This is a genomic window from Paraburkholderia sp. Tr-20389 (genome assembly GCF_017104565.1).
GTDB lineage: Bacteria > Pseudomonadota > Gammaproteobacteria > Burkholderiales > Burkholderiaceae > Paraburkholderia.
In genome coordinates, this window is record NZ_JAAGPD010000001.1 from 399859 (window position 1) to 457529 (window position 57671).

Sequence of the window (57671 nt, forward strand, 5' to 3'; positions counted from 1 at the left end):
GAGCAGCAGATTGACGATCATGCGCACGTTCTGCACGCCCAGACGATGCTGCGTGAGGCCCATGCCGTAATGGGCGATCACGGCGTTGGCGCGCATATAGGCGTCGGCCGCTTCGATCAGCGCCGTGCGCGGCAGGCCGCTGACGCGCTCGATCGCTTCCCAGCCGGTGGCGCGCACATACGCGGTGAAGGCGTCGAAGCCTGTCGTGTGTGCTTCGATGAACGTCACGTCGACGATACGCGGGCGTCCTTCCGACTTCGCGAGATCGTCCGCTTCGATCACGGCCTTGCAGATACCGACCAGCGCGGCCGAATCCCCGCCCGCCTTCACCTGGTGATATTGGGTGCTGATCTGCGTCGCGCCCGGTTTGATCATCTGCATCGGCGACTGCGGATTGACGAAACTGACGAGCCCCGGCTCGCGGATCGGATTGAAGGTGATGATGGGCACGCCGCGTTCGCGTGCCGCCTGCAGATCGTGCAGCATGCGCGGACTGTTGGTGCCGACGTTGTGGCCGAAGAAGAACATCAGGTCGGTATGCGCGAAATCGTCGAGCGTGATGGTGCCGACACCGACGCCGATCGCTTCCGTCAGTCCGACACTCGTGCTCTCGTGACACATGTTCGAACTGTCGGGCAGATTGTTGGTGCCGTACATGCGCGCGAACAGCTGATACATGTACGAGGTTTCGAGCGATGCGCGCCCCGACGTATAGAACACGGCGGCATCGGGATCGAGCGCGCGCAGTTCGCGGCCGATCTCGCCGAACGCGTGCTCCCAGGTGGTTTCGACATAGCGGTCAGTGGAGGGGTCCCAGCGCATCGGCGCGCACAGGCGCCCCGCTTCCTCGAGATCGTGATCGTGCCATGCTTCGAGTTCCGTCACCGTGTGCGCAGCGAAGAACTCGGGATCGACGCGGCGCGAAGTCAGATCCCATGCGGTCGCCTTTGCACCGCTCTCGCAGAACTCGAACGGATGCGAATGCGCGGGCTTGGCCCACGAACAGCTGACGCACATGAAGCCATCAGTCTTGTTCTGGTGAACCAGCACCCGGCTCGTCGTGACGGGCGCGCCTTCATGCATCACTGCGCCCGCCACGGCCTTGACCGAGCCCCATCCTCCGCTCGCGTGCCGATACGCGTCTGTTTTCTTGTGCACCGTGCTCATCGTGTGCTCCATGAGTATTCTGGATGCGATGCAAGCATCCGCTGTGCCGCTTGCTTCTGGCTGGAATATCGCCGGCCTGCGCCCCGTCGTGCGGCCTGCCAGTCTTGATGGCTGCGCGGGCCCGACATATGCTCAGCACATGCACATCGAGCGATCGCGGTTCCTTGTGACCGGTGACCATCGCGCATCCGATCGAGCGTGTGGAGCATGACCGCACACCTGCGGCATCGCTGAAATGGAGCAAAGCGGCCTACCCATCCGCCGGAGAGGGAGCGCACATGTACGATCCTGCTCATTTCCTTCCATCGTTCGTCTGGCGCGCGGATCGGGCGGGCGTGGTGCGCTACGTCAACCCGTGGGCATCGAGCTACCTCGGCATCCCCGCGCCGCAGATACCTGGCCGCAGCTGGCACGAATTTGTTCATCCCGACGACATCGAACTGGTGCTCGACTCGCTACGCCAGATGCACGACGGCAACCTGCTGCGCAACGTCGACGTGCGCCTGCTGCGCGGCGATGGGGTCTTTCACTGGCACACGCTGCATTTGCAGGCGCAACGCGATGACAGCGGCCGCATCGCCGATACCGTCGGCGTGGCAACGGACATTCATCATTGCCGGCACGCGTGGGCCATGTATGAGGCAAGTGAGCGGCGGCTGAAGGCCGCGTGCCAGGGCGGCGGCATGGGCGCATGGGAATGGGACATGAGAAGCCGGCATGTGCGCATGACCGAGCAGCTTGCCGAACTCTATTCGTTTCCACCAGGCACCGACGCAGTCGCGCTATCCGATTTGTGGGACCGGATTGCACCCGCGCAGCGCGAGACCTTTCAACAACGTGTTGCACAGGCACTCAAGCGCGGCGGGCCGTTCGAGCTCGATTTCCTGCTGGACAACGCAGACAATCCGCCGCGTTGGCTGCGCATGCGCGGCCATCCGGAATTCGACCAGAAAGGCGAGCTTTCCTGCGTTCACGGCGTTACGTTCGATATCTCGCGGCAGCGCGCCGCTGAAGACAAACTCATTCTGAGCGAGCGGCGCTATCGCGCGCTGGTTGAATCGACGGGTGCGCTCGTCTGGGCCGCGCATGCAGACGGAGAAATCCGTCCCGCCGATGAGCCGTGGGGCAAGTTCACCGGTGCAGACCCTCAGCGACTCGCGAACTGGGGATGGCTCGACTTTGTGCATCCCGACGATCGCGAGGTGGCACGCGAGGCGTGGCTGGCCGTCCTGCGTAATGGATCGGCGGGCACGATCACGTTTCGTATGCGCCGCTACGACGGCCATTACCGGATGGTTCAGGCCCATGCGGCGCCCCTGTACGACGAACATGGCACGCTGCAAGAGTGGTTTGGTACGACAACCGATGTGACGGCGCAGCATGAAGCACAGGCCGCCATCGAAGCGCGCAGCCTGCGTCTGACCGTCGCCATGCAGGCCGCGGAAATCCATATTGTCGCGGTCGATCTCGCTTCATGGACACTGTCGTTCGAAATGGGCGGCGAGCCACGCGTGGGTGAAACGCTCACGTATGAAGCCGCGCTGTCGCGCGTTCATCCCGACGATCGTCCCGTGCTCGACGGCTATGTGCGGCAGCTCGCGGCGGGCGACGACCCAGGCGCGCATTTCGAGTTTCGCGTGCTGAGCCCGCGTGGCGAACAATGGATGGAAGGCAGCGCCCTGCTTCAGCGAAGCGCCGACGGCAAACCGTTGCGTCTGATTGCGAGCGTCGTGGACATCACCGACCGCAAACGCATGGAGTTGATGCTGCGCGAAACGGACCGTCGCAAGGACGAATTTCTCGCGATGCTGGCGCACGAACTGCGCAATCCGCTCGCGCCGATCCGCACGGCCATTGCGCTGTTCGAGAAGCAGAACGGCAACGATCCACGTTCTGCAAGCCTCATCGAACTGATGCGCAGACAGACCGAGCACATGACGCGTATCGTCGACGATCTGCTCGAAGTGTCGCGTATCACGCAAGGCCGGATCGCGCTTCAGCTTGAGCCGATTCTTGTTGGAACGGCCGTCTATCACGCGGTCGAGGCGATGGCTGCGTCCGTCGAAGCGCGCGGACAGCACATCCAGGTCGACGTGTCCGACGCGACGGCGTGGGTTCGGGGCGACGTGACGCGGATCTCGCAGATCCTCGTGAACATCCTCAACAACGCGAGCAAATACACGCCCGAAGACGGCCGCATCTCGATCAGCGCGAGGGCTGACGAGATGTGGGTCGAGATCGTGACGACCGACACGGGCAGCGGCATTTCCGCCGAGCTTTTGCCGAAAGTATTCGAACTCTTTTCACAGGGAGAGCGCACGCTCGACCGTTCGAACGGCGGCCTCGGCATAGGGCTGTCGCTGGTCAAGAAACTGGTCGAACTGCATGACGGCACGATCACCGTGCAGAGCGAGGGCGAGGGTCACGGCACGACCGTTACGGTATGTCTGCCACGCCTTCATCATCACGAACGCCATTCGGCACTCGTGTTGTCGGAGCCCGCCGCGATTGCCAAGCCGGTTGCACTGAGGCTGCTGATCGTCGACGATAATCGCGACGCCGCGGATTCGCTTGCGATGTTGTGCGAATCGGAAGGCCATTTCGCGCGCACCGCCTATTCCTCCGCAGAAGCGATCGAGGCCGCCGCACAGTTACAACCCGATGCCGCTTTGCTCGATATAGGGTTGCCCGATATCGACGGCTACGACCTGGCGCGCCGGCTCAGAGCAAAGGACGAAACGTCGCCGCTCCTGATCGCGATCACCGGCTATGGACAAGCCGAAGACCGGCTCAGGGCACAATCGGCCGGCTTCGACTATCACTTCGTCAAGCCTGTCAATATCGAGAGCCTGCTCAAGCTGCTCTCCTCATTGACGAAGCCTTGATGCGTGAGCTTCGATATCGATCCATACGGTGTGACGCTGCCGGCGTCAGAGGCCTTTGACGCGTTCCCACCCGTGCCGCACCGCAGCCTTGAACCGTTCCCACCCGCTGTCGGGATAACGGGACTCCCAATCCTCGCGTGCGCTCGCCTCGACCCGTTGCCAGTCCTGCTCGCGGTATCGCTCGTCCTGTCCGAGCGTGGTCCCATGTGTGTAGGCGCGCCGATATTCGTCATATGAGCCGCCCGTATCCGCATAGTGAGTTTCGTAATCTTTGCGGAACTCATCATCGTAGGGATCGTCGTCCAGCGGAGTACCGATGATGGGATCGCCGACAAGACCCGTCATCGGCGACTGTTCAGCGCGTACCGAACTCATGCCACCAGCCGACGGGCGGCCTGTGCCGCCTTTGAGCCGCGCGGACACATCCGACGATGTGCGAGCGAGCCCGACATCGGGTACTTCCGACACCTGTCGCTGCTTCTGTTGGGAGAACGGCAGCGTCTCCGGCTCCGCGGAACGCGTGGTGACCTGCTGCATCCCACTTACCATTGTCGGGTGGGCAGCGGCTGGCGTCTCCTCTTTCCGCGTGGCCGAGACATCGCTTGTGGTCGGGAGCACGCCATGAGCCGGCGATGTATCGCGCGGCGCGGCCGGCTCTTCCGTCGTCGTTCCCGTCGCGGACGCCATGCTCCATCCCGCCATGTCGGCCTCTTCGCTGAGCATAGGTACGTCTTCGGCGTTCACCGCGCCGCCCCGTTCGCTCGTTGACGATCCATGTTGCGCAGCCGGTTCGGCCGCGACCGCGCTGCCGCGATGCGGCAAGTCCTTCGCAATATCTGCATTGTCCGACCCGTTCCGCCACGCGTTCATGCGTTCCTCGATGTCGGCTGCGCCCATGCGGCGCATCACATCGCGAGCCAGATCGACCTGCATTTCGGACACGTCGGCGCTGACGACCGTCCCGCCGCGGCGGATGAATTCCCTGTAGTCCTCCGCTTCCGGCGGGTACTTGCCGCTCTCGAAGAGCCGGGCAAATAGTTGCTCGAGTTGATCGAATACCGGCGCGTGATGGCGCATTCCGCCGCTGCCTGGAGCATAAACACGCGGCCCCTTCTCGACGGCCGCACTGATCGACTTCGAGTAGATGGCGATATCCGCCTGCGCCACACCGGCCTCGCAGAGCGCCCGTTGCGCCGAACACGCTTCTGCATAGCCGTCGTACACGCCTATCACGGTTTGTCTCATGAGTGTCTCCCTGTCATTTCGGAGCGGCCTTTTCGCCACCTCTGTACAAACCGCATACGCAACGCATGTGCCCGCCGGAGACCACTGCGCAACTGGCGACTTCATCCGCGCTGCGAGCCGCGGGTAATACAGATGTTCGACGGCGAGACGGTGAGACGATCGACCGCGCGATACGGAACAACTCCGTGTTCGAGCTGGACCATCGCGTCGTTCGCGTCGACGGCACGCTCGGACGGGTTCCACGCGCACCCGGCGACGACAATCCAGACAAATTGGGGGCGCGTTCCCGTTGATAAAATGGCGTGCACACGCCTGACGCTAAACTACGGTAGATGAACGCTCCATACGGCTCCGACGCAGGTAGCAGTGTCCAGATCCTGTGGGAGGACGGCGAGCGCGTCTTTTGCCGGAGCCGATCCCCGGATGGAAGCGATTGCGTGCTGATCGCGCGCACCGCCGGCGAACATCCCCTGCCCGCCGTCCTCGATCGCCTTGCTCACGAATTTGCGCTGAAGGACCAGCTCGACGACATGTGGGCCGTGCGCCCAATCAGGCTGGTGCGCGAAAACGGACGAATCGCGCTGGTGCTCGCCGATCCCGGTGGCGAGCCGCTCGAACGGCTGGTCGGCGTACCCGGCGAGATGGAACGCGTCCTGTCCCACGCCGTTGGCATTGCCGCGGCCCTGGGCAAGCTCCATCAGCGTGGCCTCGTCCATAAGGACATCAAGCCCGCGCATATCCTGGTGAACTGCACGGACGGCCATGTCCGGCTGACGGGCTTTGGCATCGCGTCACCGCTGCCACGCGAGCGGCAATTGCCGCAGCCGCCGGAAACGATCGCCGGCACCCTCGCCTACATGGCACCCGAGCAGACCGGCCGGATGAATCGTTCAATCGATTCGCGCAGCGACCTGTACGCGTTCGGGGTGACGCTCTATCAGATGCTCACCGGTACGCTGCCCTTCACGGCCACGGACCCGATGGAATGGGTGCATTGCCATGTTGCGCGCAAGCCGATGCCGCCTGCCGAGCGGATCGACACGATTCCGCAGGCGATCTCGGACCTCGTGATGAAGCTGCTCGCCAAGACACCCGAAGAGCGCTATCAGACGGCAGCGGGCGTCGAACAGGATCTGCGGCGGTGCCTCGCCGAATGGCAGCGCCAGCACCACGTCAATGCCTTCCCGCTGGGCGAACACGACACGCCCGACCGGTTGACGATCCCGGAAAAGCTCTACGGACGGGAGCGCGAAGTCGACGCCATGGTCGCCGCGTTCGAGCGTGTCGTCACGAGCGGTACGCCCGAACTGGTGCTGGTGTCCGGTTATTCCGGCATCGGCAAGTCTGCGGTCGTCAATGAACTGCACAAGGTGCTGGTTCCGCCACGGGGACTCTTCGCGTCGGGCAAGTTCGACCAGTACAAGCGCGACATACCGTATTCGACTCTGATACAGGCTTTTCAGGGCCTGGTGCGCCCGCTTCTTGGCAAGCGGGAATCGGAACTGGCGCTCTGGCGCGACGCATTGATCAGGACACTCGGACCGGATGCGCGGCTCGTGACCGACCTGATTCCCGAGCTGAAGCTCATCATCGGCGAACAGCCGGCCGTCCCGGAACTCGACTCGCATCAGGCGCAACGCCGTTTCCAGCTTGTCTTCCGCCGCTTCATGGGCGTCTTTGCGCGACGCGAGCATCCGCTGGCGCTTTTTCTCGACGATCTGCAATGGCTCGACGCCGCGACACTCGAACTGATCGAGGATCTCCTGACCCGCTCGGATCTGCAGTACCTGATGCTGATCGGCGCGTATCGCAACAACGAGGTGGATGCCACGCATCCGTTGATGCGTAAGCTCGATGCAATGAGGCGCGCAGGCGCGAGGCTCGATGAGATTGCGCTCGCCCCGCTCGCCCGCGAGCACGTAACACAGCTGATCACGGAAGCGCTTTTCTGCGAGCCGGAACGTGCTGCCCCGCTTGCGCACCTCGTGCACGCGAAGACGGCCGGCAATCCATTCTTCGTCATCCAGTTTCTGCATGCACTCGGTGACGAGGGGTTGCTCACCTTCGATCACGACACGGCCAACTGGCGCTGGGACCTGCGCCACATTCACGACAAGGGATACGCCGACAACGTGGTGGACCTGATGGTCGCGAAGCTGAAGCGTTTGTCGACGGGAACACAGGGCGCGTTACAGCAGCTCGCCTGTCTCGGCAACAGCGCGTCGGCCGCGATGCTGACGCAGGTGTTCGGCATCTCGACGCAGAAGGTCCGTGCGCTGCTGCGCCCGGCTGTCGATCATGAACTGGTCGAACTGCGGGACAACGCCTACCGGTTCCTGCACGACCGTGTGCAGGAAGCCGCCTATTCGATGATCCCGGAACATTCGCGCGCCGACGCCCATCTGCGTATCGGGCGGCTGCTCGCGGCGCAAACACCCGCTGACAAACGTGAAGAGGCGATCTTCGAGATCGTCAGTCAGCTCAACCGTGGCGCGGCACTGGTGACCTCGCGGGACGAACGCGAGCAGCTTGCCCGGTTCAACCTGATCGCCGGCCGGCGAGCGAAAGCGTCGACGGCCTATTCGTCCGCGCTCGCCTATCTGACTACGGGCGCGGAACGCCTGCAGGACGATTGCTGGGAGGACGAACATGAACTGATGTTTGCGCTGCAGTTGAACCGTGCCGAATGCGAATTTCTCACCGGCCGGTTAGCGCTCGCCGAAGAGCGCCTGGCGATGCTGTCACATCGCGCCGCGACCACCGTCGAACAGGCGCATGTCGCGTGTCTGCGCATGGACGTCTACCTGACGCTCGATCTCAGCGGCCGCGCCGTCGACGTCTGTCTGGACCATCTCCGGCAAGTCGGCATCGACTGGTCGGCGCATCCGGAAGAGACCGACGTGCAGCGGGAATACGGAAATATCGTCGCCCGGCTTGCGGGCCGCACGATCGGTTCGCTCGTCGATTTGCCCCTGATGCAAGACCCGGCATCCCTCTCGACCGCTGATGTGCTCAGCAAGCTCCTGAGGCCGGCATGGTTCACCGATGCCAATCTGGCCTCCCTGACGATATGCAAGGTCATCAGTCTTAGCCTCGAACGTGGCAACTGCGATGCGTCGTGTTTTGCGTACGTCATGTTTCCGCGGATCGCCGGGCCGCGCTTTCGCGACTATCAGGCCGGATTCGAGTTCGGCCAGCTTGGCTACGAACTGGTCGAACGACGCGGGCTCAAACGTTTCGAGGCCGTGACGTATCTCTGCTTCGCGCTGTACGTGATGCGCTGGACGAAGCATGTCCGCCGCAGCAGCGAGATGCTGCGGCGCGCATTCGATGCGGCGAACCGCACCGGGGACGTTCCGTCCGGCGCCTATACGCGCTGCCATATCGTGACGGACCTGCTGTTCGCCGGTGCGCCGTTGATCGAGGTCGAAAGCGAGGCCGAACAGGGACTCGCGTTTGCCGGGAAGGCGCGATTCGGGCTCGCCGTCGACAACCTCACCACACAGCTCGCGCTGATCCGCATGCTGCGCGGCGCGACGCTCCAGTTCGGTTGCTTCGACCACGGCGGGTTCAACGAGCTTCGAATCGAGCAGCATCTGTCCGGCAACCCCGCTCTCGCGACTCCCGCTTGCTGGTACTGGATCCGGAAGCTGCAAGGGCGCTATCTCGCAGGCGACTACGGCGCCGCCATGGACGCGGCGTCGACTGCGCGACAACTGCTGTGGAGTTCGTCATCGCACCTGGAAGAGAGCGAATACCATTTTTATGGTGCTCTGGCCCTGGCTGCATATTGCGACCGCGCACCCGCCGGGGAGCGGCAGCACCACCACGACGCCATCGCGGCCCATCATCGGCAACTGGAGATCTGTGCGAAAAACTGCCCGGAGAATTTCGGCAACCGTGCTGCGCTGGTCGGTGCCGAGTTGGCACGCCTGGAAGGCCGCGATGTCGAGGCGATGCGCCTGTACGAAGAGGCCGTCCGCTCGGCGCGCGCGAACGGCTTCGGGCACAACGAAGCGCTCGCCAATGAACTCGCGTCCAGTTTCTACGCGGACCGCGGTTTCGACCGGATTGCGCGCATGTACCTGCAGGACGCGCGGCGCGGCTACCGGCGTTGGGGTGCCGAAGGCAAAGTGCGGCAACTCGACGAGCGCTACCCGCATCTGCGGGACGAAGAGCGGGCAGCCGGACCGGGCGGTACGATCGGCGCATCCGTCGAACACCTCGACCTTGCTACCGTCATCAAGGTGTCGCAGGCGGTTTCGGGAGAGATCGTCCTCGACAAGCTGATCGACATGATCATGCGCACGGCAATCGGACAAGCGGGCGCCGAGCGAGGCTTGCTGATTCTTCCGGACGCAAGCGGACAACGTATTGCAGCGGAGGCCCGCACGGATGGCGGCGAGCCTCGCGTGCAACTGTGCGATGTACCCGCAAGCGCGACGGTGATGCCCGAGTCGGTTCTCTACCATGTGCTTCGTACCGGAGAAAGCGTCATTCTCGACGATGCCGTGGGCGAGCCCACGTTCGCGACGGATCCATACATCCGTGGATATCGCACCCGTTCGATTCTCTGCTTGCCGCTGGTGAATCAAACCAGGCTCATCGGCGCGCTGTACCTCGAAAACAATCTGATCACGCGTGCCTTCGCACCTGCGCGGATTGCGGTGCTCCGGCTCCTCGCCTGCCAGGCGGCGACCTCGCTCGAAATAACCCGTCTGTACCGCGACCTGGCGGAACGAGAGGCGAGGATCCGGCGGCTCGTCGACGCCAATATCATCGGCATCATCGTGTGGAACGCCGAAGGCGACATTCTCGAAGCCAATGACGCATTCCTGCGGATGGTGGGATACGAGCGCGAGGAACTCGTGTCCGACCGGCTCCGGTGGAAGGATCTGACGCCAGTGGAATGGCGCGAAAGCACCGCCCGGGCGCTGGCGCAGATCCGGCAGGACGGGAGCATTCAACCCGCCGAAAAGGAATACGTCAGGAAGGACGGCAGCCGCGTGCCCGTGATGGTCGGCAGGGTCGCGTTCGACTCCAGCGGCAAGGAAGGCGTCGCTTTCGTGGTCGATCTGACCGAGCGCAAGGAGGCCGAGCACCGCTTGCGCGAATCGTACGAGATGCTGCGGGAACTGAATTCACGTCGCGAGACGGCCCGCGAGGAGGAGCGCAAGCATATCGCGCGGGAAATGCATGATGAACTCGGACAACATCTCACCGCACTGCGCCTGCGGGCGTCGGTGTTGAGCATGCAACTCGGCAACGATCGCCCGGATCTGGCCGGACAGACCCAGGCACTGGTCGCCCTGGTGGACGAAACCATGCAGGTCGTCAGGAGCGTGATTACGTCGTTGCGCCCTGCGGCACTGGATGCCGGCATTGCGGCTGCGTTCGAGTGGCTCGCGGCCGAGTTCAACCGCAACGACAGCCGTACCGTTTGCCGCCTCCACTTGCAGGACGAGAATATCGTCGTGAGCGAGGACTGCGCGATCGTGCTGTTTCGCCTCGTCCAGGAAGCGCTGACCAATGTCGCCCGTCATGCGGCCGCCAGCCAGGTCCTCATCACGCTGAAGCGGACGCCCGACGCCTGCCTTCTGGAGGTGCGCGACGACGGTCGCGGATTCGATGTTCTGGCGATCAGAAAGAGATCATTCGGACTGGCGGGCATGGAAGAGCGCGTTCTGATGCTGGGCGGCCAGATCAACGTGATCAGTTCGCCCGGAGCCGGTACGACGATCAAGGTGAGAATTCCCGACGGCCAGACCATGCCGGCCTAGCCGATTTGGCACGAGGGCCATGCCGCATTTCACAACCGCTCGATCAGGCGTGCGTCGCCATGTTCGCAATACGCGTGACATGCAGTGCGTGCGGCATTCGCCGCGCCGTGCACGAACAGCGGCGCATCCGCGCGGCGCGACATCGACACCACGATCGACGGCGGCGACGGCTGCAATGGCAACTCGATCACTTCTCCCCGCGCGATCAGATCGTCGACGAACAGGCGCGGAATCGCCGCGACGCCGAAACCGTCGCGCACCAGCTGCACGATCACCGAAATGGACGGCGAGCCCGTGATGCGCGTATCGGCGAGCGGCACGCCGTTCGCAAGCGCAAGCTTGCTGACGATGTCTTCGAGCGCGCGATGCGGCGCGGTTCCCCGGCCGAACGTCAGAATCGGATGACGCAGCACGCGCTTCGCGAGTCCGCTGCGCGATAGCGGCAGCAGACCCGCGCGGGCGATCCAGTGAACGGGATAGTTGGCGAGCGCGTCGCACACCACAGACTCCTCATCGCTGCCCTCCACCCGGATGATCAGATCGAGTTCGCCCGCCATCAGCCGGCGCTGCAGCACCACGCTGACGTCCACCGCGAGTTCCACTTCGAGCTGCGGATAGTCGGCTGCCAGGCGGCGCATGTAGTCGGCCAGCCAGCTATGCACGACCGTCTCGATCACACCCAGGCGCAGCTTGCCGCGCATCGTGCCTTCGTTCGACGCGGCCGCCTGCAACTGACGCGTCGCCTCCACGACCGCTTTTGCATAGCCGAGCAGGTATTCGCCATTTGGCGTGAGCCGGAAGTCGCGGCTCTCGCGATCGACAAGCACCGTTTGCAATTCGTCTTCGAGCGCTTTCAGACGCTGCGAAATCGCGGCGGGCGTCGCATGCAGCGCGGTCGCCGTCGTACGGAAACTGCGCAGCTTGGCGAGCGTGACGAAGGTTTCGAGAAAGCGAGTGTTCATGGCGCGAAGCGCTTCAAAAAAATCGACGTGACTCGGGAAAACCCGTGGTTTCGTTAAGAAATTCTATTCGCCGACTGCAAAGAAAACTAGTTGGCGTCAAATTTTCTTCTTTTCTATGCTTCGGCTAACGGTACGCAATTCGTGATGCGCACCGAACCAGAACCCTTTCGAAGCACGCCCGACATGACTCCATACGAATTCCGCCTGGCCGTTCGTCACGGCGACTTTCGCGGCCCGACGGCCGGACATTGCGGCGAGTACGCGCAAGCGAATCTCGCGATCCTGCCCGCCGCGCACGCGCACGACTTCCTGCGCTTCTGCCACGCGAATCCGAAGCCGTGCCCGCTGCTGGGTGTCGGCGAACCGGGCGACTTTCGCGTGCCGATGCTCGGCCTCGAGATCGACATCCGCACCGACGTGCCCGCCTACAACGTCTATCGCGACGGCGCGCTGAGCGAGCGCACCGATTCGATCGAATCGCTCTGGCGAGACGATTTCGTCGTGTTCGCCATCGGCTGCTCGTTTTCGTTCGAACACATGCTGGCGCTGGAAGGCATCGGGCTGCGTCACGTCGAGGAAGGCCGCAACGTGCCGATGTACCGCACGCATATCCCGAACCGGTCCGCAGGCGTATTCGGCGGCGAACTGGTGGTGTCGATGCGCCCGATGCGCGGCGCCGACGCGATCCGCGCCGTGCAGATCACGAGCCGCTTTCCCGGCGTGCACGGCGCGCCCGTTCATATCGGCGACCCTGCCGAACTCGGCATCGCCGATCTCGCGCGCCCCGACTTCGGCGACGCGGTGACGATCCGCTCAGGCGAACTACCCGTCTACTGGGCTTGCGGCGTGACGCCGCAAACCGCGCTGATGGCGGCGAAGCTGCCGCTCGCGATTGCCCATGCGCCGGGCCACATGTTGATGACGGATATCGCGAACGCGTCGCTAGCCGTGTTCTGAACGCCGCGGCGCGCGTTGCGCCGCATCGCTGAAGGGCTTCCCGTTCGTCGAACGAAATCTGGCCGCGCCGACCAGAGGGGCTGTCTCATTTCTTCGAATCACATCAGGCGTTCGGGCGGCGCCACACGTTCCCTACGCGTCTATCAACAGGAGCAACAGATGGACAGCAAGACACTCGCGGCAATCGCAGACGAGCCCGCCGAAACGGCCGGTGCGACCCGGCTTTCGTGGTATGCGGAAGCCGGTCCGCGCGCGCAGCGCGCGTTCTGGAGTTGCAAGGTCGGCTACATGCTCGACGGCATGGATACGCAGATGCTCTCGTTCGTGATCCCGACGCTCGTCGCCACATGGGGCATCTCGTTCGCGGATGCGGGCTTCATCGGCACGATGACCCTGCTGTCGTCGGCGCTGGGCGGCTGGATCGCGGGCATCCTGTCGGACCGCATCGGCCGCGTGCGCACACTGCAACTCACCGTGCTGTGGTTCGCCGTCTTCACCGGTCTGTGCGGGCTTGCGCAGAACTACGGGCAGTTGCTGGCGGCGCGTGCATTGATGGGCTTCGGCTTCGGCGGCGAGTGGACGGCGGGCGCCGTGCTGATCGGCGAAGTGATCCGCGCACGTGATCGCGGCAAGGCCGTGGGCCTCGTGCAGTCGGGATGGGCGCTCGGCTGGGGGCTCGCCGCCCTGCTCTATGCGGTCCTCTTCTCGGCCATGGCGCCGGAACTCGCGTGGCGGGCGCTCTTCCTGATCGGCCTCGTGCCCGCGCTGCTCGTGCTGGTGATCCGCCGCTATGTGAAGGAGCCCGAGGTTTTCGAACAGGCGAAGGCCACGCAGCGCGACACGCACGACAAGCCGCGTTTCACCGATATCTTCGCGCCGAAGCTGCTCTCCACGACGCTGCGCGCCGCGCTGCTCACGACGGGCGCACAAGGCGGCTACTACGCGATCACCACGTGGCTGCCCACGTTCCTCAAGACGGAGCGCCATCTCACGGTGATGGGCACGGGCGGCTATCTGGCGATGATCATTGCGGGCTCCTACATCGGCTATCTGTCGAGCGCATGGCTCACCGACCGTCTTGGCCGCAAGCCGAATTTCATTCTGTTCGCCGTGGGCTCGATGGCTATCGCATTCGCCTACACGTCGCTGCCGCTCACCAACACGTCGATGCTGTGGCTCGGCTTTCCGCTCGGCTTCTTCGCCTCCGGCATTTTCTCCGGCATGGGCGCGTTTCTCACCGAACTCTTTCCGACTCGCGTGCGCGGCTCGGGACAAGGCTTCTGCTACAACGTCGGCCGCGCGATCGGCGCGCTCTTTCCCGTGCTGATCGGCTCGTTGTCGAAACAGTTCGGCCTTGGCACCAGCATCGGCATCTTCGCGGTGGCCGCGTATGGCGTGTTGATCATCGCCGCCCTGACGTTACCCGAAACACGCGGGCGTGAACTCGAATCCGCCTGAATGCCGCGCCTGATCGTACGCGCATCCGATCAACCGAATCCGTATCACGACCTCATCGACATCGCACCATGAATCACGTTCACGTACCCGAGGCTTGCACGCCGTCCCGCTGGCAGTTCTGGATCGACCGCGGCGGCACGTTCACCGATATCGTCGCGCGTCGCCCCGATGGCTCGCTGACTACGCACAAGCTGCTTTCCGAGAACCCGGAGCAATACCGCGATGCAGCCGTCGCGGGCATCCGCCACCTGCTCGGCTTGCGCGCGGACCAGCCGATCACGCCGCGCGACGTCGAGATGGTCAAGATGGGCACGACCGTCGCGACCAATGCGCTGCTCGAACGCAAAGGCGAACCCGTCGCGCTCGTGACCACGCGAGGCTTTCGCGATGTGCTGCGGATTGCCTATCAAAATCGCCCGCGCCTGTTCGACCTCGATATTGCACTGCCCGAAGCGCTGTATCAGCGCGTGATCGAAATCGACGAACGCATGAGCGCGCAAGGCGATGTGGTCGTACCGCTCGATCTTTCCTCTACGGAAGCCGCGCTGCGCGAGATCTACGATGCTGGCATTCGCGCCCTCGCCATCGTGCTCGTTCATGGCTACCGGTACACCGGACACGAAAGCGAAGTCGCGGCACTGGCGAGGCGTATCGGCTTCACACAGGTTTCCGTTTCGCACGAAGTCTCGCCGCTGATGAAGATGGTGTCGCGCGGCGACACCACCGTGGTCGATGCGTATCTGTCGCCCATCCTGCGCCGTTACGTCGATCAGGTGGCGAGCGAAATGCCCGGCGTGAATCTGCAGTTCATGCAGAGCAGCGGCGGTCTCACGCGCGCCGATCTGTTCCAGGGCAAGGACGCGATTCTCTCGGGACCGGCGGGCGGCATCGTCGGGATGGTGCGCGCGGCGCAGGCGGCGGGCTTCGAGCGCGTGATCGGGTTCGACATGGGCGGCACGTCGACCGATGTGTCGCACTACAACGGCGAGTTCGAGCGTGTGTTCGAAACGCAGGTAGCGGGTGTGCGCATGCGCGCGCCGATGATGAGCATCCACACGGTAGCCGCCGGCGGCGGCTCGATACTCGGCTTCGACGGCGCGCGTCTGCGTGTCGGTCCCGACTCGGCCGGCGCGAATCCCGGCCCGGCTGCTTATCGCCGCGGCGGTCCGCTCACGGTGACCGACTGCAACGTGATGCTCGGCAAGATTCAGGCGGACTACTTCCCGCGTGTGTTCGGACCGCACGCGAATGAAGCTCTCGATCGCGAAGCCGTCGCAGCGCGTTTTCACGCGCTTGCAGAAGACATTTTCGCGGCGACGGGACAACGGCGCACGCCGGAAGAAATTGCGGAAGGCTATCTGGAGATCGCGATTGGCAGCATGGCGAATGCGATCAAGAAGATTTCGGTGCAGCGCGGTCACGACGTGTCGCAGTACGTGCTGACGACTTTCGGCGGCGCGGGCGGCCAGCATGCATGCGGCGTCGCCGACGCGCTCGGCATGACGAGCGTGTTCGCGCATCCGCTGGCGGGCGTGCTGTCGGCGTTCGGGATGGGACTCGCCGACCAGACCGCGATGCGCGAGCGTGCACTCGAAATCGTACTCGACGAGACGTCGCTTGCCACCGTCGATGCGGCGCTCGATACGCTCGTCGACGAAGCCACTCGCGCATTGCTCGACCAGAACGTCGACGCCGCGCGCATTTCCACGGTGCAGCGCGTACACCTGCGCTATCAGGGCACCGATTCAGCGCTCGCAGTGAATGCGGGCAGCGTCCAGTCGATGCGTGAAGCATTCGAAGCCGCCTATCGTCAGCGTTACGCGTTTCTGATGGCGGACACGCCGCTCGTGGTCGAACTCGCCTCGGTCGAGGCGATCGGTCATTCGGATACGCAACCGTCGACGGACAGCGTCGCCGTTCGCCCGGCCGGCGAAGCGCCCGCCCGGGCCGCCGTCGTCCGCATGTATTCGGGCGCGCGATGGCACGACGCGTCGCTCTTTCTTCGCGATACGCTGATGGCGGGCGACACGCTCGACGGCCCCGCCATCATTGCGGAGAAGAACGGCACCACCGTGGTCGAACCCGGCTGGCAGGCGGCCCTCACCGAAGACGGCAACGTCGTGATGACACGGGTGCTGCCGCTGCCCACACGCCGCTCCATCGGCACACAAGCCGACCCCGTGCGGCTCGAAATATTCAACAACCTGTTCATGTCGGTCGCGGAGCAAATGGGACTGCGCCTGCAGAACACCGCGTACTCGGTCAACATCAAGGAGCGGCTCGATTTCTCGTGCGCGATCTTCGACGCCGCCGGCAATCTGATCGCGAATGCGCCGCACATGCCCGTGCATCTGGGATCGATGGGCGAAAGCATCCGGACCGTCATCGAACGCAATCGAGGCAGGATGCGCGACGGCGACGTGTTCATGCTCAACGATCCGTATCACGGCGGCACGCATCTGCCCGACGTGACCGTGATCACACCCGTGTTCGCCGACAGCAGCGAAACGCCGCTCTTCTATGTCGGCTCGCGCGGCCATCACGCGGATATCGGCGGCATCACGCCCGGTTCGATGCCGGCCGCTTCCACGCATATCGAAGAAGAAGGCGTGCTGATCGACAACTGGCGGCTCATTTCGGCAGGCACGCTGCGCGATGCCGAAACGCGCGCGCTGCTGGCCTCCGGCCGTTATCCCGCGCGCAACGTCGCGCAGAACATGGCCGATCTGCGTGCGCAGGTCGCCGCCAATCAGAAGGGCGTGGACGAACTGCGCCGCATGGTCGCGCAGTTCGGCCGCGAGGTGGTGCTCGCGTTCATGCAGCACGTGCAGGACAATGCGGAAGAGGCCGTGCGTCGCGTGATCGGCGCGCTCAAGGACGGCACCTATCGCTATGAACTCGACAATGGCGCGGTAATCAACGTCGCCATTCGTGTCGATGCGGCAACGCGCAGCGCAACCGTCGATTTCACCGGCACGTCCGCGCAGTTGCCGAACAATTTCAACGCGCCCAGGGCGGTCTGCATGGCGGCCGTGCTCTACGTGTTCCGCACGCTGGTGGGCGACGACATTCCCCTCAACGCAGGCTGCCTGAAGCCGCTCTCCGTGATCGTCCCCGAAGGTTCGATGCTCAATCCCGTCTGGCCGGCCGCCGTTGTCTCTGGCAATGTCGAGACATCGTCTGCGATCACGAATGCGCTGTATGGCGCACTCGGCGTCGTTGCGTCGAGCCAGGGCACGATGAACAACTTCACGTTCGGCGATGCCCGCTACCAGTACTACGAGACGATTGCGGGCGGCAGCGGCGCGGGCCACGGTTTCGACGGCGTCGACGCGGTGCAGACGCATATGACCAACTCGCGCCTGACCGACCCCGAAGTGCTCGAATGGCGCTACCCGGTGCGGCTCGAATCGCATCTGATCCGGGTGGAGTCCGGTGGCGCGGGACGATGGACGGGCGGCAATGGCGCGATCCGGCGCATCCGTTTTCTGGCGCCGATGACAGCTTCGATTCTCTCGAACAATCGCATTCATGCGCCGTTCGGCGCGGCGGGCGGCACAGCGGGCAGACCGGGGAGGAATCGTGTCGAGCGTGCGGACGGCGAAATCGTCACGCTCGGACATATCGCCAGTGTCGAGATGGCTGCGGGCGATGTGTTCGTCGTCGAAACGCCAGGTGGTGGTGGTTTCGGGCAAACGTAAGCTGGTTTGCGGCATCGACACTTGCCGACTGCCTGCCGATGATCGAGTCGCGGCAGGCGCGTCGGCAATCCCGCGTCTTCACACCCTTTCAATTCTGGAAGCGCAACTGCGTCAGTGCAAATCTGACCGCGACGGGTTGCGTCTTGCAATCGCCCGATGTGCTGCCGGACTGCCGGGGAACGCGTCGGGCGGATGTCCAATCCGGCCATGTACCCCGCTGCCCAAGGCGGGTGTTGGTATTCCTGCCGGGCGCTCATGACTCGACGGCCTTCCGCTGCCCGCCTTACACTCTGTACAAGCCGGGCGTGGTTATTGCTGATCTCCTATCCCGGCATGCGGAACGATACCGGCTCGCCTCAAGCGTCACATCCGCGTGAGAACCCGGGGCGCCATGCTGGCTGTTCTCCTCTTGCATCGCATTCAGGCCGCACGTTGAGCGACAATTGATGGGGAATGAATTCGCCGCCGGCTGCGAAAGATTGTCGAGTTCGTCTGGCGCCCGCCGGACGCATCCAGAAATTTGCCGGGGAAACCGGAAAGAAGACAGCATATGCTCGAGGCGGTCAGCGACCATGGATGCGTGGGATGGAGCGGCGAAATGGCTCAGCGAATTCGCGAATTCGACTGGTCAGCGACGTCGCTGGGACCCATCGCCCAGTGGTCGAGCAGTCTGCGAGCGGCCGTTCAGATGTTGCTCGCCTCCCCCGTGCCTCTCGTCATGCTTTGGGACCGTGCTGGTTACATGGTCTACAACGATGCATACGCGATATTCGCGGGCGGTCGCCATCCGGTTCTGCTCGGCGCGCCGGTAGAAGAAGGTTGGCCGGAAGTTGCGGCGTTCAATCGCAACGTAGTCGACACCTGTCTGGCGGGTGGCACCCTGTCGTACCGGGACAAGGAACTCGTCCTTTACCGCAAGGGCGTCGCCGAAGACGTCTGGATGGACCTCTATTACAGTCCGGTGGTAGAAGACGACGGCGCGCCCGCGGGCGTTATCGCCGTTGTCATTGAAACCACAGAGCGTGTCATCGCCGAACGACGGCAACGGGAAGCCGAGTCGGCGCTGCTTCAGCTGACGCGCAACCTCGAAGAGAGAGTGGCCGACGCGGTGGCTGTTCGGGTGGAACTCGAAGAGCAACTGCGGCAAGCCCAGAAGATGGAAGCCATCGGTGCTCTGACGGGCGGCATTGCACACGACTTCAACAATGTGCTGCAAGTCGTCTCCGGCAATCTCCAGGTGCTTGCGATACAGGAACGGGGAAACTCGAATGTGCAAAAGCGTGTGGCGGCTGCCGCAACGGCCGTCGAACGCGGCGGGAAGCTCTCGTCGCAGTTGCTTTCATTCGCCCGACGCCAGCCGCTCTCGCCCACGGTGATCAATATCGGACGCATTTTCGAGGGTCTTGCCGATCTGCTGCAGCGGGCTTTGGGAGAGACTGTTTCCGTGCATATGTCGTTGCCGCCCAATCCCTGGTTGATTCAGGCTGATCGGAACCAGCTGGAGAATGCGATGCTCAACCTGCTCATCAACGCGCGTGATGCGCTCGATGGAGAGGGGCGAATCAGCGTCATCGCAGAGAACGTCGTCGTGGGCAAGAACGAAGCAACGCGGTCCGACATCTCTCCCGGAGAGTATCTACGCCTGACGGTGCAGGATGAGGGCCGGGGGATGTCGGCTGAAGTACTCGCGCGGGCGTGTGAGCCCTTCTTCACGACCAAGGAGGACGGCCGCGGGACCGGCCTGGGTTTGAGCATGGTCTTCGGCTTTGTCCGGCAAAGCGGCGGCCACCTTTCCATCGAGAGCAAGGTCGGTCACGGCACGTCGGTTCAGATGTATTTCCCCCGAACCGCCGTGGCGGAAACGGTCGCCGACGTACGCGACGCTGCCGCGCACGTCGGCCGCAATGAAACGGTTCTGGTCGTCGAGGACGATGCCGGCGTACGTGCAACCTCCGCCGAACTGTTGCGCGAACTCGGCTACAAGGTCATTGAAGCTGTTAACGGGGACGCGGCGTTGGCGCTATTGAAAAACGGCGTCGGTGTCGACCTGGTGTTCACGGATGTTGTCATGCCTGGAACGGTCAAGAGCGCGGACCTCGCCGCCTGGGCGAAAAGCCGCGCGCCGGCGATTCCCGTGCTTTTTACGTCCGGGCACACGCGCGACATGATCTCGAAAAATAACATCCTCGCACCCGACGTCAAGCTGCTGCAGAAACCCTATCGCCCCGAGACGCTTGCCCAGATGGTCCGCGACCTCCTTTCCAAGTCCGTATAGGACTGCAATTCGCGCGTCGCATGGTCTCGGCATCGGAATCCTGTCTGCGCAGGGTTGGTGCTTATATAGCAAATGTTGCATCGCGCGCACTTCGGAACATCAATGATCGTTCGCGGGCTTCAGGCGTTTGTAGCGATAAACCGTCTTTTCGGTGCCAGCCCCCATAGGGAGCCATAGCAGCGTCATGTGATAGCTCATATGGGTCCACGTGGTGAGCAGAATGTCGCCGTTGCTATCGAGCCTCACCGAACGGCCGGAAAAGAAGTAGTTCGGGCCGTACTCGCTCCGTGACGATTGCTCCGGCGTGACCCAACTGATGACGCCTGCCTCGCACGATACCTTGACGACATCGCTGAATCTCGTGCGAAAGCTACCCGCCTCCGAGGTGCCATAGTATGTCGTGACCATGTAGTTGCCGTCGGCATTCTTTCGAAAATCTGCGGTATCGGGCGCGATGCGACGGCCGTTCGCTTCCCTTCTGTAGCCTGCGCGTATCGCTTCGGCTGCTTCAGGGTTCTCCACCTGGAATATTTCGTCCGTGAACGGCAATACGCCGCCTGGCCCATAGCCTTCAACGATCTGTCGTACCCGGCCTTCATAAAGACCGCTCACGTCAGGACATTCGGGGGATAGCACGGCCTTTGCGTTGTTGGCTGTGTAATCAGCCGATTTGGGCGCCGATGTGCATCCACTAGCCAGCGCAACCATTGAAACTATCGCAGCAGCGTATATGCGAGGAGCGCGGAAAGCGTCGCGCGGTCTTGAGGATACGTGGTCATGATTCAATGTCGACATAGCGGAGAGGTAAGTGCACGATTGATCAGAAGCTGTGCGCCATCGGACCATTCGTCGGGGTTGTTGATCATATATGCGCGCACAGCTTGCAGTTCGTCTGCTGTTGTATGAAGCCCCGCCTCGTCGCACACGAGCCCCAGCGTGCGGCCATACTCCGCGCTTCCATGTACATATCCCGTGACATAGGTGGCGAGTTCTGTGGCAGGTGGGCCGCCTTCGACAAGCGCCTGATCAACACCCCGCTTCAGGTCATCAACTGACAGCGCGAAGCAACGTTGCGTCGCGACCAGAGAGACCAGAAGAGCAATCGTTATTCTTCTCTGCATTTCTGAAATCCACGCCGGATTCAATGCCGCTTTCCTGCTTTCCTGTTCTATGAATGAACGCACTTGGCGAACGCCAGTAACGCCGAGACGACTGCGAAAGAGAAGCAAGCTTTCCAGTTGCCGATGATCAGCGGCATCTTGGCCCGTTCATCGGGCGTCATGCCTCGCGCTCGCACGCCAAAGTAGACGAACGCAATGGATATGATCACAGACACAGCAATGTCGTACATAGAGCCGAAAACCTGGCTTCCGTAAGTTTGTGGCATTTGGGCGAATCCCTGTTTAGTTGTATTGCTAGAATTCTATGGATATCTGGTATAGCCCAGCATCTGGTTGACATATCTCGAGCGCCTGCCATTCACGCGCCATCTTTCACCTGTTGCAGTCCCTTCTTGCTCTGGATTCGATACGCATATTTGAAACTGATCGGTCGGATCGTCGACTTTGATAAGCGTCAGACCATAGCAGGTATGCTTTCCCCGCTCTACAAACTTCGACGCCACTTCATACGTTGCAACGTATGAGACGCCGACGACCTGATTCATAACATTGGCAGCCGCCTCCGTCCCGAATCCCACCAGAATGACTGCCGCGAGCACTGCCGTCGCCCAGGATTCTCCAATCCCCATCTGACGCTCTTGCGATGCATACCTTGGCGTGTACCAGGAGCCAACTAGCATTTTCTGAAGACGCCACGCGATGAATATCGCAACCGGAATCGCAAGTGGCACGATACGACTCCAGTATTCATGGCGAATCCGGAACGCAGGACCATTAAACGATGAGCCCCAAGCCAGGACAAGGGCCGTCACAAAAACTATTGAAAAGACACCATAGGAACTTCGACCATTAGCCACCGCTAGATCTCCCTGTTTTCAATTGCTTTTTCTTCTTCGCAGTAGCAATTCATTCTTGTCGTCGCCTGCTCTAGCGGATCCGCGGATGCGCTGAACCCCACAGCGCCAGTTGCTGGTTCGCTGCACCGATATCGGCCTGTGCCGGCGCTTCAGCAGCGTCGCATCGGCACTCAGTTCGGCGCTTTCACCTCGTATAGCTCGAGCGGAAGACCATCCGGATCCGCGAAAAAGACGAAGCGCCTGTTTGTGTATTCGTCGATACGCACGGCTTCAACCGACACACCTTTCGATTCAAGCAACGCTTTGCACGCGTCGACGTCGTCGACGCCAAAGGCAAGGTGACGCAAGCCACACGCTTCCGGATAGGACGGTCGCGCGGGAGCATCGGGAAACGAAAACAGCTCGATCTGCGATCCGTCTGGAAGCATGAGATCGAGTTTGTACGATTGTCGATGCTCCCTATAGTGCTCTGCCACGATCTGGAGGCCGAGGATCTCCGTGTAGAAGCGGCGAGACACCTCGTAATTCGAGCAAATGATAGCGGCGTGATGAATGTGGAGAAGCATGATGATGTCCTGCTGATGATCTGAAACGGACTGTACCGACCTTGCGGCCGTACCCGCAAGCCCTGGCCTTTCCTCATCGCACACTACGCGCGGCGCCTATAGCCGGATTTGAGCGCGTTCACGACAAGTTCCACCGCCCGTGATGATTTGCGGCGGCTCGGATAGTAGACATGATGCCCCGTAAACGTGGGAAACCAGTCTTCCAGCACGTAACCCAGCCGTCCGGCTTCAACATGCGCCTCAATGAGGTCCTTTGGTACATACGCGAGGCCGAAGCCGGCGAGCGCTGCATCGACCATCTGATACACGTTATTGAATACGAGCTGCCCCTCGACCCTAACCTGCAATTCCCGCCGCCCTTTGCTCAGCTCCCATGACAGCAGGGAATCCCTCGTAGGCAGCCGCAGGTTGATGCAGTTGTGCAATGTCAGGTCCTGCGGCGTCTTCGCCGGTGGTCTTGTCCGCAGATAGCCAGGGGCGCCGACGATAGCCATCGTCATATCCGGCGCAATGCGCACGGCGATCATATCTTTAGCAACCTGGTCGCCCAGCCGCACGCCGATGTCGTAGCGATCCGCGACGATGTCCGACAGGCCGTAGTCGTTCACGAGTTCGATTTTCAGCGCGGGATACTCGCGCAGTGGCGCCTGCAACCGCGGCCAGACATACGTGTTCGCGGCGTAATCGGTGGTCGTGATTCGCACCGTTCCGGCCGGCTGGTCAGTCAATGCGCGCAGCGATTCAAGTTCCGCCTGGATTTCCTCGAGCCTCGGCCCGATTGAGGCGACCAGCCGTTCACCCGCTTCCGTTGGTGAAACGCTGCGGGTCGTGCGCATCAGCAACGGCAGGCCCATGCGTTCTTCCAGAGCACGTACCGTGCGACTCAACGCCGATTGCGAGACGCCAAGCTGTGCCGCAGCCCGTGTGAAGTTTCGCTCGCGCGCGACTGCCATGAATGCTACGACATCGTTGAAGTTTTCCATCGATTAATGCTCCACAGCATAAGACCATGCCGATATTGCCATCTAGTCGCATGAATCGCCAGCGGTTAGATTAATGGCAGGAGGCTTGACGCCTCGATCACTTGGGAAACAGACATCATGGAACTGAAACGTGCGGGCTCCCAGCCCTCCATAAGAGGCCCCGAAGAATGGTTCACCGGCACGGTGCGTATCGATCCGCTCAACGCTCCGCCCCCGCCCGCACGCGTCTCGTGTGCGAGCGTCACGTTCGAACCCGGCGCGCGCTCCGCGTGGCACACCCATCCGCTTGGCCAGACACTGCTTGTTACGGCGGGATGTGGCTGGACGCAGTGCGAGGGGGAACCGCGCGTCGAGATTCGCGCCGGCGACGTCATCTGGTGCCCGCCCGGACACAAGCACTGGCACGGAGCCACATCGACAACGGCGATGACGCACATCGCCATCCAGGAGGCGCTTGACGGCAAGAACGTTGAATGGCTTGAGAAAGTGACCGACGAGCAATACCTCGGCAGCCACAAGCAGATGTGATGAGGCTCGCCGCAGCCATCGTCGTTTCCGGATTGTCCGGTGTTGCGTCGGCGGCAACCGCTGCTGACGCCGGACAAGCAGGCATAACGGTCGTGCACGGCGGATCTCAGCCCTCTGTGCAGGGCGGTGCTCGCATCAAGCATTGGCACGGCGCAACGTCCGGCACGGGCATGACGCATGTCGCACTGCAGGAGACGCTCGATGGCAACAATGTCAACTGGCTCGAACCCGTCACGGATGAGCAATTCCGCACGCCGTGACGAGAGAATCCGCCGCTTGCTCCGGCTGGTTCCCGTGGCAGGCGCAGTGATCCTCGCCGCATGCGCGCACATCGAAAGGACCGAAACCATGCAAGAACCACCCTCCCTCGCCGACCTGAAATCGGTGTCTCCCGCGTTCGAACGCTACACGACTGAAACCGTACTCGACGGTCTCTGGAAGCGGTCGCAGCTTTCGCCGCGCGACCGCAGCATCGTGACCCTCTCGGTGCTCGTCTCCCGAGGCCAGACCGTCGAGATGCCGTTCCATTTCCGGCTCGCGCTCGATAACGGTGTGAAGCCGGCGGAAATCTCCGAGATCATCACGCACCTGGCCTTCTATTCCGGATGGGCCAACGCGACCGCCGCTTCGGGCGTCGCCAAGAGGATCTTCGACGAGCGTGGCATCGGTGAGAGTCAGGTTCCTCCCGCTGATGTGGCGCGCCTGCCATTGAACGAAGCCGCAGAAAAGCAGCGCGCGCAGACAGTCGCGGAGAACTTTGGCGCGGTCGCACCGGGCGTCGTTCAATACACGACGGACATCCTGTTTCGCGATCTATGGCTGCGTCCAGGACTGGCGCCCCGCGACCGAAGCCTGGTTACGGTGAGCGCCCTCGTCGCAAACGGCCAGGTCGCGCAGATTCCGTATCACCTGAATCGCGCGATGGACAACGGACTCACAAAAGACGAGGCATCCGAAGCACTCACGCAACTGGCTTTTTATGCGGGCTGGCCAAACGTCTTTTCGGCGATGCCGGTATTCAAGGACGTGTTCTCGAAGCGTCCGGGCGTTTGAACGACCCGGTTCAACGCGCGCCCTATCCCGGCGCGCTCCCCCGATCATTGGAGAATCACGCGTATGCCGCACGTCATCGTAAAAGCCTGGCCAGGCAAGACGGAAGAACAGAAGCGACTGCTGGCCGAGGCAATCACCCGCGATGTGATGGAAATCCTCGGCTACCGTGCAGACTCTGTCTCGGTCGCTTTCGAGGAGGTTGCTTCGGAGAACTGGAAGAAGGAAGTTTATATCCCCGACATCGAGGCACGATCCGAAGTGCTTTACAAGAAGCCCGGATACAAAATGTAAAGCATATCGATATGTCTGATTCACATCTAACGGAAGCAGTGGGTCATTCGGTAGTGGCGACGCTGATGCCGGTGATGGCTGCCGTGCTTGCGGGTTTCCTCATCATTGGCGTAGCACTACCGGTACTGCCTTTGCATGTCAGCCATGACCTGGGTTTCGGAACAGTCGTCGTCGGGCTGGTCGCGGGTGCACAGTTCGCGGCGTCGCTCATTTCGCGCGTGTGGGCAGGGTCCTACGCCGACCGACATGGTGCGAAGCGCGGCGTGCTCACTGGCCTGATCGTGGCGGCGGTGTCCGGACTTCTCTACCTTCTTTCACTTGCTTTCGCCGACATGCCGGTGGTTTCCGTCATGGTGCTGCTCGTTGGCCGTGCGGTTCTCGGCGGAGCCGAGAGCTTCATCATCACGGGTGGCGTTGCCTGGGGTCTTGGGCTCGCCGACAAGGAACATGCCGGCAAGGTCATCGCCTGGGTGGGAACGGCGATGTTCGCCGCGATGGCGATAGGTGGTCCCGTTGGGACAACCTTATTTACGTCGTCAGGGTTCGTCGCCATCGCGCTTGTCACGACGGTGCTGCCGTTGATCGTGCTGGCATTCCTGATCCGCACGCGCCCGGTTCCGCCGCATCCTCGCGGGAAGCATTCGTCCTTCAGAACGATCCTGGCTGCGGTATGGCTGCCAGGGTTGGGCGCCGCGCTCGCGAGCATCGGCTATTGCGCCATTTTGACGTTTAGCTCGCTTCTTTATACAGGCATGCATTGGCAGCCGGTATGGATGGCATTTACGGCCTTCGGTGGCGCACTGATCCTGGCACGCACGATCGCGGGACATCTCCCTGACCGTTTCGGCGGTGCGAGAGTCGCACTGATTTTTGTCGTTATGCAGGCAGCAGGTCTTTTGCTGATGTCGCAGGCGAAAACGTCGTTGATCGCGTCTGCTGGGGCGACGCTTGCCGGTTTCGGCTATTCACTCGTTTATCCTGGACTCGGCGTTGAGGCTGTTCGCGGTACAACGCCCCAAAATAGGGGATTGGCAATGGGTCTCTACACCGTCTTTCTCGATGTCGCGATGGCTGCCGGCAGCCCCGCGCTCGGTTGGGTAGGTGGACACGCCGGTCTGGGAGCGGTCTTCCTGGTCAGTGCCGTGGTTGTTCTTTGCACCACCGGCGTAGCCGTCCGCCTGCTTTGCCGCCGTCCGGTAACTCGCTAGTGCGTCTGCAAGTGCTGGCGTGATCATCAACCTTGGGTTGTGAGTCATTCAGTCCACTCAGATCCCCTCACCTTGGGACGGGCTGAAGTTCAACGGAACAGGCTTCATCACGCAGCGTAAGCGGCCAACGCCTCCAACGGCACGTGCAGATTCTTGTCCTTGGCGAACGCTTCCATCACGTAGTCAAGCGTTGCCTGCACGCGTGGCGCCATCAATGCCCGATGCGGATACTGCACGACCATCTCGTAGTCCCCAGCATGGTGATAGCGATGAAGAACCACCTTCAACGCGCCAGAGCGGAGGCTTTCCCACGCAAGATGAACGCCAACCTGTCCGATACCCACGCCATCGCGTGCGGCCTGCACGACGGCTTCGGGCGCGGACAACGTCAACACAGCAGCATTCGCAGGATCGAATGTGGTGACGCTGCCGTTTTCCGCGCTGAAACTCCACGGAGACAACTGTCCGCCAAGAAACCGCCGCGCAATGAGCCTATGCGTTCGCAGTTCCTCGGGAGTCTGGGGAATCCCGTGGCGCTCCAAGTAGTTCGGGGATGCGACCAGCACCCTGTTCAGTCGAAATATCGGCCGCGACACCAGGTTCGAATCTCGAATGTCACCGCCCCTTATCACGAAGTCGTAGCCGTCGCGTACGAGGTCAACAACCCTGTCGTCGAAATCGACCTCGACGGACAACGCAGGATAGCGACTCATCAGCCCCGGCAGCACGGGCATCAGTTGCTCGCGTCCGAATGCCCAGCTCGTGGAAATACGGACACGTCCGCTGGGGCCGCCCCGATGCGTTGCGACCGTATCGACGGCTGCATCGAGCGCCGCGAGTGCGACACGGGCCTGGCGAAGGAATGCCTCTCCCTCCTCAGTCAGCTTGATGGTCCGCGTCGTACGGTTCATCAACCGTACTCCCAATGCTTTCTCCAGGCTGGCGACGTTCTTGCTGACTGCGGCAGAGGATATGCGAAGTATTCGACCTGCTGCCGCAAAACTGCCCGCGTCCGCCGCCTGAACGAAAGAGAGAATCGCGCGAACGCGTTGCGATGAGTCCAAGTCGACCTCCGTGGGTTAGCACGCGCCGGGGCATGCAAGGACGCCCTTCGTCGGAAGACGCCATTATCAACCTTAGGTTAAGAGCGGTTCAACCCGCCCGTAGCTTCTGGTTAAACCCGATGACGGCCAGAATGACGGAAATCGACAAACTCATCGCAAAGGACGTATTCCGATGTTGGCAACCATCATCTATGACAGTGGCTACGGCCACACCGAAAAACAGGCACATGCAGTCGCAGAAGGTGTGCGTCGCGTACCGGGAGCCGAAGTGAATCTGGTCGCAGTGACGGACGGTGACATCCCTTGGGAAACGCTTGCCGCCAGCGATGCCATCATTTTCGGTTCACCGACGTACAACGGAACCATCAGCGCCCGCCTCAAGAAATTCATGGAGGACTCGACCCGCACGGCGTGGATACCGCAAACCTGGCGCAACAAGATTGCCGCAGGCTTCACCAACTCCGGGGCCCAGCATGGCGACAAGCTGAACTCGCTGGTGACGATGGCGCTGTTCGCGGCCCAGCACGGAATGATCTGGGTCGGGCTCGATCTGTTTGCAGGACGTGGAGCGGACGAACGGAACCGGATCGGTGGCTGGCTGGGCGCAATGGCGCAATCCGACGATGTATCTCCGGATCTCTCGCCGATCGCCAGCGACCTGGAGACAGCCGCTCATCTTGGCCAGCGTGTCGCCGAGCTGGCAAGCCGGTTCAAGGTCGCTGCCTGACGGCGCACACGAGCAATACGCATCGCCTCGCGCATTTCCGGATCGGAAGGACGATGAGCTTTCACCCTACTGCCGTTTCCATCCGATCGACGCAGTTCTTCCCAGGATTCCCGCCATGAAACTCCTTTGCCTCGATATTCCGCTGCCGGGCAGTAGCCCCGAGAAGTACCAGCCTTATCTGCTGGACGAAACCCGCCATTGCTGGCAACTCTATAAGAGCGGCATTGTGCGAGATATCCATTTCCGTCAGGACCGCCCCGGTGTCGCCATCATTGTCGAATGTGATTCAGTGGATTCCGCAAGAAAGTACCTTGGCGAATTTCCACTAGCCAAGATTGGCTTGATTGATTGGGAAATCATTCCTCTTGGCCCTTTCATGGGCTGGGAAGCACTCTTTGCTTCCGGCCAAACCTGAACGGAATGCATTGAATCCGCCCATCAGCAGGCATCTGCAGTGCAGGCAAGCCATCTCTGGCACGCCGACTCTCTCTCAAGACCCAACGCTCTTCTTTCAGGTGCTACATGGCGACTACTATCCCTGCCTTTCGGCTGAACGCCGATACAGAAATACCAGCCGTCGGATTCGGCACTTACCTGATACAGCCCGACGAAACAGCTGCTGCAGTCGGTGCTGCAATTGCAAGCGGATATCGTCACATCGATACAGCGTCAGTTTACGAAAATGAAGAAGGCGTCGGTGAAGGGATCCGTACCGGCCTGAAAACGACTCGACTGTCTCGCGAAGATATCTTCGTGACCACCAAGCTTTGGCCGGGCAATCCCGGTTGGGGGGAGCGGCCGAAGTCCGAACCGGAGGTACTTGCAGAATTCGATGCGAGCCTTGCGAGACTGGGTCTCGACTATGTCGACCTGTACCTGATTCACTCTCCCCATGGCGGAACACAACGTATCGGACAATGGCGAGCACTCGTGCAATTGAAGCAGGCCGGCAAGGTACGCAGCATCGGTGTCAGCAACTTCAACCAGAAGCATCTGGAAGAACTCAAGGCAACGGGATTGCCAATGCCGGAAGCCAATCAGATCGAGCTTCATCCGTGGTCGCAGAAGCCGGCGTTGATCGCCTGCATGCGAGAAAACAGCATTGCGCCAATCGCTTATAGCAGTCTGGCACCGCTCTCCACCTGGCGAGCCGGCCCCGGGCAGGAGAGCGCCAAAACGGACAAGATGAAGGCGGACAGTCATGTCTTCATCGATATGGCGGCAAAATACGGGGTTTCCGAAGCCCAGCTTCTTCTGCGCTGGGGCGTCCAGAGCGGATATGCAGTACTTCCCAAGAGTTTGAATCCGCAGAGAATGCGTCAAAACCTCGATCTCTTCCGGTTCTCGATCGATAGCGAAGACATGGACCTGATCAAGACCATGGACCGGGGCGACGGCATAGCCTGGTCGATGGGCGACCCGACATCGATTGAGTGAGCGCGAACGGCTCACCTCCGCGCCTGGTTCTGACCAGGCGTCATGAATCGACGTCCATCGCGTCATCGGCTGCGGGGGCTGGTGGCTCCTTACCCAGCCTGCTGACGTTGGCACTCGTCTCCGCCTTTTGGGCTTGCTGCTGCGCAGGCGACAACGAATTCCATTGCTCTTGCGCTTCTGCTTGCTGCTGCTGGATCCTGCCGCCCAATGGCAGTTGGGTGGGAAACTGGCCCGGTGCCCTCGGTTGGCGCGGCGCGTTGTGCATCGGTGGGTTAGACGGATCTGGTCCATGCGGCGCCTGGCCCAGATTCTCGCGATGCCACATGTTCATCATCTGCTGACCCACGAATGGCGAAACGCCCCGGTCGCTTTTTACTCTTTCGATGGGACGATTGGCCGACGCATCTCCGTTCGCGTCTTGTTTTGCGGCCGGCTCTCTTCTCGTCACCTCACCGGTGTTCAGTTTTTCTCCCTTGGTGCCGTCCGTGTTGATATGAACGCGAGGCAGCGGGCTTTCGGCTGAGAACTCAGCCTCACGAGCCTTTCGTAGCTGATCGAGCCTGTTGCCGGCTGCATCCTCGCTGAGCGGACGGAATCTCTCTTGCACGCCGTGCTTGACTGCCGGAGACGTGAATCGATCTTTGCTCGGGTCAACCGGGCTGACGACGCGCTCTCCTCTGGCGTTATAGGGCGAATAAGCTCGCGCAGTCGCATCGAGCAACTCGCTCATATTGGCGTGTTTTTCTGATTTTCCGTCGCTTCCTAATGTGCCTTTTCCCTGTTCGCCCGCTTGATGCATTTCGCGCATCGATGTGAACACCGTATGGGCTGCGGAATCCTTGGCGTAGTCATGCTGCGTGCCATCGTAGAAGGGCTTTGTATGAAACTGCAGCGTCGGAACCTTGTGTTCGTTGACATTGAATCCCGTGGGGGTCGGCTTCGCCTTGCGTCCCAGGATCCTGGTTTCGGCCGAATCTACTTTCTCCACGGCGGAAACGGACGGCGAATGATCACCCGCCTTGGGAGCAGCGGACTTGGAATAAAGTTGATCCGGTGTCGTGCGCATGAATGCGCTTACCGGCGAATCCAGTGGCTTCTCCGGATGCGCGCTGAGGTTTGCCGTGCTTTCCTGTTGTTTCAACTGCTCGCCCGCATTCGCGAGGTTGTTTATTTTGCCCTTGTCGACTTCGGTGATGCCGGAACCCAATGCGCCCATGGACTTCACTTCCTCATTCCACTTCGGCAGGTCCTCTCTTCCGTTGGGCGTACTCTTCCCGGCACCCGATTGCTTCTGCTTCCGCGACGGCGGCATGCCAGGCGGCAGATTGGTCGCTTTGCGCTTCTGCGCGCTGGCCGTCGTGGCTGCAGTTTGACCAGACCCGCTGGCCTGCGTCGTGTGACTCGCGGCGGGAGTCGTACCTTTGACCGAAACCATAGCGAAAGCCTCTCCATAACATGACGGTTTTGAACGTTCATGTTAGGTCTGCCAGACCGGCGATCATGCGGGAAAGTGCTGTGACGTCGCGCCGCGCGAAGTTTTGCTGACACGTGTCAGCCGGCACGGCAGAGGGGTGTCGTTCCGGCGTCCGATCGCGACTTGGTGGAGCGCGCTCTCTGCGCTGCGAGGACGATGTGACTCAGTCGTCGCCGGCCGGATCGGCACTCGCCGACACCTGTTCCCACGCCTGCTCGATCGCCTGCAGTGCGCTCAGCACGATCGAGCGGTTCAGTGCCGCGGCCAGCACGCCGTCACGCTCGGCGTACGCCTCGCATAAGCGCTGATGATCCGCGCAGGAACGCAGCATACGACCCGGCAGAGAAGTGCTGAGGCGGCGCAAGCGATTCGTGCGCATACGCATCGAGTCGAGTACTTCCTTGAAGATGCGGTTGCCGCACACGCGCAGTTCTTCGTCGCGGAAGGCGACGTTCGCCCAGAAATACCCGTCGACGTCGCCTTGCGCGGCCACATCCGCCAGACGTCGATGCGCGCGCCAAAGCGATTCGATATCGTCCTCCGTCGCGCGCTCGACGATCGCCATGGAAACCTGCGCATACAGGATCCCGCGCAACTGATAAATCTCGCGCACATCCTGCAACTGCACGGACGAGACGCGCGGGCGCCGTCGCGGCGACCAGTCGACGAGCCCTTCGCGCGTCAGCACGAACAGCGCTTCGCGCACAGGCGTCCGGCTGACGTTGAAGCGCTTCGCCAGATCGACGGAGTTCAGGTCGTGGCCCGGCAGCAAGCGCCCTTCGATGATGCCGCGCGCCACCCAGTCGACGATCTCGGCAACGGCTGACGCTTCGCCGGACGATGCGTCACTGGCGAACGGTTCGCCGTCTGCATCGAGTGCGCTTCTGTCGACATTCTGGGGCATCGCAGTGTCCTGATGAGGCCCGGCCCAACGGTCCGGCGCCGGCCCCGATTCTATCAAACAGCGGCTTCTGCGCCGTCTCCGGCAAGGCTTGCCGCCGCACGGTGCGAATCCGTAAAGTGTGCACACCTGCAAACCAAACCTTGCGTTCATTGGGTATATTTCGTTAGAGTAAACCTAAACTGTCGACACTTAACTTTTCCGCGTGCGCTTCCGCATGATCGAATACGACGCGACAAAACACGCTCAAACACATCCACGAACTCCCGCCGCTCATCGCCGCGTAGACGACCTTCAGTGCACACACGACCGTCATCTCAACCTGAGGCGCGCGTTTGCGCCGAATCACATCGACTCTCAACCAGAAAAGAAAAGGAGACACTCATGTCCGTCATCGATCGCCGCCGCTTCCTGAAGACGGGAGCCGCCGGCGCCTTCGCCGCAGCGGCCAGCGGCTCGACCGTCTATGCGCAATCGTCCGACGCCGCGAAGGCGGCGCCTGCATCGAATGCGGCGAGCAGCATCAACGCACGCCCGCCGAAGGTCACGCGCATCCTCGCGGAATACATCGTGAAGACGGGCTATCAGGATCTGCCGGCATCCGCGCGCAAAGAGGGAGTACGCACGCTGATGAACTGGGTCGGCGTCGCTGTCGGCGGCTCGCACGACGAGACGGTGAACCGCGCGGTGGCCGCCCTCACCCCGTTCTCGGGGCCGCCGCAGGCGAATCTGCTGGGCCGCACCGAGCGCTTCGACATCATGAACGCGGCGTTCATCAACGGCGTCAGCAGCCATATCTTCGACTACGACGATACGCACCTGAAGACGATCATTCATCCGGCCGGGCCCGTCGTATCGGCGATCCTCGCGTACTCTCAATACCATCCGGTATCGGGCAAGGACTTTCTGAACGCGCTGGTGCTGGGCGTCGAAACGGAACTGCGGATCGGCAATGCGGTATATCCGAATCACTACGATGTCGGCTGGCACATCACGGGCACGTGCGGCGTGTTCGGTTCGGCTGCGGCAACGGGCAAGCTGATGGGCCTGAGCGTCGAACAGATGGTGTGGGCGTTGGGGCTCGCCGCCTCGCAACCGGTCGGGCTGCGCGAATCGTTCGGCTCGATGAACAAGAGCTTCAACCCCGGACGCGCGGCTGCCAACGGCATCTTTGCTGCGCTGCTCGCGGGCCAGAACTACACGAGTTCGGACGGCATGATCGAAGCGAAGCGCGGCTGGGCCAATACGATCAGCACGAAGCAGGACTATCGCGAGATCACGGAAGGGTTGGGCCAGCATTACGAATCGACGCTGAATACGTATAAGCCGTTCGCGTGCGGCATCGTCATTCATCCCGCGATCGACGCGGCGATCCAGCTACGCAATCAATATCATCTGCAGCCAGATCAGATCGAGCGCATCGATCTGCGCGTGCATCCGCTCGTGATCGAACTGACCGGCAAGCAGACGCCGCAGATCGGCCTCGAAGGCAAATTCAGCATCTATCACGCGGTGGCGATTGCCGTGATCGACGGCGCGGCGGGCGAAAAGCAGTTCAGCGACGCGAAGGTGCGCGACCCGGTCACCGTTGCCTTGCGCGAAAAGGTGAATCCGATCGTCGATTCCGCGATCAAGCCGGAGCAGGTGGATATGACGATCACGCTCAAGGATGGCCGCAAGCTGCACAAGTTCATCCAGCATGCGATCGGCAGCACCGAGGTGCCGATGACGGATCAGCAACTGGAGAAGAAGTTTTCCGATCTCTCCGACGGCATCCTGTCGCCGGAGAGGACCCGCGCGCTGATCGACAAGTGCTGGCATGTCGAACAGTTGCAGAGCGCGGCTGAGATCGCATTGGCGGCACTGCCGCACTAGCGCTCGACTGCACCGCCGCCGTTTCGTCGACGAATCGCCGCGACTTCAAGGTCCGCGGCGTTAAACTTGCAGCGTTCCCGTCACTTCGCCTGAGCCGACGCTGCATGGACCTCAAGCAAATCCAGTATTTCATCGCCCTGTTCGAGGACGGCTCCGTGACGCGCGCGGCCAAACGGCTGAACATCGTGCAGCCCGCGCTCAGCATGCAGATTGCGAAGCTCGAAGCGGAACTGGGGCAGACGCTGTTCGAGCGCGGTCCGCACGGCATGACACCTACGGATGCCGCCCGTCTGATGTATCGCCTCTACACGCCGATCATGCGCGACATCGAGCATGCGCGCGTGCAGTTGAGCCGGCAAGACGTGATCGTCACAGGGCGCGTGTCGCTCGGGATGGTGTCGTCGGAAACGGAGAGCGTGCTGGCAGAATCGCTGGCGAAGTTCAACGCGCTGTTTCCTCAAGTGGAGGTGTCCGTCGCGGACGGCTTCAGCGCGCAATTGATAGACGGCGTCGAAGCGGGACGGCTCGACGCCGCCATCATCAACAAGCCGCGCGGACGGCTCGCGCTCGACATGCAACCGCTGCTCGTCGAAGAGATGGTGTTTGTGACAGGACTCGCGTGCCGCGTCGAATTGCCCGAAAGCATCGACCTGTCGAATCCGCCCGCTGTCGAACTCGTGCTGCCGACGCGCCGCAACGGCTTGCGTGGCGCGCTCGATGCCGCGCTGATGGCCGCGAATATCGTCATCAAGCCGACTTTCGAAATCGATCTGCTGAGCACCATCGTGCAGTTCGTCGAGCAGAGCCCCGTCGCGACGATACTGCCGCGCGTCGTCGTGCAGCGCAAAGTGGACGAAGGCACGTTGCGCGCGCACAGAATCGGCACGCCGCCCATTCTTCGGCACATCGTTCAGGTCTCGCATCCGAAGCGGCCCATCGGACCTGCTGCGCAAGCACTGATCGATATCATCGCCGAAGAAATCCGCCGCGTCACGAGAAGCGCGGCGGACGAAGCCTGACAGGCGTCAACCCGTCACTTCGCGTTGCGGCACGGCCGGCTGATCGAGCTTGCCCCGCGTCTCCGGCACGATGAACGCGCCGATCAGGAAGATCACGCTGATCGCGCCGACGAAGATCGCGAGCATCAACGGCAGTTCGCTCGTTTCCTTCGCGACCAGCGAAACAACGGTCGGCATCATGCCGCCTATCGCAAAGCCGATGTTCCATGACAGCCCCGTTCCTGTCGCGCGGATCGCGGTCGGGAAACGCTCGTTGAGGAAAATCAGGATCGGCGCATAACCGGCACTGCCGAGCGCGCTCAGAATGACCGCGTAAATGCCGAGCGTGACGATATCGTTCGCGGTCGGCAGCAACAGATAGATCCCAGGCAATGCAACGAGTCGAATCAGCCCGATCCACACGAACGCACGCTTGCGGCCGATGAACGTGCTGAGATGCCCCGCCGCCACCGAAGCGATCACGACCGCGATACTGCACAGCATCAGGATCGCAGCAGCCGCGCCGTTAGGCGTATGGCTCACCACTTTGAGGAACGTCGGCAGATAGCCCGAGGTGAGGTAATAACCGCTGCCGCCGCCGACCGTCAGCAGCAGATTGACGAACAGGATCGAACGGAAGTCGCGCGAGAACAACGTGCGCAGCGGCGAGCGCACGATTTCGACGGGCGCGTTGCGATGCTGCGCGGCGGCCTTCGCGGCCTTGTCCGCCGCGAGCTTGCGCCACAACGGCGACTCTTCGAGGCTGTTGAACACGAAGAGGCCGAGCACCGAACTGATGATCCCCGTGAAGAACATGCAGCGCCAGCCCCACACTTCGAACTGATGACCCGGAAACAGCGTGGACATCAACAGGTACGTGAGCGACGCGAGCAGCGCGCCCATTCCCGCGCCGCCGCCGCCGATCAGCCCTGACACGGCGCCGCGATATTTCGGCGCGACGGATTCCGTGCCGATCGTATGCGTCGACGCCACCACGCCGCCGACGAACACACCCTGGACGAGACGCAGCAGCAGAAAGACGACGGGCGCGGCCAGACCGATCTGATGCACTGTAGGCAGCGCGCCGAACAACGCCGTCGACACACCGACGCCGACCACGGCGATGATCATCGCGCCCTTACGCCCGTGACGGTCGGCGTAAGAGCCGAACAGCGCGGAGCCGAGCGGCCGCATCAGCAACGTCACCGCGAACGACGCATAGACCGCCGCGAGCGACAGCATCGCATGCTCGGATGGGAAGAACAGGCGCCCGACGACAGGCGCAACGTACAACAGCACGAACAGGTCGAACAGATCGAGTGCCCAGCCGAGACACGAGGCGAACACTGCGCCCATCACCTGCCGCTGGTCGATAGCCGGCACGGCGGCGCTATTTTGCGCTGCTACGGACATCATTCATCTCCTTGAATGGTCACCGGACCATTTCTCTTTTGAATCCGGTGAAAATGGCACCTTGTATCTGCGTGCTCTGGTTGGCGTTAATGAAATGGCTATGGCGTCGGAACAAGCGGCGCGGTTTGCGTCGCGCCTGCCCTGCTCCGTTGCACGACCATCTCGTCGGCGATTTTCTCGGCGATCATGATGGTCGGAATGTTCGTGTTCGCCGACGGCAGCCGTGGCATCAGCGAGGCATCGACCACACGCAGACCGCGTGTGCGATGCACGCGGCCTTGCGTATCGGTGACACTGTCCGCGTTGCGCGCGTCGCCCATGCGGCATGTGCCGCTCGCGTGCCACACGCCGAATACGTTCGCGCGGATGAAGCCGTCGAGTGTCTGCCTGTCTGCGAGCAGCGCGGCCATACGCTGGCCGCGCGTGAAGAAACGTTCGATCAATGCGCGCCTGAAAGGCGCAGGCGCGTCGAGCAGCACGCCGAGCATCGAAGTCAGTAACGCATTGCCCGGTCCCACTCGGCTAAGTGCTTTCACCCGCGCCGAAAACGCGGCGGGGAAGAAATCGCGTTCGTTGCAGCCCAGTCCTGAGGCCTTCACGACTTGCGCGAGCATTCGGACGCCGACTGCAAGCCGTTCGAGATCGCGCGGATCATCGAGCAGATTGAGTTCGACGCGAGGTGCGACGAACGCATCCGAAGAAACGAGCTGCACCCGGCCGCGCGAATAAGGCCGGTTGCACCAGAGAAAGAACAAGCCGAGCCGGTTGCCGAGCGCATGCCACGCAGCGCGCGTCGCACTCGACAGGTAAAGATCGGACACTTCGCTGCCGTCCACGCCGGAACTCACGCGTGCGGCCATCATGCTCGCGCGCCTGCGCGACAACGGCATGCGGAATTGCGGCGCGAGAAAATGGCAGAACGTAAGCGACGGATGGTCCTGCAAGTTGCGCCCGACGCCTTGCAGATCGACACGGCATTCGATACCGAGCGCATCCAGTTCGTCGCGCGGTCCGATGCCGGCACGCAAAAGCATCGCAGGCGACTGCAAAGCGCCCGCGCACAGAATCACTTCGTTCGCGTCGAACTGCACGCGCTCGCCATTGCGCGCGATGGCGACCACACCTTGCGCGACCGCACCCTCCATCACCAGACGCTCGACGCGCAGCTCAGCGAAGATGCGCAGATTGCTGCGCTTGCGCGTCGCTTCATCCAGATACGCGGCGGCCGTCGACACGCGCCGGTCGTCGATATTCGAGAATGCGCCCGGAAAGAAGCCGTCTTCGAACTCGGCATTCTGGTCGCGCAGCATCACGAGGCCTTGCGCGCGCAGCCCTTTTTCGAAGGCGTGACAGAACGGCGGCCAGTCTTCCGGCATGATGCGGCGAATCGGCACCGGGCCATCGCGGCCGTGCAACTCGTCTTCCGGAAAATTCACATCGCGCTCGAGCTTGCGAAAGTACGGCAACACATCGCTCCAGCCCCAGCCCGTTGCGCCATTCGCGGCCCACTCGTCGTAATCGCGCGGCAGGCCGCGATTGGCCGATTGCACGTTGATGCTCGACCCGCCTCCCATCACCTTGCCCTGCTCATAGACGCGCATGGCCGCACCGCGCGTCGCTTGGGCCTTCAATTCAGGCCAGATGTAGGTGTCGCCACAGAAGACGGGCATCGGATAGCTGTCGAGAATCTCGCCGGGCACGGCGCCCGGCGGCGTATCTCTGCCCGCTTCGATCAGCGCGACGCGCAGCGACGGTTCGGCCGACAACCGGTGCGCCAGCACGCACCCTGCCGATCCTCCGCCGACGATCACATAATCGAAGCGTTCCATCAAACTGTCTCCAAACCTGAATTGTTTATTTGCCAGCTACTTGCCGGCTTATTTGCCGCGGAACACGGGCTTGCGCTTTCCGTGGAATGCCTCGACGCCTTCGCGGAAATCTTCCGACGTGCGCAGACGGCTATAGCAATGTCCTTCCAGTTCGATCGCGATCGACAGCGGCGCGTCTTCCGTATCGTTGAGCAGCTTTTTCGCCGTACGTTGCGCAAGCGGCGAGAACGCGCGCAGTTCATCGACGAGTGCATCCGTCGCGGCTTCGAGTTCGCTGTCCGCGACGCACTCGACGGCGATGCCCCATTCGTACGCCTGCTTGCCGGGAATGCGGCGCGAACGCATCACGATGTCTTTCGTTCGGCCAATGCCGACCATCTGCTGCAGTCGAGCCGAACCGCCCGAGCCCGGAATCTGGCCGAGCTTCTGTTCCGGCAGCGCGTAAAAGGTGGTCTCCGTGGCGATGCGGAAATCGCACGCAAGCGACAGTTCGAAACCCACGCCGAAGCAGAAGCCGCGATTCGCGGCGATCACCGGCTTCGAGCAACGCGCGGGCGCCGCGATATTCCATGCGAGCTTCGATACGTGTTCCGGCGAGGCTTCGAGAAAGCCCTTGATATCGCCGCCGCTCGAAAAATGCTCGCCCTTCGCGCGAATCACGATCACGCGCACGCGTTCGTCTTCGTCGAGCGCTTCGAACGCGGCGCGCAACTGGTCGCGGGCATGCATCGAGATCACGTTGAACGGTGGACGGTCCAGGATGATGTCGGCGCGCTCGCGCTGTGCGTCGATGTCGACCGTAAAGCCGTCCAGTTCCTGAAGCAGCGTCTGGCCGCGGTGGGTCAGGTCAGTCATGGGTGTTACTCCTTCGTGATTTCGATGTGTTGATGCGGTTGAATCGAGGTTTCGTTGCGTCCGATCGCGGCGCGCTCGTCGCGCTGGTATTCGCCGGACTGGAGCTTGCGGCGCAAAATCTTGCCGACCGGCGACTTCGGAATGTCATCGACGAATACGTACTCGCGCGGACGCTTGAAGTTGACGAGATCGGATGCGCGGCACCACGCATCGAGCGTGTCGCAATCGACGTAATCGCTGCGCTTCACGAATGCGACCACGCGTTGCCCCCAGCGCTCATCCTTCACGCCCGCCACCGCCACTTCGTCGACGCACGGATGCAGCGACAGCACCGATTCGATATCGACGGGTGAAATGTTTTCGCCCCCGCTGATGATCATGTCGTCGACGCGGCCCGTGACGTAGAGGTCGCCGTCCGCATCGAAGTAGCCGGTGTCTCCCGTGAAGTACCAGCCGTCGCGCAGCGATTTTTCGTTCGCATCGGGGCGGTTCCAGTAGCCTTCGAACGCTTCGTCGCCGAGCAGATCCGCGACGATCTGGCCTTCCTCGTGCACGGCGGCGACGTCATCCGGCGAACGCGCATCGAGCTTCACGACCCGCAGACGCGTGTTGATGCCCGCGCGCCCCGCACTGCCCGGCTTGCTCGTCGCGTGCTGATCGATGCTGAAGGTGTAGACCTCGGAAGAGCCGTAGTGGTTGACGAACAGGTCAGGTTCGAACGCCGTGGACAGCCGCTTGAGCAACCCGTCGCTCATTGGCGCGCCCGCAAATCCGAGCTTCGTCACCGACGACGTATCCGTTTGACTGAACGCCGGGTCCGCGAGCAGATCGTGATAAAGCGTCGGCACGAGATAGAGGCACGTCAGCTTGTACTGCGCGATCGAATGGAGCGCGAGCCGTGCATTCCAGCGCCGCACGCAGACGAACAGGCCATCGACGAGCGCCATCGAAAGCAGCGAGCGCACGCCCATCGTGTGATAGAGCGGCATCACGCCGAGCGTGCGCTCGCCGTGGCGATAGAGATTCTGCGCAACGTGCGCCAGCGCTGCGGCGCGTTCATGCCGATGACGGCGCGGCACGCCCTTCGCCTTCCCCGTCGTGCCGGACGTGTACAGGATCAGCGAGCAATCTTCCGCACTGGCTTGCGTCGTCGCCTTGCTGGATGTGGGCGCCAACAGGGCATCGATCGTCGCGGTGCGTCCTGGCGCATCGTCGAGCCCGACGCGCGGAACATTCTGTGCGGCGGGGCTTTGCATCACCGCCTCCGCGCTGACCGGCTCGTAGACGATTGCCTTCACGCCGGCATTCGTCACGCAGTAATCGAGTTCATCGGGTTTCGCGCGCCAGTTGAGCGGCACCATCACAATGCCGGCGAACTGACAGGCCCAATGCAACGTCGCCATTTCCCAGCGGTTCTGCAGCACCACCAGCAAGCGGTCGCCGTGCCCGAGACCCAGTTCGTGCAAGCCCTGAGCGGCATTCAAAATGATGCGGTGCCACTCCGCGTAGGTGACGCGGAGTTCGCCATCGACTAGTGCAAGCGCATTCGGGCTGCGCTCCACGCTTTGCAGAAACGTGCGGCCGAGATCAAGCATGCCCGGCCTCCGTGCTCTCGCACTGCTGATTGCGCCGCGCCGCGCAGTCGAGCACGGCGGCCACGATCGGCGTATAGCCCGTACAGCGGCAAATGTGCCCGGAAAGCATGTCGCGCACCTGCTCTTCCGTCGGGTCCGGCACGCGTTGCAGGAAATCCGCGCACGACATCAGAATGCCCGCCGTGCAGAACCCGCACTGCAACGCGTGATGACGGGAGAACGCCTGTTGCAGGTCGCCGAGCGTCTGCGCGGGCGCCAGCCCTTCGACGGTATCGATGCGGCGTCCCTCAGCCTGCACCGCAAGCGTCAGGCACGAGCGCACCGCGACACCGTCGAGATGGACGGTGCACGCGCCGCACACGCCATGCTCGCAGCCGACATGCGTGCCCGTTGCGCCGAGTTCATGGCGCAGGAAATCCGACAACAGTTCGCGGGTTTCGCAATAGCCGCTGCGTTCGCGGCCATTGAGCGTCAGCGTGACGGCGCACTGCTCGCCGTGCCGCATCACGTAGGGTGGGGTCTTGCTCACTTCGCCTCCTCGATCACACGCCATCCGAGTTCTCGCACCAGATGACGACGGTACTTCGCGCTGATATGCACATCGTCCTGCGCGCCCAGTTTCCAGCTCAAATCATTCAATGCGCCGCGCAGGTCATCGCCTCGCAGGCGCGGCCACGTCTCGACCTTGGGACGGTCGGCGACACCGCCGACGGCGATCCGGATTGCGCCGTCCGTCACGACGGCTGCGCAGGCGACCATGGCGAAATCGCCATGACGTGCCGAACATTCGGTGAAGCCGAAGCGCTCGCCTCGCTGTTTCAGCGGAAAACGCACGGCTTCGACGATCTCATCGGGCTCGCGCGCCGTCATCAACATGCCTTGAAAGAAGTCTTCCGCAGGCAGCGTGCGCCGTTTCTTCTTCGAACGGAGCGTGATGTCGCCACCGAGCGCCGTGAGCACCAGCGGGAGTTCCGCGCTCGGGTCGGCGTGCGCGATGGAGCCGCACACGGTGCCACGATTGCGGATCTGAAAGTGCGAGATATGCGGAAACGCCATCGCGAGCAACGGTACTTCGTCACACAACGTGGACCGCCATTCGACGCTGCCTTGCGTCGCCGCCGCGCTCACGACGAGACGTCCCGCTTGCGTGTCCGCATGGACCGCATTCAACTCGTCGGTGCGCGAGATGTCGACCAGCACGCGCGGCTGCGCGAGGCGCATGTTCAGCACGGCCATCAGCGATTGCCCGCCTGCCAGCACGCGAGCGTCTTCGCCTGTTTCCGCGAGCGTGTCGAGTGCGTCTTGCGTCGTGATCGCGCGGATGTAATCGAACGGTGCGGGCTTCATGCCTGCCTCCTGAAGCGTGCAACGAGCCGCCGTAAAAAGCCCGTCAGTGCCGAGCCGCCTGTCGCGCCGGGCTCGTCGCCCGCTGCGACACGTCCGAGCGATTCGAACAGTTGCCGCAACACGACCTTCGCCGCGCCTTCGAGCATGCGGCCGCCGACAGCCGCCACCTTGCCCGACACCTGCGCTTCATAGTCGTAGGTGAGGCGGGTGCCTGTTTCCGTCGGCATCAGTTCGACGAGACCATTGCCACGCGCGCTGCCGAGCGGCGAAATGCCCGCACCTTCGAGCCGCAGACGATGCGGCGCGTCGATCTCCGACAACCCGATGCGCGCTTCGAAACGTGCCTTGATCATCCCGACTCCGACCGTCACGTCGGCGCGGTAGCGGTTCGGCCCCGTCGCTTCGAGTTCGTGACAACCGGGGATGACTTTCGCGAGCAGCGCCGGATCGAGCAGCACGGCGAACACGGCTTCCGGGGTCGCGGGCAAATCGACGATGCCTTGCGCGGTGAGCGCACGGCCGCCGCCCGGCGCCGTTTTCTTCTCCGTCGCCGCTTCGCGATACTCAGGCCGCGACGGTTCCGGATCGTCGATGCCGACCAGCGCCATGACCTTCGAAGGCGTGAGCGGCAAGCGGATATCGTCGATGCCCAATGCGTCGGCAACCGCGTTCGCGACGCACACGGGCGTGCTCATGTTGTTGCCTTCGCCGAGTCCCTTTGCGCCGAGCGGCGTGAACGGCGACGGCGTTTCCAGATGCACGATCAGCGGATCCGGCACTTCGCACGTAGTCGGCATCAGATAGTCGGCGAGCGTGCCGGACTGAAAGCTGCCGTCCGCGCCATAGCGGAACTCTTCGAGCAGTGCCGCGCCGAGACCTTGCGCGAACGCGCCGCGAATCTGACCATCGGCGAGCGCCGGATTCAGCAGCGTGCCGGCATCGTGCGTGGTCACGTAGCGGTCGATACGAACATGGCCCGTCGCGCGATCGATTTCCAGCGCGCACATATCGAACGCAAAGCCATACGCCGCCGATGTGTTGATGCGATCGTTCTCGTCCGGTGCATCCATATGAGGCGGCGACCAGAACACCGTCTCGCGCAAGCCCGGTTCTTCGCCCTCCGGTAACAGCGCAGGCGCCCAATGCGGCGCGTTGCTCGCTGCACGGCCAAACGGCAGCGCGCGATCTTGCGCAGCCTTCGGATACACACGCCCGCCTTCGAAGCAGACATCTGCGGGCGCACAGCCGAACTGCTTCGCGACGATGCGCGCGAGCTTGTCGCGCACGCGGGTCGCGGCGAGATGAACCGTACCCGCGACGGCACCCGCGAAGCGGCTCGAATAGTTGCCGGACGCCACCGACCACGCATCCTTGTGCGTATCGAACTCGACGTTCACGACGATGTCTTTCGGATCCAGCCCGAGCACATCCGCTACAACCTGTGCGCAGACGGTCATATGCCCTTGCCCTGCGGGCGTCGATGCGACCGTCACGACCACGCCGCCGAGCAGATCGACGCTCACGGTCGCGCTGGCAATCGCGCCGTTCTTCGGACCGGCCTTCTTGCGCGCTTCGGCGGGCATCACGGTCGTGATGTAGCCCATGTTCGACACGGACGGCTCGACGATGGCCGCAAAACCGATGCCGTAGAGGCGCCCTTCGTTGCGTGCCGCGTCACGGCGCCTCACCAGTTCGTCGTAACCGCCTTGCGCGAGCGCGCGCCGCAACGCCTCCTGATAGTTGCCGGAATCGAGCAACGCGCCCGCCGCCGCGCGATACGGAAATGCATCGGCGGGCACGAAGTTGCGACGATAGACATCGAGCACATCGAGCTTCAGTTCGATCGCGATGCGCTGAATCAGACGTTCGAGCGCGAAGTACACCTGCGGTCCGCCGAAGCCGCGCACGAGTCCCGTCGGCGTCTTGTTCGTCAGCACCACGCGATTGCGCACAACGAGATTCGGAATCGCATACGCGCCCGTCAGACAGCCGTGCATCCGGTAGAACGTGGCGGGCTCCGGCGCGCGCACATAGCCGCCGCAGTCTTCGAGTTGATCGTAGGCGAGCGCCGTGATGCGTCCGTCGGCTTCGACTGCCGCTTCGATCGTCGACAGGCGAGCGGTTGCCGACGTCGCCGCACTCAGATGCTCCAGCCGGTCCTCGACCCACTTCACGGGCGCGCCCGCCTTGCGCGACGCGAGGCACATCAACACCACATACGGAAACACCGCCTGCTTCACGCCGAAGCTGCCGCCGGAATCGCGGGGCGCCTTGTGACGCAGCCGGTTAGCGGGCACATTCAGCGCCATCGCCATTACCGCGTGCAGCGAAAACGGGCCCATGAAGTTCGATGTGACGTCGTAGCCTTCATCGCCGGACAGATACTCGGCGATCACCACGCCGCATTCGATCGGCGCGCACGTGTTGCGCGGATAATGCGTGACGATCTTCACGCGATGCGGCGCGCTTTCGAATGCGGCTTCCGGCTCGCCGTAGCGGAAATGACGGTCGCTGATCACATTCGTTCCCACGCGTTCGTGCAGAACGGGCGCATCGGGTTGCATCGACTGTTCGATCGTCGTCACGGGATCGAGAATCGTGTATTCGACCTTGATGAGGTCGAGCGCGTCTTCGGCGAGTGCTCGCGATTCCGCCATCACCACAGCCACCGGCTCGCCGACATAACGCACGCGGTCCATCGCGAGCGCCCACTGCTCCATCGGCGACTTCACGCCGACGACGAAGGGCCGCGACCACGGGCGCAAGTCGTCGCGCGTCAACACCGCGCGCACGCCTCGCAGCTTCGATGCTCCGCTCACGTCGATCGAAACGAGTTCTGCATGCGCATGCGGCGAGCGCAGCACGGCCGCGTGCAACGTGCCGGGCTTGACGCCGATGTCGTCGCCGTAGCGACCGCGCCCCGTCAGTATCGCCGGGTCTTCGAGACGCTGCATCGGGCGTCCGACGTGCTTCGCGGACACTTCGTTTGCGGGCGCATCCATCGCGGCGGTGCGCGGCGCTTCGGCTTCGGCCAGATTCGTTTCGCGCTGGTTCATCGCTGCGCTCCTTCATCGTCGCGACGCATGGCGATGGCATCGCCGAGGCCGCTCCAACGCTTCGCAATCTCGCGATGCTCGATGGCGAACAGATCCAGAATGCGTCCAACCGTATGATCGACCACGTCTTCGATCGTCTTCGGGTGAGCGTAGAACGCGGGCACGGGCGGCATCACGATCGCGCCCATTTCCGTTGCCAGCGTCATGTTGCGCAGATGCGCGAGGTTGAGCGGCGTCTCGCGTGCAAGGAGTACCAGGCGGCGGCGTTCCTTCAACATCACGTCGGCGGCACGCGTCAGCAGGTTGTCCGCGAAACCGTTGGCGATCCCCGCCAGCGTTTTCATCGAGCACGGCGCGATCACCATGCCTTCCGTGAGAAACGAGCCGCTCGCAACGGCCGCGCCGATATCGCGCACGTTGTGCACGACGTCGGCCATGCCATCGAGATCGCTGCGCGTCACGCCCAGTTCCTGCGCCGCCGTCAATGCGCCCGATTGCGACACGATCAGGTGGGTCTCGTGCTTGTCGAGGCGGCGCAGTGCGGCGAGCAATCGCACGCCGATCATCGCGCCGCTCGCACCGGAGATGCCGACGACGATGCGCGGCTTGCGCACGGCGTGCTCAGTCATGATGCGCACCGCCTAGCCATGCGTCGAACGCGGTGTTGTCCGATGCGACGAGCGCATCGAGATCGACCTCGTCTTCGCCAGGAATGCGCACGCGCGTGAACACGTGCGCCGGATACACGACAGGCCGCGTCGCGTCGAGCCCCATCTTCGCGCTGACGCCCTGCAGATGCGGCGGCGCGTCGTCAGGCTGGCCGACCGTCGTCGACGGATCGAGCGGCGAGCCTTGCGCGCCTTCGATCACGACCAGATCGCGATCCGCCTGGAAGCGCGTCGCGATCGCCCATTCGATTTCGGCGGGATCGTGCACGTCCACATCCATATCGACGACGACCACCTGCTTGATGTCGTAGTGCGCGCCGAATGCGCAGAGAATCACGTTCTTCGCTTCGCCTTCGCGCTTCTTGTCGAATTGAATCCACAGGTGATAGCGGCACACGCCGCCGACGGACAGATGAACGTCCTTCACGCCGGGATGGCTGCGTTGCAGATGCGCCAGCAACGTCGCTTCGCGCGGTATCGCGCCGAGCAGCAGGTGCTCCATTTCGGCAGGCACGATCGTATGAAAGATCGGATCGCGCCGATGCGTGACGGCCGTGACTTCGATCACCTCACGCGCTTCCCGCGCACTGTAGTACTTCGGGAATTCGCCGAACGGGCCTTCGGGTTCGCGCACGTTCGGAAGAATGCGCCCTTCGATCACGATCTCCGCGAACGCGGGCACATGCACGCCGTTCGTCACGCACTGCGCGACGGGCAGCGGCGCACCCTGCAACGCACCCGCGATTTCGAGTTCGTCGTTGTCGATCGGCGTGATGGCTTGCGACGCGAGCATCGTCAGCGGATCGACGCCGATGGCGATGGCGACGTCGAGCGCATCGCCGGCGGCTTCGGCGGCTTTCTGGAACGCGTGCAGATGACGCGGCAACAGCAGGATCGCCATGCGGTCGCGACCATGCACCTGAATGCGGTTGATCGACACGTTCTGCACGCCGGTTCGCGGATTGCGCGCGATCACGAGGCCCGCCGTGATGTAAGGGCCGTTGTCGTGCTCGCTATGAGTCGGAACGGGCAGCAGCGCGTGCAGGTCGATCCCGTCCGTATGAACGACCTGCTGACAGACCGCCGCACCGCTTGCGACGAGTTGCGACGCGACGGGCGCATCGGCGGCATCGCGAAAGCGCGCGAGCAGGTCGGCTTCCTCGACGCCCATCGCCTCGGCGATCCACGCGCGCTTCGACATGAAGCCGCTCACGACGGGTATCGCGTGAGAGCCGGGCCGTGTGAAGAAGGCGGCCTGCGTGCCATCGAGCCGCTTAGCGACAGCGGCGAGTTCGTGTTCGAGCGCGACGGGCTTGTCGATCGTCGCGAGACGACCCGTGCGGGAGAGATGCGCGAGCCAGCCGCGCAGCGTCAGCGCACCGGAGGGCTCGGCCCATGCGCGGACTGACTGGAAAACGGGATCGGTAGCGGAACCCGAAAAGGAACCGGAAAAGGCACCGCGGGTTGCGGCGTCGCGAGTATTCATCTGCGTCTCCATCTATGCCGCCTCTTCGACGCCCGCTTATGCGGATCGAGAGGACATGGAGCCAAGCGTAGCCAGATCGCGGTATAAGTTCTAATACTGATTTTTGATGCTTTGAATCATCGTTACTGATATCCGTGTTAGCCCCGATGACGTTTGCCTTACAGGGCGATATCACTACACACGCTGGCTTCGCCCTTTGCGCAACGCCTGCCGGGCATGCCTTTCGGCCCGGCAGGAACGCGTGAAGTGATGAAACGGAGGCATGCCATTAGCCGCCGTGATAACCCGCTTTTTCAGATCGCCGCATCATGGACCTCAAGCAAATCCAGTATTTCATCGCGTTGTTCGAAGACGGTTCGGTGACGCGCGCAGCGAAGCGGCTCAACATCGTGCAGCCCGCACTCAGCATGCAGATCGCCAAACTGGAAGAGGAACTGCATCAGCAACTGTTCGAGCGCGGCGCGCACGGGATGGCGCCGACGGCCGCGGGCCGCCTGATGTACCGGCTGTTTCTGCCCATCATGCGCGACCTCGCGCACGCGCGACAGCAGCTCGTGCAGCGCGACGAAGTGATCACGGGGCACGTGACGATCGGACTGATCGCATCGGTGACGGAGAGCGTGCTCGCGGATTCGTTATCGCGCTTTCATACGCGCTATCCGCATGTCGAAGTGACGGTGGCCGACGGTTACAGCGCAACGTTCATCGACTGGGTTGCGGGCGGGCAGCTCGATGCCGCACTGATCAACAAGCCGCGTGCGCGTCTGTCGCTCGATTCCCAGCCGCTGCACGACGAAGAGATGGTGCTTGCAACGAGCGCGGCACACGGTCCCGACCTGCCTCATTCGATCGAGCTTGCGCAGTTGCCCGAACTCGAACTGGTGTTGCCCACCAAGCGTCACGGTTTGCGCGGCGTACTCGACACGGCGGCACAGCATGAAGATGTGATGCTCGCGCCGCGCTTCGAGATCGATGTGCTGTCAACCATCGTCGCGCTCGTCGAAAAGACGCGCTTTGCGACGATCCTGCCGCGCATCGTGGTCGGGCGCGCGGTACGCGAGGGAACCTTGCGTGCGTATCCGATTCTCGCGCCGCGCATCGTGCGGCACATCGTGCGGGTGAGCCATCCGCGCCGCCCGCTCAGTGCCGCCGCCGAAGCGCTGATCGCGATCATCGCCGACGAATTGCGTCAGGTCTCGAATGCCGCGGATATGAGCGTGCCGGAGATGTCGAGGGAATCCGCTGGATAAGCTTGCGCAGAGAGAATCACACGAGCGGCAGACACACCGCGTCTCTTTCCAGCTTTTCGACCAGTGCATCGCGCATCAATGCGACGGGCCGCACGAGTCGCCCCGGCAGTGCGCCATGCACGAGCCACACGTTCAGCCCGCTTCTGAAATCCGGCACGTCGACGATCTGCAATGCCTCGCGATGCGGATTGCGCGCGAACACTTCGGGCGCGGCGAGCCCGATGCCCAGACCGCGCGCCACCAGCGAGAGCTGCAATTCCGAACCGAATGCCTCGACGGCGACGTTGAACGGCAAGCCGGCCGCCGACATCGCGCGGCTCAACGCCGAACGCATCCCACAGCCGTCCTGGTTCAGCACCCACGGATGGGCCGCCAGTCCGGCGAGCATCGTCGGTTCATCGGCAAGGCCAAACGAGCGCGGTGCGACGACCACGGTGGGCTTGTAGGCGAGAAGCGTCGATGTCATACCTTCGGGCAACGGCACACTTTCGGGCAACAGCACCACGGCGGCATCCGCCTTCGCCCGTTCGACGCCTTCCAGCAGGCCCGGCGACCAGCCCGCCGTGACGCGCAGCGTCAACTTCGGAAAGGCGCTGCGCAGACGGTCGATGGGTTCCTCCAGCGCCAGCTCGGACAGAAACGGCGGCACACCGATCCGGAATTCGCCTGCCGGCTCGCTCTCGGGCGATGCGACGGCCATCAGGTCGTCGACGGCGCGCAGCACCGAACGCGCAAGCCCGTACACCTCGTTGCCTGCTGCCGTCGGCTTGAGCGGCTTGCTCTGCCGGTCGAGCAGTTCGATGCCGAGCGTCGATTCCAGATTCTGTACACGGCGCGTCAGACCCGGCTGCGTCAGAAACAGCCGTTCCGAAGCCCGCACCATCGATCCGCTTTCCACGACCGCCACGAAAGCCTGCAAGTCACGCGTATTCAAAACAACCTCGCATAAACATTATCAAGATAATTCAATTGTCGCATAACGAGGGCATCCCTACGATAGTCCGGACCATGACCTTCCGGAATCGAACGATGACCCAGCCCGCCGACACCTGCCCGCGCAATCTCGCCCCGTCCTCTGCGCCGCCGCCGACGCAATCGCCCGTTCCTGTATCGCAGCCTGCGGGCGAAACGCTGAGTGCGGCCCTGACGGTCTTTTTTGCCGCCGCGGTCGGCGTGATCGTCGTGAACCTGTCGGCGGCGCAGCCATTGACGGGGCCGGTCAGCCGGGCGCTGAATCTGCCGCCCGAATTGGCCGGTCTGATCGCGATGCTGCCGCAACTCGGCTACGCGGCCGGCCTGCTGCTGCTCGTGCCACTGTGCGATCTGCTCGAGAACCGGCGCCTGATCGTCAGGACGCTTGCGTGCTGCGCGGTGTTCCTCGCGCTGTCGTCGCTGGCGCGGTCGGGCTGGGTGTTTCTGGCGTCGGTGTTCATGGCTGGGGCGACGTCGAGCGTGATCCAGATGCTCGTGCCGATGGCGGCCGCGATGGCGCCCGAAAGTCGGCGTGGCCGCGCAGTCGGCAACGTGATGAGCGGGCTGATGCTCGGGATCCTGTTGTCGCGTCCGCTCGCGAGTGTGATCGCCGGATCGTTTGGCTGGCGCGTGTTCTACGCCATCGAGGCGGCGGCCGACGCACTGCTCGCCATCGTGCTGTGTCTGCGGTTGCCGAGCCACGTGCCGCACGCGACCGCGCGTTACCCGGAATTGTTGCGCTCGCTCTGGACACTGCTGCGCAGCGAACCCGTCCTTCAACGGCGCGCGACGCTCGCCGCGCTGGCGCTTGGCGCATTCAGCGCGTTCTGGACGGCGATTGCGCTACTGCTCGCGCAGCCGCCGTTTTCGCTCGGCATGCATGGGATAGCGGCGTTTGCGCTGGCGGGTGCGACGGGCGCGATCGTGACACCGCTCGCAGGTTATCTCGGCGATCGTGGCGCGGGTCGGGCCACGCAGGTCGTCGCTCATCTGCTGATGATCGCGGCCGTCCTCGTGCTCGCTGCCGCCGGCGCGGGTTGGGGAGGCTTCTCACCAGCAGCCCATCCCACGCTCGCGCTGGCGCTGCTGGTGACCGGCGCGGCCGCACTCGACGCTGGCGTCATCACCGATCAGACGCTCGGCCGACGCGCGATCAACCTCATCAATCCCTCGGCGCGTGGCAGGTTGAACGCGCTGTTTGTCGGCATCTTCTTCGTGGGCGGCGCGATCGGCGCCGCGCTCTCGGGTGCTGCGTGGGCGTGGGCGGGATGGAGTGGCGTGTGTGTCGTCGAGTTGGGGTTCACGGTTGCGGTGTTTTTGTTCGGCTTCGTCGACCGCGAGGCGCTGACGGGTCGTCATTGAGGTAGCCGGGATCCATCAAGCGTCGGTTGGCAGGCATACTCCGCCGCTTACGAAGCGCTTATTTGCGCGGCGACCACTGTACGGCGCCTCAGCCGATGCCGCAACGCGCGCGATGCTCGTTCCTTCGTTCGTCGGCGCGACGGTGCTCGTGTTGAGCAATCCAATTTCTTTTGGCGCGTTCCTCGGCTAAGGGCGCCGGCACCGCCGAGGACATACGTGCAGGACGCGACCGCTCGGTGGCATGAGTGTTGGTCATCGCCGATTGCGGACATGCAGCGTATCGGCAAACACAGACCGAGCCGTCTCTCAAGGCAGTGGACGGCTGCCCTCCCATGCGCGCTGAAGCAACGCACGAAGCGCAGCTTCCTCGACCGGCCGCGGGTTCCAGTAAGGATTGGACATGGCGACTGCACACGCGTGATCCAGATCGGACTCGTGCAGGCCGATTTCCCCGAGCCCGCGAGGCACGCCGAGTTCCAGACTCAGTTCATACAGCCCATCAGGCGCGGAGTCGACGCCGAGCGCCCGCGCGATGCGTGACATCGCTTCATCCGCGACGATGCTGTTATAGGCAAGTGCATGAGGAAGCACGATCGCGTGCGTCTCCGCATGGGGAAGGTTGAATGTCCCGCCGAGCGTGTGACACAGCTTGTGATGAAGCGCCATGCCGACATTGCCGAGAACCATCCCACAGAGCCACGCGCCATAGAGACATTCGGCGCGCGCATTTCTGTCCTTGCCATTTTTACTGATACCACGAAGACCGTGCGCGAGAGAGCGAATACCCTCCTCTGCCATGAGCGACATGACGGGGTTGCCATCCTTCGCATACAACCCCTCCGCTGCGTGTGCGATTGCGTTGAGACCGCTTACCGTGGAGAGACGAACAGGCAGATCGACGGAAAGCTCTGGATCGTAGAGAACGGTCTTTGGAAGAACTTTTGCGTCACGGCCTGTTTTCTTCAGCCCCGCCTCGGTGATGCCGAAGATCGGTGTCATTTCCGAACCTGCATATGTCGTCGGTATGGCGATGATGGGCAGCGCCGATTCCAATGCGATCGCCTTACCGAGCCCAATCGTCGAGCCGCCACCAATCGCTACCGCGCAGTCCGCATCGACTGACTTCGCGTACTCGCGCGCGCGACGCGCGTTCTCGATCGGCACGTGCATCTGTGCCCCGTCGAATACGCCCGCGCTTGAAGGCCCGAGCAGTGATGCGACGATTTCGGCCTGGGTTCTCTGCTCGGGTGTGCAGAGAACCAGTGCCCTGCGTGCGCCCAGTGTTTCGACCTCGTGCTGCACGAGCTTCATACTGCCGGCGCCGAACACCACACGTGACGCGTGCGTCGTATAGGTAAAGTTGTACATGGGATCGAAATTCCTCTTCCTTCGAAACCGATCGACACGATCAGATGTAGTCGACCTGGTGCCGCGAGATCCGGCAGTCGCCGAGCACCTGCTTGACGCGCAGATGTTCGGGATGAGACGCGTAGGCGAAAAGCGCTTCCTGATCGGCAAACTCCGTGTAGAGAACGACGTCGCAGGCGTAGTCGACCCCGCTCACGTCCATGCCGACCTCCAGCCTGGTGAGCCCCGGTATTTTGCCGGCGAGACTTTCGAAAGCGTGCTTCACCAGCTGGGCCGTGTGCCTCTTTTGCTCCGGCGTCTCGCCGCGAACGTCCCACATGACAATGTGTTTGATCATGGTGCCGCCTTAAGCCTTGTTCTTGTTGTAGACGTCGACAAAGACCGCGGCTAGCAGCACGATGCCCTTGATGACCTGTTGGTAGTCCACACCGATACCCATGATCGACATGCCGTTATTCATCACACCCATGATGAAAGCGCCCACGACCGCGCCCACCACCTTACCGACTCCACCCGATGCCGACGCCCCGCCGATAAAGCATGCCGCGATGACGTCGAGTTCGAAGCCGGTTCCCGCCTTCGGTGTTCCGCTATTCAGACGCGCGGCGAAGATCAGACCTGCGAGCGCAGCAAGGACACCCATGTTCACGAAGGTCAGAAAGCTCACTGCCGGAACGCTGACACCCGACAAACGCGCGGCCTTCGCATTACCGCCCACTGCGTAGATTCGACGTCCGATAGTCGTGCGGTTCATGATGAACGTGTAGACGCCGATCAGCACACCCATGATCACGAGCACAGTCGGCAAGCCGCGATACGACGCAAGCAGGTAACAGAAGAACACGATGAGCGCCGTCAGGACGACGTTCTTCGCCACGAACATTGCGAAGGAAGCACTTTCGACGCCATGCTTCGCTGCGCCTGCGCGATGCCGAAGCTCGATCACGAAGAACAACGCACCGACGAACACACCGAGGAGAATCGAAGTGAGATGCAGCGCCTGTCCATGGAAGACGTCGGGGATGAAACCCGAACTCACCGCACCGAAGCCGTCGGGAAACGGGCCAATGGATTGCCCCTGAAGCACCAGGTTAGTCATGCCACGGAAGACCAGCATGCCGGCCAACGTCACGATGAACGAAGGCATCCGCCAGAAGGCAATCCAGTACCCTTGCACAGCGCCGATCAGTGCGCCCGTCGCGATACAGATGATCGTCGCCCAGACGTAGTTGATGTCGTACTGCACCATCAGCACGGCCGCCAGGGCGCCGACGAGCCCCGCCGTTGAGCCCACGGAGAGATCGATATGACCTGAGACGATCACCATCAGCATGCCGAGCGCCATGATGACGATGTAGCTGTTCTGCAGCACCAGGTTGGTTAGATTGAGCGGCTGCATCAGCACGCCATTGGTCGAGAGCTGGAAGAACACCATAATGATGACGAGCGAAAGCAGCAAACCATATTCGCTGCCGATACGCTTGACCGTACCGAATACCTCGCCCTTCCTGATCACGGCGCCTTCGGCGGCCACTGGAGAGAGTGCCTTACGCATTTTCGATGCCTCCATTTCGCATGATCGCTCGCATGATCTTTTCCTGCGAGACGTCTTCTGCGGTGAATTCGCCGACGAACCGGCCTTCGTTCATGACATAAACGCGGTCACACATGCCAAGAAGTTCAGGCATTTCCGAGGAAATCATGACCACACACTTGCCCGCTGCAACCGCCTGATTGATGATGTTGTAGATCTCGTACTTCGCCCCCACGTCGATGCCTCGCGTAGGCTCGTCGAGAATCAGCACCTCGGGTTCGGAGAACAGCCATTTGCTGAGCACGACCTTTTGCTGGTTGCCGCCCGACAGGTTTCCAACAACGTGCGTGACGCCTTGCGCGCGGATGCGTAGCTTCTTGAGGAAATCGCTCGCAACCGTGATTTCCGCGTGCTCGTCGACGACGCCATACTTCGACACACCCGCAAGGTTTGCCAGCGTGATGTTTCGCTTGATATTGTCGTCGAGCAGCAGCCCGTTGCCTTTACGGTCTTCGGTCACGTACGCAATGCCCGCCTTGATGGCTTTCTGGACCGATGAGGTGTCCACCTGCTTTCCATGCATCAGCACCTGACCGGTGATGTCCTGGCCATACGTGCCGCCGAACACGCTCATCGCCAGTTCGGTGCGGCCGGAACCCATCAGCCCGGCGATGCCGACGATCTCCCCCTTGCGTGCCTTCAGATCGACGCCTTTGATGACGGCACGGTCGCGCTGCGTAGGGTGCTGGACTCGCCAATCCCTGACTTCGAAGATCACTTCGCCGATGTCCGGCGTACGCGGCGGATAGCGATCGGACATCTCGCGGCCGACCATCGCCTTGATGATGCGGTCTTCGCTCACGCTGTCGGTCTGGCAGTCGAGCACGTCGACAGTCGAGCCATCGCGAATGACGGTGATGCCATCCGCGACCCGTGAAATCTCATTGAGCTTGTGCGAAATGATGATCGACGTCACGCCGCGCGACTTCAACTCGAGAAGGAGATCGAGCAACGTGTCGCTATCTTTTTCATTCAGACTCGCGGTGGGTTCGTCGAGAATCAACAGGCGAACTTCTTTCGACAGTGCCTTCGCAATCTCGACAAGCTGCTGCTTGCCAATGCCGAGCGTGCCGACGGGCGCGTCCGGAGAATCCGTCAGCCCCACCTTCGTCAACAGGTCCTTCGCCTTCGAGCGCGATATCTGCCAATCGATCACGCCGCGCTTCGACTGCTCGTTACCGAGAAAAATGTTCTCGGTGATCGACAGCATGGGCACGAGGGCGAGTTCCTGATGGATGATGATGATGCCGACCGCTTCGCTGTCGGAGATGTCGGCGAATGCACGCTCCTGACCGTCGTAGAGCACATCGCCTGCATAACTGCCGTGCGGATAGACGCCACTGAGGATTTTCATCAGGGTCGACTTGCCTGCGCCGTTTTCTCCACATATGGCGTGAATCTCGCCTTTACCGACTCTCAGATTCACGTTATTCAGGGCTTTGACTGCGCCAAAGCTTTTCTGAATTCCGCGCATCTCCAGAATGGTATTCATGGTCGCTTCCCTCCGATTTGCCACGCGCGAAGCAGGGCTTCACTGGACCGTCCCGCTTCGCTCGCGTACTGATGTCTTACTTGAGCTGTGCCTGCGTGTAATACCCGCTCGTGACGAGTTCCGACTGGTAATTGCCCTTGTCGACCAGCACGGGTTTCACGAGGTAGGTCGGAACGATCCTGGCGCCATTGTTGTAGCTCTTCGTGTCGTTGATGGGCACCTGCTTGCCCGTCAACGCATCGTCGACCATGTCGGCTGCGACGCTCGCAAGCTTGCGCGTGTCCTTGAATACGGTCGACGTCTGCTCGCCGCGCACGATGTTCTTCACGTTCTGAATGTCGGCGTCCTGACCTGTGATGATCGGCATGGTTTGCTGACCCGAACCGTATCCCACGCCCTTGAGCGACGAGATGATGCCGATCGCCAGTGCGTCATTCGGCGCCCAGACCGCATCGAGGTGATCCTTGCCATAAAAGGCGCTCAACAGGTTGTCCATCCGGGCTTGCGCGGTCGCGCCATCCCAGTTGCGGGTCGCGACTTTCTCGAAAGCAATCTGCTTACTCCGGATCACGAATTTGCCGCTGTCGATGTATGGCTTGAGCACCGACATGCCGCCCGCGTAGACCATGTGGGCATTGTTGTCGTCAGAGGAACCGCCGAACACTTCGATATTGAACGGCGTCTTGCTGCCCGCTTTCTGCCACGCGCTGACGATGCTCTGCGCTTGCAGAACGCCGACGCCGTAGTTGTCGAAGGTCGCGTAGTAATCGACGTCCTTGGTCTGGCTGATCAGGCGGTCATACGAAATGACCTTGATGCCCTTCTTCTGCGCGAGCGCCAGCGCATCTGAGAACGTCTTGCCGTCGATAGGCGCGATGACCAGCGCCTTGACACCTTTCGCGAGCATGTTCTCAACCTGGTTCACCTGCGTCGGAACGTCGTAGTTCGCGTACTGCAGATCGGACGCGTAGCCCTTCGCTTTCAATGCGTCGACCATGCTTTTGCCGTCGGTGATCCAACGCGATTCGGTCTTGTCCGGCAGCGATATGCCAACGACGCCCTTGTCCTGGGCGAAAGCGGCGCCGGACGTGGCTGAGAAAGCCGCCGAGGCGGCCAGCATGACAGCGACACTCTTCAAAATCTTCATGACATCGTCTCCTGTTTAGGAATGCGTATTTACATATACGTTTTATGAGGTACGGCGTTATCGGGCTGACGCGCGGAGGCGTCAGCCATATAAACCCTTAACCGATAAAGACCTCTGCTCCAGCTTCTTTGGATGAGGCGAACATCGCCTCGATGACGCGGCTGATGTTGTATGCCTGCGTCGCGGGAACGACCGACGGCGTGCCATTGCGCAGTGCGCCGAAGAACGCGTTGGACTCGCGGTCGAAGTACACCGGATTGCCGATCTCGGCGATGTCGGGCGAATACTCGGTCTTTTTCGTCGCCCAGATTTCCGGAAAGCTGGTCTCCTGCCACTCGGTCCAGCCTTCAGGATGATCGCCTTTGCCCGCGTCATAAATCTTGTAGCTGGCAGGCAGCGAGCGCGACGACATGATGCCCTCTGTCCCGTAGGCGGTGATGTCCCAGCTCTCGGTCCAGGGCAGAACGTCCCATGACATGAAGTCGACGGTGACGATCTTGTCTTCGTAGTTGAGCACGGCACCCGCCGCATCTTCACGCGATTCATCGCCATGGAAGTTCGGAAACTTCGTGATGCGGGCGTTCACGGAGCGTGGCAGACCGAAGTGCAGAAGAATGCGATCGATCAAATGGCAGCCGATCACGAACACGGCACCGCCGATGTCGCCGGGTTGCGTCATGTGCGGCGTTCCGGCCTCGTCGTGCGAACAACCGGCGTGAGCGCG

The 57671-nt window shown here is 62.4% G+C and carries 44 protein-coding genes and 1 pseudogene (2 of these 45 only partly in view); 18 read left to right on the forward strand and 27 right to left on the reverse strand.

The annotated features are described in order from the left end of the window. Positions 1–1167, reverse strand: the 5' portion of a protein-coding gene (locus G3N95_RS01825) for an FdhF/YdeP family oxidoreductase (RefSeq protein WP_241018166.1). It extends 1125 nt beyond the left edge of the window; the window shows 1167 of its 2292 coding nt (coding positions 1–1167); it begins with the start codon at positions 1165–1167; its stop codon lies beyond the left edge, outside the window. 278 nt (positions 1168–1445) lie between these two features. Here G3N95_RS01825 and G3N95_RS01830 point away from each other — a divergent pair, with 278 nt between their 5' ends. Then, on the forward strand, positions 1446–4052 hold the full coding sequence (locus G3N95_RS01830) for a PAS domain-containing protein (RefSeq protein WP_205968238.1): 2607 nt from the start codon (positions 1446–1448) through the stop codon (positions 4050–4052). Positions 4053–4097: 45 nt separating this feature from the next. Here G3N95_RS01830 and G3N95_RS01835 read toward each other — a convergent pair whose 3' ends face one another. After that, entirely contained in the window at positions 4098–5297 is a 1200-nt protein-coding gene (locus G3N95_RS01835; protein ID WP_205968239.1) for a hypothetical protein, read from the reverse strand. 332 nt (positions 5298–5629) lie between these two features. Between G3N95_RS01835 and G3N95_RS01840 the strand changes: the two genes are divergently transcribed. After that, a complete protein-coding gene (locus G3N95_RS01840) occupies positions 5630–11077 on the forward strand; it encodes an AAA family ATPase (protein ID WP_205968240.1) in 5448 nt (1815 codons plus the stop codon). Between the two features lie 29 nt (positions 11078–11106). Here the strand turns inward: G3N95_RS01840 and G3N95_RS01845 are convergent, their stop codons facing one another. Next, on the reverse strand, positions 11107–12039 hold the full coding sequence (locus G3N95_RS01845) for a LysR family transcriptional regulator (RefSeq protein WP_205968241.1): 933 nt from the start codon (positions 12037–12039) through the stop codon (positions 11107–11109). Positions 12040–12222: 183 nt separating this feature from the next. Between G3N95_RS01845 and G3N95_RS01850 the strand changes: the two genes are divergently transcribed. From G3N95_RS01850 to G3N95_RS01865, 4 genes are all read left to right on the forward strand, one after another. Then, positions 12223–12996 (forward strand): putative hydro-lyase, encoded by a 774-nt coding sequence (locus G3N95_RS01850; RefSeq protein ID WP_205968242.1) that lies wholly within the window; start codon positions 12223–12225, stop codon positions 12994–12996. 159 nt (positions 12997–13155) lie between these two features. Beyond that, positions 13156–14454, forward strand: a complete 1299-nt coding sequence (locus G3N95_RS01855) for an MFS transporter (RefSeq protein WP_205968243.1) — start codon at positions 13156–13158, stop codon at positions 14452–14454. Positions 14455–14522: 68 nt separating this feature from the next. Continuing rightward, positions 14523–18155, forward strand: a complete 3633-nt coding sequence (locus tag G3N95_RS01860; protein WP_205968244.1) for a hydantoinase B/oxoprolinase family protein — start codon at positions 14523–14525, stop codon at positions 18153–18155. A 550-nt stretch (positions 18156–18705) separates the two neighbouring features. Then, the gene (locus G3N95_RS01865) at positions 18706–20430 is read left to right on the forward strand and encodes an ATP-binding protein (RefSeq protein ID WP_205968245.1); all 1725 of its coding nucleotides are present in this window, start codon (positions 18706–18708) and stop codon (positions 20428–20430) included. Positions 20431–20529: 99 nt separating this feature from the next. Here G3N95_RS01865 and G3N95_RS01870 read toward each other — a convergent pair whose 3' ends face one another. The 5 genes from G3N95_RS01870 to G3N95_RS01890 all read right to left on the reverse strand — a co-directional run bounded on the left by G3N95_RS01870 (position 20530) and on the right by G3N95_RS01890 (position 23957). Continuing rightward, positions 20530–21138, reverse strand: a complete 609-nt coding sequence (locus G3N95_RS01870) for a hypothetical protein (protein ID WP_205968246.1) — start codon at positions 21136–21138, stop codon at positions 20530–20532. A gap of 74 nt (positions 21139–21212) precedes the next feature. Continuing rightward, positions 21213–21614, reverse strand: coding sequence for a hypothetical protein (locus tag G3N95_RS01875; RefSeq protein ID WP_205968247.1), 402 nt, complete (start codon positions 21612–21614; stop codon positions 21213–21215). Between the two features lie 239 nt (positions 21615–21853). After that, positions 21854–22408: a hypothetical protein gene (locus G3N95_RS01880; protein ID WP_205968248.1), complete on the reverse strand. Its 555-nt coding sequence runs from the start codon at positions 22406–22408 to the stop codon at positions 21854–21856. 170 nt (positions 22409–22578) lie between these two features. Then, positions 22579–22974 carry a VOC family protein gene (locus G3N95_RS01885; protein WP_205968732.1) on the reverse strand — a complete coding sequence of 132 codons (396 nt, stop codon included), beginning with the start codon at positions 22972–22974 and terminating at the stop codon, positions 22579–22581. 83 nt (positions 22975–23057) lie between these two features. Then, complete coding sequence (locus G3N95_RS01890; RefSeq protein WP_205968249.1) at positions 23058–23957, reverse strand: LysR family transcriptional regulator; 900 nt, start codon at positions 23955–23957, stop codon at positions 23058–23060. A gap of 117 nt (positions 23958–24074) precedes the next feature. Between G3N95_RS01890 and G3N95_RS01895 the strand changes: the two genes are divergently transcribed. From G3N95_RS01895 to G3N95_RS01915, 5 genes and pseudogenes are all read left to right on the forward strand, one after another. After that, a complete protein-coding gene (locus G3N95_RS01895; protein ID WP_205968250.1) occupies positions 24075–24485 on the forward strand; it encodes a cupin domain-containing protein in 411 nt (136 codons plus the stop codon). Positions 24486–24622: 137 nt separating this feature from the next. Continuing rightward, positions 24623–24745 (forward strand): annotated as a pseudogene (locus G3N95_RS01900) (cupin domain-containing protein); the annotation flags it as partial. Beyond that, complete coding sequence (locus tag G3N95_RS01905; protein ID WP_205968251.1) at positions 24723–25538, forward strand: carboxymuconolactone decarboxylase family protein; 816 nt, start codon at positions 24723–24725, stop codon at positions 25536–25538. The pseudogene G3N95_RS01900 and the gene G3N95_RS01905, both read left to right, overlap by 23 nt. A 63-nt stretch (positions 25539–25601) precedes the next feature. Further along, positions 25602–25829, forward strand: a complete 228-nt coding sequence (locus tag G3N95_RS01910; protein WP_205968253.1) for a tautomerase family protein — start codon at positions 25602–25604, stop codon at positions 25827–25829. A gap of 11 nt (positions 25830–25840) precedes the next feature. Further along, on the forward strand, positions 25841–27037 hold the full coding sequence (locus G3N95_RS01915) for an MFS transporter (RefSeq protein WP_205968254.1): 1197 nt from the start codon (positions 25841–25843) through the stop codon (positions 27035–27037). A gap of 107 nt (positions 27038–27144) precedes the next feature. Here G3N95_RS01915 and G3N95_RS01920 read toward each other — a convergent pair whose 3' ends face one another. Continuing rightward, positions 27145–28101 carry a LysR family transcriptional regulator gene (locus G3N95_RS01920; protein WP_205968255.1) on the reverse strand — a complete coding sequence of 319 codons (957 nt, stop codon included), beginning with the start codon at positions 28099–28101 and terminating at the stop codon, positions 27145–27147. Positions 28102–28273: 172 nt separating this feature from the next. Between G3N95_RS01920 and G3N95_RS01925 the strand changes: the two genes are divergently transcribed. The 3 genes from G3N95_RS01925 (at position 28274) to G3N95_RS01935 (ending at position 30265) form a co-directional block, all read left to right on the forward strand. Further along, positions 28274–28828 carry a flavodoxin family protein gene (locus G3N95_RS01925; protein ID WP_205968256.1) on the forward strand — a complete coding sequence of 185 codons (555 nt, stop codon included), beginning with the start codon at positions 28274–28276 and terminating at the stop codon, positions 28826–28828. Between the two features lie 115 nt (positions 28829–28943). Beyond that, entirely contained in the window at positions 28944–29243 is a 300-nt protein-coding gene (locus G3N95_RS01930) for a superoxide dismutase (RefSeq protein ID WP_205968257.1), read from the forward strand. Between the two features lie 107 nt (positions 29244–29350). After that, on the forward strand, positions 29351–30265 hold the full coding sequence (locus G3N95_RS01935) for an aldo/keto reductase (protein WP_205968258.1): 915 nt from the start codon (positions 29351–29353) through the stop codon (positions 30263–30265). Positions 30266–30305: 40 nt separating this feature from the next. Here G3N95_RS01935 and G3N95_RS01940 read toward each other — a convergent pair whose 3' ends face one another. Together G3N95_RS01940 and G3N95_RS01945 are read right to left on the reverse strand one after the other, a co-directional pair. Then, on the reverse strand, positions 30306–31700 hold the full coding sequence (locus tag G3N95_RS01940) for a hypothetical protein (protein WP_205968259.1): 1395 nt from the start codon (positions 31698–31700) through the stop codon (positions 30306–30308). A gap of 202 nt (positions 31701–31902) precedes the next feature. Next, on the reverse strand, positions 31903–32643 hold the full coding sequence (locus G3N95_RS01945) for a GntR family transcriptional regulator (RefSeq protein ID WP_205968260.1): 741 nt from the start codon (positions 32641–32643) through the stop codon (positions 31903–31905). Between the two features lie 381 nt (positions 32644–33024). Here G3N95_RS01945 and G3N95_RS01950 point away from each other — a divergent pair, with 381 nt between their 5' ends. Beyond that, positions 33025–34515, forward strand: coding sequence for an MmgE/PrpD family protein (locus G3N95_RS01950; protein ID WP_205968261.1), 1491 nt, complete (start codon positions 33025–33027; stop codon positions 34513–34515). Positions 34516–34619: 104 nt separating this feature from the next. Continuing rightward, the gene (locus G3N95_RS01955) at positions 34620–35534 is read left to right on the forward strand and encodes a LysR family transcriptional regulator (protein WP_205968262.1); all 915 of its coding nucleotides are present in this window, start codon (positions 34620–34622) and stop codon (positions 35532–35534) included. Positions 35535–35540: 6 nt separating this feature from the next. On the opposite strand, the gene G3N95_RS01960 is transcribed toward G3N95_RS01955, so the two are convergent. The 9 genes from G3N95_RS01960 to G3N95_RS02000 all read right to left on the reverse strand — a co-directional run bounded on the left by G3N95_RS01960 (position 35541) and on the right by G3N95_RS02000 (position 47762). Further along, positions 35541–36926, reverse strand: a complete 1386-nt coding sequence (locus tag G3N95_RS01960) for an MFS transporter (protein ID WP_205968733.1) — start codon at positions 36924–36926, stop codon at positions 35541–35543. A gap of 98 nt (positions 36927–37024) precedes the next feature. After that, positions 37025–38755, reverse strand: a complete 1731-nt coding sequence (locus tag G3N95_RS01965; RefSeq protein WP_205968263.1) for a GMC family oxidoreductase N-terminal domain-containing protein — start codon at positions 38753–38755, stop codon at positions 37025–37027. 48 nt (positions 38756–38803) lie between these two features. After that, positions 38804–39610 carry an enoyl-CoA hydratase-related protein gene (locus tag G3N95_RS01970; protein ID WP_205968265.1) on the reverse strand — a complete coding sequence of 269 codons (807 nt, stop codon included), beginning with the start codon at positions 39608–39610 and terminating at the stop codon, positions 38804–38806. A gap of 5 nt (positions 39611–39615) precedes the next feature. Beyond that, positions 39616–41205: an AMP-binding protein gene (locus G3N95_RS01975; RefSeq protein WP_205968266.1), complete on the reverse strand. Its 1590-nt coding sequence runs from the start codon at positions 41203–41205 to the stop codon at positions 39616–39618. Then, the gene (locus G3N95_RS01980) at positions 41198–41734 is read right to left on the reverse strand and encodes a (2Fe-2S)-binding protein (RefSeq protein ID WP_346778342.1); all 537 of its coding nucleotides are present in this window, start codon (positions 41732–41734) and stop codon (positions 41198–41200) included. The genes G3N95_RS01975 and G3N95_RS01980 overlap by 8 nt, the downstream gene beginning before the upstream one ends. After that, entirely contained in the window at positions 41731–42552 is an 822-nt protein-coding gene (locus G3N95_RS01985) for an FAD binding domain-containing protein (protein ID WP_205968268.1), read from the reverse strand. Before G3N95_RS01985 ends, G3N95_RS01980 begins: the two co-directional genes overlap by 4 nt. After that, a complete protein-coding gene (locus G3N95_RS01990; protein ID WP_241018214.1) occupies positions 42549–45554 on the reverse strand; it encodes a molybdopterin cofactor-binding domain-containing protein in 3006 nt (1001 codons plus the stop codon). Before G3N95_RS01990 ends, G3N95_RS01985 begins: the two co-directional genes overlap by 4 nt. A 50-nt stretch (positions 45555–45604) precedes the next feature. After that, on the reverse strand, positions 45605–46237 hold the full coding sequence (locus G3N95_RS01995; RefSeq protein WP_205968270.1) for a UbiX family flavin prenyltransferase: 633 nt from the start codon (positions 46235–46237) through the stop codon (positions 45605–45607). Next, the gene (locus G3N95_RS02000; RefSeq protein ID WP_205968271.1) at positions 46230–47762 is read right to left on the reverse strand and encodes a UbiD family decarboxylase; all 1533 of its coding nucleotides are present in this window, start codon (positions 47760–47762) and stop codon (positions 46230–46232) included. The genes G3N95_RS01995 and G3N95_RS02000 overlap by 8 nt, the downstream gene beginning before the upstream one ends. Positions 47763–48070: 308 nt before the next feature. Here G3N95_RS02000 and G3N95_RS02005 point away from each other — a divergent pair, with 308 nt between their 5' ends. Next, positions 48071–49012 (forward strand): LysR family transcriptional regulator, encoded by a 942-nt coding sequence (locus G3N95_RS02005; protein WP_205968272.1) that lies wholly within the window; start codon positions 48071–48073, stop codon positions 49010–49012. A gap of 16 nt (positions 49013–49028) precedes the next feature. Here the strand turns inward: G3N95_RS02005 and G3N95_RS02010 are convergent, their stop codons facing one another. Beyond that, positions 49029–49946, reverse strand: a complete 918-nt coding sequence (locus G3N95_RS02010) for a LysR family transcriptional regulator (protein WP_205968273.1) — start codon at positions 49944–49946, stop codon at positions 49029–49031. Positions 49947–50041: 95 nt separating this feature from the next. On the opposite strand from G3N95_RS02010, the gene G3N95_RS02015 reads away from it, so the two are divergent. After that, positions 50042–51346, forward strand: a complete 1305-nt coding sequence (locus G3N95_RS02015; RefSeq protein ID WP_205968274.1) for an MFS transporter — start codon at positions 50042–50044, stop codon at positions 51344–51346. Between the two features lie 306 nt (positions 51347–51652). On the opposite strand, the gene G3N95_RS02020 is transcribed toward G3N95_RS02015, so the two are convergent. The 6 genes from G3N95_RS02020 to G3N95_RS02045 all read right to left on the reverse strand — a co-directional run. Next, positions 51653–52714, reverse strand: a complete 1062-nt coding sequence (locus G3N95_RS02020) for a maleylacetate reductase (RefSeq protein ID WP_205968275.1) — start codon at positions 52712–52714, stop codon at positions 51653–51655. 40 nt (positions 52715–52754) lie between these two features. Beyond that, complete coding sequence (locus G3N95_RS02025; RefSeq protein WP_205968276.1) at positions 52755–53051, reverse strand: Dabb family protein; 297 nt, start codon at positions 53049–53051, stop codon at positions 52755–52757. 9 nt (positions 53052–53060) lie between these two features. Further along, positions 53061–54269, reverse strand: a complete 1209-nt coding sequence (gene mmsB / locus G3N95_RS02030) for a multiple monosaccharide ABC transporter permease (RefSeq protein ID WP_205968277.1) — start codon at positions 54267–54269, stop codon at positions 53061–53063. Further along, on the reverse strand, positions 54262–55800 hold the full coding sequence (gene mmsA / locus G3N95_RS02035; RefSeq protein ID WP_205968278.1) for a multiple monosaccharide ABC transporter ATP-binding protein: 1539 nt from the start codon (positions 55798–55800) through the stop codon (positions 54262–54264). Before mmsA ends, mmsB begins: the two co-directional genes overlap by 8 nt. Before the next feature lie 76 nt (positions 55801–55876). Further along, complete coding sequence (gene chvE, locus G3N95_RS02040) at positions 55877–56920, reverse strand: multiple monosaccharide ABC transporter substrate-binding protein (protein WP_277397984.1); 1044 nt, start codon at positions 56918–56920, stop codon at positions 55877–55879. 124 nt (positions 56921–57044) lie between these two features. Continuing rightward, on the reverse strand, positions 57045–57671 hold the 3' portion of the coding sequence (locus tag G3N95_RS02045) for a Gfo/Idh/MocA family oxidoreductase (protein ID WP_205968279.1). It continues 462 nt past the right edge of the window; 627 of the gene's 1089 nt are visible here — the last part of the coding sequence; its start codon lies off the right edge, out of view; the stop codon is at positions 57045–57047.

Coding starts and splice junctions, on each gene's coding strand:
- G3N95_RS01835 (WP_205968239.1), bottom strand. CDS start 5,297: ATGAGACAAACCGTGATAGGCGTGTACGACGGCTATGCAGAAGCGTGT.
- G3N95_RS01995 (WP_205968270.1), bottom strand. CDS start 46,237: ATGACTGAGCACGCCGTGCGCAAGCCGCGCATCGTCGTCGGCATCTCC.
- G3N95_RS02015 (WP_205968274.1), top strand. CDS start 50,042: ATGACCCAGCCCGCCGACACCTGCCCGCGCAATCTCGCCCCGTCCTCT.
- G3N95_RS01885 (WP_205968732.1), bottom strand. CDS start 22,974: ATGCTTCTCCACATTCATCACGCCGCTATCATTTGCTCGAATTACGAG.
- G3N95_RS01960 (WP_205968733.1), bottom strand. CDS start 36,926: ATGTCCGTAGCAGCGCAAAATAGCGCCGCCGTGCCGGCTATCGACCAG.
- G3N95_RS01840 (WP_205968240.1), top strand. CDS start 5,630: ATGAACGCTCCATACGGCTCCGACGCAGGTAGCAGTGTCCAGATCCTG.
- mmsA (WP_205968278.1), bottom strand. CDS start 55,800: ATGAATACCATTCTGGAGATGCGCGGAATTCAGAAAAGCTTTGGCGCA.
- G3N95_RS01830 (WP_205968238.1), top strand. CDS start 1,446: ATGTACGATCCTGCTCATTTCCTTCCATCGTTCGTCTGGCGCGCGGAT.
- G3N95_RS01865 (WP_205968245.1), top strand. CDS start 18,706: ATGCTCGAGGCGGTCAGCGACCATGGATGCGTGGGATGGAGCGGCGAA.
- G3N95_RS01935 (WP_205968258.1), top strand. CDS start 29,351: ATGGCGACTACTATCCCTGCCTTTCGGCTGAACGCCGATACAGAAATA.
- G3N95_RS01915 (WP_205968254.1), top strand. CDS start 25,841: ATGTCTGATTCACATCTAACGGAAGCAGTGGGTCATTCGGTAGTGGCG.
- G3N95_RS01965 (WP_205968263.1), bottom strand. CDS start 38,755: ATGGAACGCTTCGATTATGTGATCGTCGGCGGAGGATCGGCAGGGTGC.
- G3N95_RS01860 (WP_205968244.1), top strand. CDS start 14,523: ATGAATCACGTTCACGTACCCGAGGCTTGCACGCCGTCCCGCTGGCAG.
- G3N95_RS01940 (WP_205968259.1), bottom strand. CDS start 31,700: ATGGTTTCGGTCAAAGGTACGACTCCCGCCGCGAGTCACACGACGCAG.
- G3N95_RS01870 (WP_205968246.1), bottom strand. CDS start 21,138: ATGGTTGCGCTGGCTAGTGGATGCACATCGGCGCCCAAATCGGCTGAT.
- G3N95_RS01970 (WP_205968265.1), bottom strand. CDS start 39,610: ATGACTGACCTGACCCACCGCGGCCAGACGCTGCTTCAGGAACTGGAC.
- G3N95_RS01850 (WP_205968242.1), top strand. CDS start 12,223: ATGACTCCATACGAATTCCGCCTGGCCGTTCGTCACGGCGACTTTCGC.
- G3N95_RS01890 (WP_205968249.1), bottom strand. CDS start 23,957: ATGGAAAACTTCAACGATGTCGTAGCATTCATGGCAGTCGCGCGCGAG.
- G3N95_RS02000 (WP_205968271.1), bottom strand. CDS start 47,762: ATGAATACTCGCGACGCCGCAACCCGCGGTGCCTTTTCCGGTTCCTTT.
- G3N95_RS01895 (WP_205968250.1), top strand. CDS start 24,075: ATGGAACTGAAACGTGCGGGCTCCCAGCCCTCCATAAGAGGCCCCGAA.
- G3N95_RS01855 (WP_205968243.1), top strand. CDS start 13,156: ATGGACAGCAAGACACTCGCGGCAATCGCAGACGAGCCCGCCGAAACG.
- G3N95_RS02020 (WP_205968275.1), bottom strand. CDS start 52,714: ATGTACAACTTTACCTATACGACGCACGCGTCACGTGTGGTGTTCGGC.
- G3N95_RS01925 (WP_205968256.1), top strand. CDS start 28,274: ATGTTGGCAACCATCATCTATGACAGTGGCTACGGCCACACCGAAAAA.
- G3N95_RS01955 (WP_205968262.1), top strand. CDS start 34,620: ATGGACCTCAAGCAAATCCAGTATTTCATCGCCCTGTTCGAGGACGGC.
- G3N95_RS01990 (WP_241018214.1), bottom strand. CDS start 45,554: ATGGATGCGCCCGCAAACGAAGTGTCCGCGAAGCACGTCGGACGCCCG.
- G3N95_RS01985 (WP_205968268.1), bottom strand. CDS start 42,552: ATGAAGCCCGCACCGTTCGATTACATCCGCGCGATCACGACGCAAGAC.
- G3N95_RS01910 (WP_205968253.1), top strand. CDS start 25,602: ATGCCGCACGTCATCGTAAAAGCCTGGCCAGGCAAGACGGAAGAACAG.
- G3N95_RS02025 (WP_205968276.1), bottom strand. CDS start 53,051: ATGATCAAACACATTGTCATGTGGGACGTTCGCGGCGAGACGCCGGAG.
- G3N95_RS01845 (WP_205968241.1), bottom strand. CDS start 12,039: ATGAACACTCGCTTTCTCGAAACCTTCGTCACGCTCGCCAAGCTGCGC.
- G3N95_RS01945 (WP_205968260.1), bottom strand. CDS start 32,643: ATGCCCCAGAATGTCGACAGAAGCGCACTCGATGCAGACGGCGAACCG.
- G3N95_RS01975 (WP_205968266.1), bottom strand. CDS start 41,205: ATGCTTGATCTCGGCCGCACGTTTCTGCAAAGCGTGGAGCGCAGCCCG.
- G3N95_RS02005 (WP_205968272.1), top strand. CDS start 48,071: ATGGACCTCAAGCAAATCCAGTATTTCATCGCGTTGTTCGAAGACGGT.
- mmsB (WP_205968277.1), bottom strand. CDS start 54,269: ATGCGTAAGGCACTCTCTCCAGTGGCCGCCGAAGGCGCCGTGATCAGG.
- chvE (WP_277397984.1), bottom strand. CDS start 56,920: ATGCTGGCCGCCTCGGCGGCTTTCTCAGCCACGTCCGGCGCCGCTTTC.
- G3N95_RS01930 (WP_205968257.1), top strand. CDS start 28,944: ATGAAACTCCTTTGCCTCGATATTCCGCTGCCGGGCAGTAGCCCCGAG.
- G3N95_RS01905 (WP_205968251.1), top strand. CDS start 24,723: ATGAGCAATTCCGCACGCCGTGACGAGAGAATCCGCCGCTTGCTCCGG.
- G3N95_RS01950 (WP_205968261.1), top strand. CDS start 33,025: ATGTCCGTCATCGATCGCCGCCGCTTCCTGAAGACGGGAGCCGCCGGC.